The organism is Acidobacteriota bacterium (assembly GCA_016208495.1).
In the GTDB taxonomy this organism is placed as follows: Bacteria; Acidobacteriota; Blastocatellia; order Chloracidobacteriales; family Chloracidobacteriaceae; genus JACQXX01.
In genome coordinates this window covers 1-41,203 of record JACQXX010000097.1, presented here as the reverse complement: position 1 = coordinate 41,203, position 41,203 = coordinate 1, and the positions used below count along the sequence as shown (strand labels likewise).

General features: G+C 51.8%; 39 protein-coding genes and 4 tRNA genes. 25 read left to right on the top strand and 18 right to left on the bottom strand.

Annotation, left to right across the window (positions count from 1 at the left end):
* Nucleotides 1–157 precede the first annotated feature (157 nt).
* The 6 genes from HY774_20100 to HY774_20075 all read right to left on the bottom strand — a co-directional run bounded on the left by HY774_20100 (nt 158) and on the right by HY774_20075 (nt 7,350).
* Nucleotides 158–1,225, bottom strand: a complete 1,068-nt coding sequence (locus HY774_20100) for a DUF4129 domain-containing protein (GenBank protein MBI4750786.1) — start codon at nt 1,223–1,225, stop codon at nt 158–160.
* Between the two features lie 17 nt (nt 1,226–1,242).
* Nucleotides 1,243–1,704: an energy transducer TonB gene (locus HY774_20095; protein ID MBI4750785.1), complete on the bottom strand. Its 462-nt coding sequence runs from the start codon at nt 1,702–1,704 to the stop codon at nt 1,243–1,245.
* A 464-nt stretch (nt 1,705–2,168) separates the two neighbouring features.
* Nucleotides 2,169–3,155 carry a P1 family peptidase gene (locus tag HY774_20090; protein MBI4750784.1) on the bottom strand — a complete coding sequence of 329 codons (987 nt, stop codon included), beginning with the start codon at nt 3,153–3,155 and terminating at the stop codon, nt 2,169–2,171.
* A gap of 175 nt (nt 3,156–3,330) precedes the next feature.
* Complete coding sequence (locus HY774_20085) at nt 3,331–4,803, bottom strand: 2-hydroxymuconic semialdehyde dehydrogenase (GenBank protein MBI4750783.1); 1,473 nt, start codon at nt 4,801–4,803, stop codon at nt 3,331–3,333.
* A 14-nt stretch (nt 4,804–4,817) separates the two neighbouring features.
* Complete coding sequence (locus HY774_20080) at nt 4,818–5,648, bottom strand: cyclase family protein (protein ID MBI4750782.1); 831 nt, start codon at nt 5,646–5,648, stop codon at nt 4,818–4,820.
* 289 nt (nt 5,649–5,937) lie between these two features.
* Nucleotides 5,938–7,350 carry an aspartate kinase gene (locus tag HY774_20075; protein ID MBI4750781.1) on the bottom strand — a complete coding sequence of 471 codons (1,413 nt, stop codon included), beginning with the start codon at nt 7,348–7,350 and terminating at the stop codon, nt 5,938–5,940.
* Between the two features lie 520 nt (nt 7,351–7,870).
* Between HY774_20075 and HY774_20070 the strand changes: the two genes are divergently transcribed.
* The 4 genes from HY774_20070 to HY774_20055 all read left to right on the top strand — a co-directional run bounded on the left by HY774_20070 (nt 7,871) and on the right by HY774_20055 (nt 10,940).
* Nucleotides 7,871–8,290, top strand: coding sequence for a response regulator (locus HY774_20070; GenBank protein MBI4750780.1), 420 nt, complete (start codon nt 7,871–7,873; stop codon nt 8,288–8,290).
* A 44-nt stretch (nt 8,291–8,334) separates the two neighbouring features.
* Nucleotides 8,335–8,937 (top strand): hypothetical protein, encoded by a 603-nt coding sequence (locus tag HY774_20065; protein MBI4750779.1) that lies wholly within the window; start codon nt 8,335–8,337, stop codon nt 8,935–8,937.
* Nucleotides 8,938–9,044: 107 nt separating this feature from the next.
* Entirely contained in the window at nt 9,045–9,776 is a 732-nt protein-coding gene (locus HY774_20060; protein ID MBI4750778.1) for a hypothetical protein, read from the top strand.
* 225 nt (nt 9,777–10,001) lie between these two features.
* On the top strand, nt 10,002–10,940 hold the full coding sequence (locus HY774_20055) for a VWA domain-containing protein (protein ID MBI4750777.1): 939 nt from the start codon (nt 10,002–10,004) through the stop codon (nt 10,938–10,940).
* A gap of 25 nt (nt 10,941–10,965) precedes the next feature.
* On the opposite strand, the gene HY774_20050 is transcribed toward HY774_20055, so the two are convergent.
* The 4 genes from HY774_20050 to HY774_20035 all read right to left on the bottom strand — a co-directional run bounded on the left by HY774_20050 (nt 10,966) and on the right by HY774_20035 (nt 13,345).
* Nucleotides 10,966–11,047: transfer RNA gene (locus HY774_20050), tRNA-Leu, on the bottom strand.
* 56 nt (nt 11,048–11,103) lie between these two features.
* Entirely contained in the window at nt 11,104–11,595 is a 492-nt protein-coding gene (gene secG / locus HY774_20045; protein MBI4750776.1) for a preprotein translocase subunit SecG, read from the bottom strand.
* 78 nt (nt 11,596–11,673) lie between these two features.
* A complete protein-coding gene (locus HY774_20040) occupies nt 11,674–12,438 on the bottom strand; it encodes a triose-phosphate isomerase (protein MBI4750775.1) in 765 nt (254 codons plus the stop codon).
* Between the two features lie 241 nt (nt 12,439–12,679).
* Nucleotides 12,680–13,345 (bottom strand): TetR/AcrR family transcriptional regulator, encoded by a 666-nt coding sequence (locus tag HY774_20035; protein MBI4750774.1) that lies wholly within the window; start codon nt 13,343–13,345, stop codon nt 12,680–12,682.
* Between the two features lie 83 nt (nt 13,346–13,428).
* Here HY774_20035 and gcvT point away from each other — a divergent pair, with 83 nt between their 5' ends.
* From gcvT to HY774_20010, 5 genes are all read left to right on the top strand, one after another.
* Entirely contained in the window at nt 13,429–14,532 is a 1,104-nt protein-coding gene (gcvT, locus tag HY774_20030; GenBank protein MBI4750773.1) for a glycine cleavage system aminomethyltransferase GcvT, read from the top strand.
* 142 nt (nt 14,533–14,674) lie between these two features.
* Nucleotides 14,675–15,067, top strand: coding sequence for a glycine cleavage system protein GcvH (gcvH, locus tag HY774_20025; GenBank protein ID MBI4750772.1), 393 nt, complete (start codon nt 14,675–14,677; stop codon nt 15,065–15,067).
* A gap of 11 nt (nt 15,068–15,078) precedes the next feature.
* A complete protein-coding gene (gene gcvPA, locus HY774_20020) occupies nt 15,079–16,245 on the top strand; it encodes an aminomethyl-transferring glycine dehydrogenase subunit GcvPA (protein ID MBI4750771.1) in 1,167 nt (388 codons plus the stop codon).
* Between the two features lie 193 nt (nt 16,246–16,438).
* Complete coding sequence (locus HY774_20015) at nt 16,439–16,936, top strand: YajQ family cyclic di-GMP-binding protein (GenBank protein ID MBI4750770.1); 498 nt, start codon at nt 16,439–16,441, stop codon at nt 16,934–16,936.
* Between the two features lie 144 nt (nt 16,937–17,080).
* Nucleotides 17,081–17,299 carry a hypothetical protein gene (locus HY774_20010; GenBank protein ID MBI4750769.1) on the top strand — a complete coding sequence of 73 codons (219 nt, stop codon included), beginning with the start codon at nt 17,081–17,083 and terminating at the stop codon, nt 17,297–17,299.
* Nucleotides 17,300–17,329: 30 nt separating this feature from the next.
* Here HY774_20010 and HY774_20005 read toward each other — a convergent pair whose 3' ends face one another.
* The 3 genes from HY774_20005 to HY774_19995 form a co-directional block, all read right to left on the bottom strand.
* Nucleotides 17,330–17,914 carry an HD domain-containing protein gene (locus HY774_20005; GenBank protein MBI4750768.1) on the bottom strand — a complete coding sequence of 195 codons (585 nt, stop codon included), beginning with the start codon at nt 17,912–17,914 and terminating at the stop codon, nt 17,330–17,332.
* Between the two features lie 32 nt (nt 17,915–17,946).
* Nucleotides 17,947–18,366 (bottom strand): acyl-CoA thioesterase, encoded by a 420-nt coding sequence (locus tag HY774_20000; GenBank protein MBI4750767.1) that lies wholly within the window; start codon nt 18,364–18,366, stop codon nt 17,947–17,949.
* Between the two features lie 186 nt (nt 18,367–18,552).
* Nucleotides 18,553–20,016 (bottom strand): amino acid permease, encoded by a 1,464-nt coding sequence (locus HY774_19995; protein MBI4750766.1) that lies wholly within the window; start codon nt 20,014–20,016, stop codon nt 18,553–18,555.
* A 732-nt stretch (nt 20,017–20,748) separates the two neighbouring features.
* Between HY774_19995 and HY774_19990 the strand changes: the two genes are divergently transcribed.
* From HY774_19990 to HY774_19965, 6 genes are all read left to right on the top strand, one after another.
* Nucleotides 20,749–22,584, top strand: coding sequence for a hypothetical protein (locus tag HY774_19990; protein ID MBI4750765.1), 1,836 nt, complete (start codon nt 20,749–20,751; stop codon nt 22,582–22,584).
* A 246-nt stretch (nt 22,585–22,830) separates the two neighbouring features.
* The gene (locus HY774_19985) at nt 22,831–24,096 is read left to right on the top strand and encodes a pentapeptide repeat-containing protein (protein ID MBI4750764.1); all 1,266 of its coding nucleotides are present in this window, start codon (nt 22,831–22,833) and stop codon (nt 24,094–24,096) included.
* A gap of 158 nt (nt 24,097–24,254) precedes the next feature.
* On the top strand, nt 24,255–24,770 hold the full coding sequence (locus HY774_19980) for a polymer-forming cytoskeletal protein (GenBank protein MBI4750763.1): 516 nt from the start codon (nt 24,255–24,257) through the stop codon (nt 24,768–24,770).
* Between the two features lie 378 nt (nt 24,771–25,148).
* Nucleotides 25,149–25,222 (top strand) — tRNA-Arg (locus HY774_19975).
* A 40-nt stretch (nt 25,223–25,262) separates the two neighbouring features.
* On the top strand, nt 25,263–26,777 hold the full coding sequence (locus HY774_19970) for an ABC transporter ATP-binding protein (protein MBI4750762.1): 1,515 nt from the start codon (nt 25,263–25,265) through the stop codon (nt 26,775–26,777).
* A gap of 365 nt (nt 26,778–27,142) precedes the next feature.
* Nucleotides 27,143–28,051, top strand: a complete 909-nt coding sequence (locus HY774_19965) for an RDD family protein (protein ID MBI4750761.1) — start codon at nt 27,143–27,145, stop codon at nt 28,049–28,051.
* Between the two features lie 361 nt (nt 28,052–28,412).
* Here the strand turns inward: HY774_19965 and HY774_19960 are convergent, their stop codons facing one another.
* The gene (locus HY774_19960) at nt 28,413–29,750 is read right to left on the bottom strand and encodes a hypothetical protein (protein ID MBI4750760.1); all 1,338 of its coding nucleotides are present in this window, start codon (nt 29,748–29,750) and stop codon (nt 28,413–28,415) included.
* A gap of 293 nt (nt 29,751–30,043) precedes the next feature.
* Nucleotides 30,044–30,718: a zinc ribbon domain-containing protein gene (locus tag HY774_19955; protein ID MBI4750759.1), complete on the bottom strand. Its 675-nt coding sequence runs from the start codon at nt 30,716–30,718 to the stop codon at nt 30,044–30,046.
* 230 nt (nt 30,719–30,948) lie between these two features.
* Here HY774_19955 and HY774_19950 point away from each other — a divergent pair, with 230 nt between their 5' ends.
* The 7 genes from HY774_19950 (at nt 30,949) to HY774_19920 (ending at nt 35,252) form a co-directional block, all read left to right on the top strand.
* Complete coding sequence (locus HY774_19950; GenBank protein ID MBI4750758.1) at nt 30,949–31,833, top strand: hypothetical protein; 885 nt, start codon at nt 30,949–30,951, stop codon at nt 31,831–31,833.
* Nucleotides 31,834–32,037: 204 nt separating this feature from the next.
* Nucleotides 32,038–32,114 (top strand) — tRNA-Pro (locus tag HY774_19945).
* A gap of 83 nt (nt 32,115–32,197) precedes the next feature.
* Complete coding sequence (locus tag HY774_19940; GenBank protein ID MBI4750757.1) at nt 32,198–32,476, top strand: acylphosphatase; 279 nt, start codon at nt 32,198–32,200, stop codon at nt 32,474–32,476.
* A 12-nt stretch (nt 32,477–32,488) separates the two neighbouring features.
* Entirely contained in the window at nt 32,489–33,010 is a 522-nt protein-coding gene (locus tag HY774_19935; GenBank protein MBI4750756.1) for an adenine phosphoribosyltransferase, read from the top strand.
* 159 nt (nt 33,011–33,169) lie between these two features.
* Nucleotides 33,170–33,245 (top strand) — tRNA-Arg (locus tag HY774_19930).
* Nucleotides 33,246–33,327: 82 nt separating this feature from the next.
* Nucleotides 33,328–34,284 (top strand): glycosyltransferase family 2 protein, encoded by a 957-nt coding sequence (locus tag HY774_19925; GenBank protein MBI4750755.1) that lies wholly within the window; start codon nt 33,328–33,330, stop codon nt 34,282–34,284.
* The gene (locus HY774_19920) at nt 34,281–35,252 is read left to right on the top strand and encodes a glycosyltransferase family 2 protein (GenBank protein MBI4750754.1); all 972 of its coding nucleotides are present in this window, start codon (nt 34,281–34,283) and stop codon (nt 35,250–35,252) included. The genes HY774_19925 and HY774_19920 overlap by 4 nt, the downstream gene beginning before the upstream one ends.
* 75 nt (nt 35,253–35,327) lie before the next feature.
* Here the strand turns inward: HY774_19920 and HY774_19915 are convergent, their stop codons facing one another.
* Both HY774_19915 and HY774_19910 read right to left on the bottom strand, forming a co-directional pair.
* Nucleotides 35,328–35,654, bottom strand: coding sequence for an FKBP-type peptidyl-prolyl cis-trans isomerase (locus HY774_19915; GenBank protein MBI4750753.1), 327 nt, complete (start codon nt 35,652–35,654; stop codon nt 35,328–35,330).
* A 111-nt stretch (nt 35,655–35,765) separates the two neighbouring features.
* On the bottom strand, nt 35,766–37,271 hold the full coding sequence (locus tag HY774_19910; protein ID MBI4750752.1) for a PLP-dependent aminotransferase family protein: 1,506 nt from the start codon (nt 37,269–37,271) through the stop codon (nt 35,766–35,768).
* A 240-nt stretch (nt 37,272–37,511) separates the two neighbouring features.
* On the opposite strand from HY774_19910, the gene HY774_19905 reads away from it, so the two are divergent.
* The 3 genes from HY774_19905 (at nt 37,512) to HY774_19895 (ending at nt 40,708) form a co-directional block, all read left to right on the top strand.
* On the top strand, nt 37,512–37,970 hold the full coding sequence (locus tag HY774_19905) for a carboxymuconolactone decarboxylase family protein (protein ID MBI4750751.1): 459 nt from the start codon (nt 37,512–37,514) through the stop codon (nt 37,968–37,970).
* A gap of 313 nt (nt 37,971–38,283) precedes the next feature.
* On the top strand, nt 38,284–40,281 hold the full coding sequence (locus HY774_19900; protein ID MBI4750750.1) for a hypothetical protein: 1,998 nt from the start codon (nt 38,284–38,286) through the stop codon (nt 40,279–40,281).
* A gap of 97 nt (nt 40,282–40,378) precedes the next feature.
* Nucleotides 40,379–40,708 carry a hypothetical protein gene (locus HY774_19895; GenBank protein ID MBI4750749.1) on the top strand — a complete coding sequence of 110 codons (330 nt, stop codon included), beginning with the start codon at nt 40,379–40,381 and terminating at the stop codon, nt 40,706–40,708.
* A gap of 24 nt (nt 40,709–40,732) precedes the next feature.
* On the opposite strand, the gene HY774_19890 is transcribed toward HY774_19895, so the two are convergent.
* Entirely contained in the window at nt 40,733–40,996 is a 264-nt protein-coding gene (locus HY774_19890) for a EutN/CcmL family microcompartment protein (GenBank protein MBI4750748.1), read from the bottom strand.
* Nucleotides 40,997–41,203 lie beyond the last annotated feature (207 nt).

Sequence of the window (41,203 nt, the reverse complement as noted above, 5' to 3'; positions counted from 1 at the left end):
ACCCTGAACCCTGAACCCTGAACCCTGAACCCTGAACCCTGAACCCTGAACCCTGAACCCTGAACCCTGAACCAGATGACAAGGTGACAAGGTGACAATGGGATTTTTTCATCCCTCATCCTTCATCCCTCATCCCTTGAAAGAACCCGGAACCCGATTATGCTTTCGCCTTGGTCGGAAGTCCCCCCACGGCTTCGCGGTATTTGAGCAGAAATTTTTGAAAATCTTCCTTGGTGGCCGTGAACTGGCCATACCAGAACTCATCGAAGCGATTGGTCATTTCGTGCATTGGCGAATAGATGCGGACCTGGCTGCGCACGCGGTTGAGGTATTCGCGATTGGTGAGTCCTGGCTCGATATGGATGACCTGGCGTTCGTCCATATCGTAGAGGAGCGCGACATAGACCTTCCGAATCGCCTGCCGGTATTCACCTGTTCGCGCCAGATCCATGCCAGCGGTCAGAAGTTCTTCGGCAGTGGTGGATTCGTCAATTTCTTCGCCTAAAATGACTCGTTTCCCGCCTTTTTTCTCAGCCGGGTCACGCTTCCAAAACCGCAGCACCAGCACTCGGGTGATCCAGGCAACCGCCACCACGACCAGAGCAATCACGACCATTTTGGCCAGATCCAGCATCGTCAGGCCACCGGTTTTAAAACTCGGCCAGAGCATCCGGAGCAAATCCAGCAAAAATTCACCTAACCAGCGTTGAAACCGGTCACGCCAGGTATCGCCCTGTTTGATATTAAAATCTCGGCGACTCAGGATTTCCTGCATTTTTTCAGTTGCCTGACCCCGCCCGGCACTGGCGGAATTGTCTGGTTCAAACATCCGGGCGCGGAGTTCGGTCATTTCTTCATTGAGGAGCGCCAGTGCCTGCTCCGAATCCGCCGGTGTTTTGGCCGATTGCTGTTTTTCGAGCAAATCGTAAAGCCGTGAGTTATCAACCGTGAGGGATTGACCTTGAAAATCAACGACTTCATTCCGAGGAAGCAGTAATCGGAACTGTAACACATCGTCTATTTTGAGATGATTTGAAGCCCGCCACTGGCCGGGAGATTCGGGTTGCTGGCCAAGATTGAGTGCCTGCCCGATGAGTTGATGCGCTTCGTCAAACCGCCGGAGGTAGTCTTCCTGCGATGTCCCGGCCAGCGCCGTGGTCATGCTCAACCAGCACACCCCAGCCACACACACCATTATTCTAAAAAGTCGGGCGAGAAAGGGCATAGAACGTTCAACTTGAATCAATTGATAAGGTTAAAAGGGAATTCAACCCGACGGGTCATCGTGACGGGCTGACCGTCTTTCATTGCTGGACGAAATCTGATGTGTCGGGCGGCGGCAATTGCCTGTTCATCCAGTCCATAGCCGAGTGACCTGACAACTCGAATAATACCAATGGTTCCGTCCTCGCGAAACTCAATTGCCAAAACTACCTTTCCCACAATGCAGGATTGTCGTGCTTCGTCTGTGTATCCAGGTTTGGGTTGACTGGTAATTTGGGGTAGGGTGAAACGGTGATCATCTCCTGCTATCCCTCGATCAAATCCGACCTCTGTTGATCTGAAAATCCATTCAAGTTCACCGAAATCAACTGCCAGTTCTAAACCAGGAAAATTCAAAGTCGGTGTGGGTTCAGGCCCAGTTGGAATTCGCTCTGGATTCGGTTTAGCTTTTTGGGATTGGATTGCGAAGACTGTATTCACCACAACACACACCAAGACTGACAGAAAACACAGTTGGAAGACAAATTTTTTCATCAAAGATGCCCCAGAAGAGAGAAGAGAATCTTTCTATCTCCGTTGCGGAAAGGTTGCTTGAGCTTGACAGTTTCCGCCCGGATGGGCGACGGAGAGTAGCCGGTGGTTTGCCGCTTTGGGCACACCACCGGATCTTCGGTCCGATTCTGTTCGCGCCCGGATGGGCGCTGGAAAATTGTGTCGGTCAGATATTCTCAGTTCTGTAAACCCGTTGAGATTTTGATCCAGCGCCCTACCGGGCGCGAACGTGCCGGGGCTTGGATTCCGGTGGGTGCGCCTCAAAGCAGGCTGCCCACCGGCTACTTTCCACCGCCCATCCGGGCGAAAACCGACCTTTCCGCAAGGGAGAATCACCCTATCTTGAGTCTTCAGCCCCTAGCCCTGAGCCCAATGCCTTCAGCCCGAAGTCTTTATCCCTGGATTTCTGCCGTGCTCGGAATTCCCGGCAGTCCCACGGCAGTTTGCACGGCGCGAATCACCGCATCGGCCACAGCCTCTGCCGCTAAAATGCCGACTCTCCCCGGATGAGTTACAAACGGCTGTCCTTTTATATATGCCGGCATCGCGACGGCAAAAAGGGTGTCTCCGTCAAATGGGGTGTGAACAGGAAAAATCGTGCGTGCCAGACCATCATGGGCCATTTGCGCCACTTTGGTCAGTTCGGTTTTGGTTAAAGCGGCGTTGGTCGCCACCAAACCGATGGTTGTGTTTGAACTTGAGGCCGGGTTGAACGGGTCAAGCAGAGTGCCTTCACGCATCAGCCGGATTGGATCCGCCAGGGTTTTTCCGTCTTCGCTCCGTGCTCCGGCCAGAATGTGACCGGTGCGAGGGTCGCGAACATCTCCCCAGGGGTTGGCCGCGATGAGGGCTGCGACACAGAGCCCATCTGCGGTGTGAATTGCCGCCGTGCCAATGCCACCTTTCATCGCCCGATGAAACCCGAGCATTTTCCCAACCGTGGCACCCGCGCCAGCCCCGACTGAACCTTCACTGACCGGGCCATCCGAAGCCGCAAGGCATGCCTGGTATCCGCTTTCCGCATCTGGTCGGATGCTGGCATCGCCAAGCACCAGATCAAACAGAACTGCCGCCGGTACAATTGGCACCCTGGCCACGCCAACATCAAACCCAATCTGGCGTTCTTCGAGATAGCGCACAACACCTGTGGCTGCCTCCAATCCAAACGCGCTCCCACCCGTCAACACAATGGCGTGAACCTGTGAAACGAGATTGACCGGAGACAGCAAGTCCGTTTCCCGTGTACCCGGTGCGCCTCCACGAACATCAACCGCTGCCGTGGCCGGTGAATCAAACAAAACCACCGTGCAGCCAGTTGGCCGTCGTGAATCAGTCCAGTGTCCGACGCGAATGCCGGGAATGTCAGTGAGTGAAGCCATGAGAATGAAGAATGAAGAATGAAGAATGAAGAAAGTGGTTAGTGGTTAGTGGTTAGTGGTTGGTTCTTGGTTCTAACTTTGAAAGTATTGATTCCTAAGCACTAAGGACTAAAACATTAGATACTAACCACTAACCACTAACCACTAACCACTAACCACTAACCACTAACCACTATCAGAGTTTGACGCACACGTTTTTTAATTCCGAATAAAACTGGATCGAATGCAGGCCGCCTTCACGACCTATCCCGCTCATTTTCATGCCGCCGAAGGGGGTTCGAAGATCGCGTAAAAACCAGGCATTGATCCAGACAATGCCGCATTCAAGTTGCTTAGCCACCCGATGGGCACGGGTCAGATTTTGTGTCCAGATCGCCGCGCACAGACCATAATCGGTGTTGTTGGCAAGCACGACGGCTTCTTCTTCGCTGTCGAACGGACAAATGTGACAGACCGGACCGAAGATTTCTTCTTTGACCACACGGGCATGTTCGTGAAGGCCGGTAAAGATGGTGGGTTGGACATAGTAGCCGCCGTTGAATGGTTCGGCGAGATTTGGAATTCCGCCGCCGGTGACGACTTCGGCGCCTTCTTCTCGGGCAAGTTGATAGTACGAAAGGACTTTTTGCCGATGTGTGTCGGAAATCAAGGGGCCGATGGTGGTTGCCGGATCATACGGGTCGCCAGGCTTGAGTTTGCGGGCTTCAACTTTCATCGCTTCAACAAACCGGGTGAAAATCGGGCGTTCGACATACACTCGTTCCGAACAGAGGCATACCTGTCCGCAGTTGGAAAAAACCGAACGGGCGGTGCCCGCGACGGCTTTGTCAAAATCAGCATCCGCAAAGATGATGGCCGGGTTTTTTCCGCCGAGTTCAAAGGAAACCTGCTTCATATTGACCGATGAGGCTTTCATAATCGCCTGACCGGTGCGGGTCTCGCCCGTAAAGGTCACTGCTCGAATCCCTGGATGCTCAGTAATGGCCTGCCCGGCGGAATTTGGCCCAAATCCATGAACAACATTGAACACACCAGGGGGAACGCCGACATGTTTCATGACTTCCCCCAGAAGTGTGGCGGTGCCTGGGGTTTCCTCCGAAGGTTTCACGACGACGGTGTTACCAGCCGCGAGTGCTGGCGCGACTTTCCAGGTCATTAACAAGAGCGGCAAATTCCAGGGACAAATCACGCCGACCACACCCAACGGGACGCGCAGGCTGTAATTGATGGCGCCCGCGCCGTCTTCAGTATCCATCTCAAAACATTCAGTTGCAAAGCTGCGGGCAATTTCGGCAAATATCCGAAAGTTGGCCGCACCACGCGGGATATCAACCGCGCAAGCAAGACTTCGCGGCTTTCCAGTATCGGCAATTTCAGCATCCATAAAATCATTGAAGCGAGCTTCGATTCCGTCGGCGACTTTGCGGAGCAGGTTCAGGCGGTCGGTCATGGCCATTCGTCCCCAGGGACCTTTGAGCGCCGCCTGGGCTGATTCAACTGCCCAGCAGACATCGTTGGACCCGGCTTCGCTCACGTGTGCGACTACCTGTCCAGTGGCCGGGTTGTAGTCAGGAAAGATTTTGCCGTCAACTGCATCAACAAACTCTCCATTAATAAACAGTTTGTAGCTCTTCCGTGGTGTGGTCATGGCGAGTGGTCCAATCAATGTGAAGGATAAAACGTGACAAGTACGCCTCTGGCATCGGCGTGAAGTTGCATTGGATTCCACAGAATATGCAGAACCCCATCCAGCCGCAAATCCAAAGGCAGAAAATTGCTTTCGAGTCCTTCGAGGATGGCGACCCGCCCGGCCCACAGCCCGCCGTGGGCACAGGCGTGAATCGGAGACGCCGCCGGGTGGTCAACCGAAGGCGCGTCGGTCCCAAACAGGAGCAAGTTTGGCAACTGGCCCAGATAGTTTCCGGCTTCGGGCGTCAGGTAGGCAAAATGGTCATCCCACTCAACTGGCGTTCGCTGATAGGTCCGCACGATCAACCGCCGAACAGTGAGTGGATCAATTCGGGCCTGGGTCATGGCCTGAGTCAGTATGTCGAGGGTAATCGCAGGTGATGATTGACCAGCCAGAAATGAAGTGAGATTCAAAACCGTGGCCGGCCCACGATATTGCCGGTCATCGAACTGAGCCAGCGGAGGCTCTTTCAGCCAGTGCGCTGGTTGGTCAGCGTGTGAGCCAGCGTGGGCATTCCACCGGCCAAAAACACTGGACGTCACCAGACAAACCCCGGCTGGATTTGAGGAAACATCCTTGACCTCCGAAAAAATGCCTTCCGTTTGATCCAGCTCAACGCCGATGAGTTTTCCAAGTATCTGCCGGTCAAGGATTTGAAACGGCGGAGTATACCCTGGGGCAGGGAAGCTCACCCGCCGGTGCGCAGGCGATGTGCTCAGGTCAATCCACTGGCGAAGATCAACCAGCGGCCAGGATTCGGTTTCAAGGGCAGCCAGTTTTTGGGTCAGCAACGAATCAGACATGAGTAATGACCAAGGGTGACAAGGTGACAAAATGATACCAGTTTGTAGTCAGTAGATCGTAGTCAGTAGTTCACTAACTTCAATTGATTGAATTACTTGACTGTTTTCTAGTACGATCTTTTCATTCCAAAATGGTATGACACGGTGACAGGGTGACAAGGTGACAAGGTGACAGGGTGAAGAGTGACAAATTGACAGGGTGACAAAATGACCATATGACAGGGTGACAAGGTGACAGGGTGATATTTATTCATTTGTCATTTTGTCAAAAAGTCACCCTGTCACCTTGTCATTTCTTCCCGGTTCCTAATTCAAAGCGTTTGTGCATCGCAACCACAGCGGCAGGAACATCTTTGGCTTCAACCACAAACGAAATATTGATTTCCGATGACCCCTGGGCAATGGCGATGACGTTAACTTTGGCATCAGCCACGGCTGTAAAGACTCTCGCGGCAATGCCGGGTCGCCCGTGCATTTGTTCGCCAACAGCGGCCACAATCGCGATTCCATCAGTCACTGTGATGGTTTCGATGTGCCGGTGATGAAACTCAATGTCGAGGGCTTTGCGCAGGGCGGTGCGGGTTCGCTCGGCTTCAGAGGAATCAACAATAAAGCAGAGGTTGTTTTCCGAGGACGACTGGGAAATCATCAGGACGTTGATGCTCTGGCTTGCCACAGCGGAAAAAGTTTTAGCCGCAATCCCCGGAACACCCATCATGCCGCTTCCGCTGATAGTTACCAGGCTCAGATTTTTGATGGCCGTGATGGCTTTGATGTCGGCGTCCCAGCCGCCAGTTTGGGAGGTGATATAAGTGCCGGGATGATCAGGTTCAAAGCTGTTTTTGATATAGAGCGGAATCTTGGCTGGGGCCAGTGGAAGCAACGTCTTTGGATGCAAGACTTTCGCACCGTAATAGGACAGTTCGGCTGCTTCACTGTAACTGATTCGGGGAATGGTCTGGGCATCGGGGACCAGGTTTGGATCAGCCGTCATAAATCCGTTGACGTCCGTCCAGATAATTACCTCATCGGCATTGAGGGCGGCGCCGAGGATTCCTCCCGAATAGTCTGAGCCGCCACGTCCGAGTGTGGTCATCACGCCCTGCGGTGTCGCACCAATAAATCCAGTCACCACCGGGATTACCCCATCCCGCAGGAGCGGGAGCAATCGGGTCTGAACCTTCAAATTGGTTTCAATGCTATCTGGGGTGGCATCACCGAAATTATCGTCCGTGACCACCAGTTCGGTCGCATCAATTGCTTTGGCTCGCAACCCGATATTGCGAATCGCTGCGGCGACGATTCGGGCTGAAAGCCGTTCTCCGGTCCCGGCAATGGCATCCAGCGCCCGGTCTGGGACTTCGCCCAGGATATGAATTCCATAGCATAGTTTTCCAAAGTGTTCGAGCAGCGTATCCACTTCAGTATACAGCTTTTGTTGCTCTGAGGTGTCAGAGACCAGGGCATTGATGGCGTCGCGGTGTTTATCGGTCAGTGTGGCGCGGGCGTGGATGGCTTTGTTGAGCGAGCCAGCCGCCGCATCATGGGCGCTGGCAAGGAGTTGATTGGTAACGCCACTCATGGCAGACACCACCACGACCAGTTGTTTATCCCCGGCATAGGCATCCGCCACAATTTTAGCCAACGCGGCGATTCGGTCAGCATTTCCAACGGATGTTCCGCCAAACTTCATTACTCGCATGAAAAGAAAATCTCCTTAGAAAGTCAGTCCCACCTGGGTGAACGGGTGGGGGATGGAATAGAGTCAAAAGTCAGTACCACCTGGGTGAACGGGTGGGGGTGGAATAGAGTCAATGTGCCTGAAATCAGAGGGCAGCCAGCCAAAAAGGCTAGATTAGAAAGATGTGGTCCGAAAAACAAGGAACTTATGTGTATCAGGCTGATCAGCCCCGCCTGAATGGTCCCCACCCACAGCGGCAGAGTGCGCGCCATTTTATTGAGTTGGAAATGGCAAATGCCTTGCCAGATGCGGGTAACTGCTTTGAATTCAAAGATAAAAGGCAGCTTCCGTCTTGTGGATGCAAAACCTGAAAATCAGCTTCAGGCATACACTGGGCAATTGACAGCACAAAGCTGATGTGTTGCAATGCGAATTGACAGATCTCCTAACACACACGGTCTAAAGACAATCTCAAATTCCCTTCGATTCACATCACATCTCTCTTTTGCCGAAGGATTTAGTGAAGGAAAAACACACGCGTATGGCTAAAAAAAGAATATTAGTCGTGGATGATGACGACGCGATACGTGAATTATTTGATGGCCTGCTCACCGAAGCAGGGTATGAGGTGGTTCTGGCTGAGGATGGACTGGCCGCCGTGGCATCGCTCAAGAAGCAGGTGCCGGATCTGGTGATCCTTGACGTGATGATGCCTGTGATTAGTGGGCCACGGTTGATGGAACTGATTCGATCCTCAGACAATCCGGAAATGTGGCAGGTGCCGATTTTGTTTTGCTCCGCTGCCCACGTTCTGGACGATATTTCAAAATCCAAAGAATTCAATGTCACCCTCGATGACTGTATTTCAAAACCGTTTGAGGTGAAGCAGTTACTTCGCATCATCAAAGACCGCTTGACTGAGGCGTTGCCGCCGCCTGATGAAAGCGGCGATAATGCCTGAACCTCCGTGGTCAACAGGTTGTTTCAGGGAAAGGGAAGTTGGATATGAAGTACACGTTTTTGCTGGCCTGGCTGCTGATAAGTTCCCAAATTTGCGCAGCGTATGGACAGGAAACGACTCCTCCTCCCACACCTTCCGAAAAAAAAGCCGGTTCCCAGCCGGCACCCCCCAAGAAACAACGTGTCCTGACCAACGAAGATTTCCCCAGTGGGCGCAACCCTCAGCCTGAGACGCGCCCATCCCCCGAGCCGACTGATCCCTCCACGCCAGCCCCAAGAGTAAATCAAAAGGAAGTTCGCCGGGTTGCTCTTCGCACCCGGGCCAAAGAAATCATGACGCGGATGAGTACCATTGATTCCCAAATTGGACTTGTCAAAGTGCGGCTTGAGGAGCTGAAAGGTGAAGAAAAGGCGGTCTCCCTATCCCAGGTCAAAGATGGAAAAACGTATCTCAGAGCCGTTGGACCGCGCGGCGAGGTGGTCTATATCCCCGTCAAAACGGATGAAGACCAGCGGCTGAAATCACGTCTCCAGGATCTGGAACTCGATGCCACACGCGCCCAGGTTGAATGGGAATATTTAATTGACGAAGTGCGTCGTGCTGGCTTTACGATTCAACAAGTGCTCAAAGAAGACGATGCAGACTGACCCACCGGAGCAGGGCTCCGAGTACTCCGCTCGGATCATTTATCCCCGAATGCGAGTCGCCGCTCCTGCGTTCCTGGTGCCGCCGTCTCAGACTTCAGGAGGTAAACGTGAGCCCCGATTTGGAAAATCTAATTGCGCTGCATGAAATTGACATCCGACTGGTTGAATTTCAGGCACAAATCAAAGCGCTTGATACGGAATGCACCAGGATCGAGACTGAGTACCAGCAATATGCTGCTGCATACAACGAAGTCCAATTAAAACTGACCTCATCCCACCGCCGAAATAAGCAACTCGAAGACGACCTGGCCGACACTCAGCAAAAACTTGAGAAGTACAACGAGGACCAGAAACGAGTTCGCAATCAGAAAGAATACGCTGCCACCCTCACCGAAATTGATAATGCCAAAAAGGCCATCAGCCGGCTTGAAACCCAGTTGCTGGAATTGATGGACGAGGTCAAACGGCTCGAAGACGAAGCCGCCAAATACTCCCCTGATATTGAAAACAAACGCAAGGAAGCCGACGCGGCCATCGCCGATTGTCGGGCCAAACAACAGCAACTCAAGCAGGATATGGAACACCTGAAGCTGGAGCGTGTTCGGTGTGAAGCTGCGGTCTCGCGTCCGTGGATGGATCGCTACAATCGGGTCTCAAAGCTTCGGACTGGTCAGGCATTGTCTCAAGTCATCAACGGCGCCTGTTCTTCGTGCCGCATGACGCTCCGACCTCAGGTGTATAGCGAGGTCCGCCAGGGAGATGTGATTTATATTTGCGACCATTGCAGCCGAATCCTGTTTTATCGACCAGAACCTAAAGTGGTTGTGATGGAAGCCTGAGCGTTTCCTGACTTTCTTCAGATGGTTGATCAGAATCGCCGCTGAAGGGAGGTGCTCGGCAAAATATATCCTCATCCAGTGTATTTTGGCGGCTCAATTCTGCATTGAAGGGAACTGAAAGGCTTTCAGTACCTGACGTTTCAGGTTGGGGAATATGATCTGTGTGCCAAAGACACCTGAAGCGGGGTGTGGTTGATCAAATTATTTTGCCAGGAGGGGAAGTGGATGCGGATTGCGGTGTTGTGGTTATTGATGTTGGCGTCGGTGGTGCTGGCACCACTGGCTTTTGCGCAATCGGGTCGCGTGAATGAATCAGGAACCCGGTCGTATTCGATTAACGCCATTCTCCAACCCATTCCAGACGAATCTGGGCTTCCTCCTTTAAAAGGGGTTGAATCCGCTGACCCAATTCCAATCCAAAGAAATCAGGTTGCGGTGTATGAAGCTGGGATTGAACAGGAAATTCAGGGCCTTCGGTCTGATGTTTCCGGTGCCCGGTATGTGCTGCTGGTTGATAATTCACAAAATGTCCAGGCTCAAACCTCGGATATGGAGCGGGCGGCGCGGTCAATTGCCAAAGAAATTTATGTGGGCGATCAGGTCATGGTGGTTGGATACAATGATTCGCCAGAGATCATTGAAGACTTTACCGACGACGGCAAAAAACTGGTTGAGGCTGGTAAACTGTTTGCCAAACGAAAGCCGCCCCGCTTGTTTGATGCCCTTGCCGCCGTGGTTGAAGATGCCCTCCGAAGTCAAATCAGTTCTTCCAAGCGAGTCATCCTTCTTTTTTCCGATGGATATGACTATGGGTCACAATACACCTACGATCAGACCCTGGAACTCCTGCAGACTGAAAATATCGTGGTGTATGTCCTGCAATGCAGCGACCGGACCTTTGGCGCACCACGAGCCAAAAAACTTGGACCCAAGCCCGCGATTGTTGCCAAAGAGCTGGCAGAAGGTACCGGTGGCCGGGTATTTTCAATGGACGACAGTCTGGCGGCAATGAAAATCATCACGGACGAAGTTCGCAATCGCTGGTATGTGCTGTCATATTCGCCCAAAGGCGTCAACCTTACGATCAACCGCCGATTATTACTCTCCCTCAACGATAACAAATACAGTTTGCGGACCAAACAACAACAACCCGCCGGCCATTAAGGCAGGCGGGTTGTTGTGTGAAGGATGCCGAAGGGGGGACTCGAACCCCCACGGGTTGCCCCACACGCCCCTCAAACGTGCGTGTCTACCAATTCCACCACTTCGGCATTTTGCAGCTTTCAACCTGGAGAGCTGAACGCTACGGAAATTGTCAATTCAGTGCTTATTTCTTCTTGGTATCAGCTTTGGAATCAGTCTTTTGATCTTTCTGATCCTTAGTTTTATCGGTTTCGCCAGCCTTGGGTTCCGCTTTCTTCTCATCCTTGGCCGGTGCCGCTGTTCCTTCGGCTGGCTTGGTCGCATCAGCCGGTGCTGGTGTGGCGGCTGGTGCTGACTGAGCCGGAGCGGCTGGCGGTGCTGGCGGAGGAGGTGCTGGTGCTGTGACCGGCAAATCTTCAATTCCTGCGGCCACTGGCTTTGGAGACGTCACTCCGGGAAGTGAGAAGAGAAAGGCCATCAGCATAAAGGCAGCCGCAGCACCAAAAGTGATTCGTTCAAGCGGCTTTTGAGCCCCACGAGCTCCAAAGGCGGTCTGGCTTCCACCACCAAACACGGCGGCGGCATCGCTCTTTCCGGGCTGGAGTAAAACCACTCCGATCAGAATCAAGCAGGCAAGAAAGAAAATAGCGTAAAGGATGTAAACGTACCACTGCATAATAAGTTAAAGGCAATCCCAATGAATGGCTGTCGGTCTGGGTCGTGAGTCAGAAATGACACCAATCTGACCAACAGCTTACTGTTGATAGAACACAATCCTGGCAAATGAATCGGCTTTCAAGCTGGCTCCGCCGACCAGCGCACCATCAATATCAGGTTGTTCCATATACTCAGCGATGTTTTCTGGCTTAACGCTGCCGCCATACAGAATCCGCAGTTGTTGTGCGGCTTCGGTACCAAACTTTTCACTGATAACGGATCGAACGAGTGCGTGCATGGCTTGGGCGGTGTCAGGTGTGGCTGCGTGGCCGGTTCCGATGGCCCAGACAGGTTCGTAGGCGGCGACTATACGGAAAAGGTCGGAGGCTGTCAAGGTAGCAGTTCCTTCAATTAACTGCTCAGTGACCACTTTTTCTGCCTCACCGGCTTCGCGTTGCGCCAGTGTTTCCCCAATGCACAGAATCGGCGTCAGCCCAACGGCCAGGGCTCGTTGAACCTTTCGGGCGACCCGATCATTGGTTTCATGGTAGTACTGACGACGTTCAGAGTGACCAATGATGACGTGGGTACAGCCCGCATCCGCCAGCATTTCGGCACTGATTTCACCGGTGAATGCCCCTTCGGGGCCCTCGGCGGCCACGTCCTGTCCGGCAACTTTGATGTGGCTTCCTTCAAGACGATCAGCGACAGTTTTCAAAGAGGTGAAGACGGGTGCAATCACGACTTCACAATGGTTGGCATTAAACGTTCTTGATTTCAGATCCAGCGCGGTGGCGACTGATTCGGAAACCGTTTTAAACATTTTCCAGTTCCCGGCAATGATTGGTTTTCGGTTTGACATACAGGAAAAAGGACAGCGAAAGGATAGGGGCAAAGGAAAAACGCAAGAATACGCAAAAGACGGGACTTCAGCAATGGGGAAATTTTGAAAGACCGGAAAACTTTGGGGCAAAATGAAGAATGAAGAATGAAGAATGAAGAATGAAGAATGAAGAATGAAGACCAGCAATCTTCAACCTCAAACCTGACTTCTTCAGCCCGAAGTCTTCAGCCCCGAGTCTGCGAGTCTTCAGCCCGCTGCTTTACCGAGGGAGGAACCCACGCAGGAAAATCGCGCTCATTTTGGCGCTCAATTCAACAGGAGACCCATCGCGTTTCGGGTCATACCACTGATAGAGCCAGTTCATCATGCCAAATAGCGCCAGGGCGCTCAGCCGACATTCGGTTGGATTGGGTTGACTCCCAGCTTGAGCCTGGAGGTCGGTCAGTATTTTCACACACCGTTCGGTATAGCGTCGTTTCCGGTCGTTCACCTGCTTTTGCCACTCGCCACTCAGCGCATCTGCTTCAACCGACAGTACTTTCATCTCGGGCATGTGCGCGACGTAAAAATCCAGGTGGTTGAAAATCAACCGGTTTAATTGCTCGATGGCGGGTAGTTCTTCGGATTCTTGAGGTTTGAGCGCCTGTTCAAGCCGCTCCCAAATTGTGGCAAAGGTGACATCGCTGATGAGAAACAACAATTCTTCTTTGCTGCGGAAATAGTAGTACAGGCCAGCCAGGCTGAATCCGGTAGCCCGTGAAATATCCCGCAACGAGGCCCGGTCATAGCCTTTTTCGGCAAACACCTGGGCACTGGTATGGAGAATAAAATTGAGTTTCTGGTCATACGACCCACGTTCAGCTCCAGGCGACGTGGTCGGAAAGAAAGAGTTTTTTCCGTTCTTCGGGAGTGGTTTAGGCTTCATTCTTGACGCATTGACGGGGCAATGGTAGTTTCTGGCTTGATTTCACCCGCCACCTTATCATAACTCAAATCAGGTACATACTCTTGTCAAACCAATTACGACTTACTGCGCTTGGAGAAACGCACCGCGCCCTGGGTGCCAAGATGGTTGACTTTACCGGATGGGAAATGCCTGTTCAATACACAGGCTTGATTCCGGAACACAATGCGGTCCGCACCGCGGCTGGTCTCTTTGATGTAAGTCACATGGGGCAGTTATGGGTCAACGGACCCGCCGCCCTGCAATTGTTGCAACGTGTGACGTGCAATGATGTCAGCAAGTTAGCTGATAATCAGATCCATTATTCAGGGCTGATGACCGAACGGGGAACGTTTGTGGATGACATTCTGGTCCACCGGTTGAGCGCCGACCGTTTTTTCCTGTGTGTCAATGCCGCCAATATTGAAAAAGATTTTAACTGGATTGCCCAGCACGCTTCTGGTCTGGATGTGGAAGTGCTCAACCACAGCGAAGAATACAGCCAGTTGGCATTGCAGGGGCCAAAAGCAGTTGAAATTCTCCAATCGCTGATTGAATTTGACCTCTCGGGCCTCAAGTATTACTGGTGTCAGCCTGAAATTGAGCTTTTTGGCTGCAAAGTGTTTTTAACCCGTACCGGCTACACCGGAGAAGACGGGTTTGAACTCTATTTTGCGCCGGAACACAGTGTCGGCATTTGGGAAGGCTTGCTCAAGGCTGGAAAAGCCTATGGGTTGGTCCCGGTTGGATTAGGAGCGCGCAATACGTTGCGGTTGGAAGCCAAAATGGCCCTCTACGGCCACGAAATTGATGACACCACCACACCGCTTGAGGCCGATCTGGGATGGATTTGCAAATTGAATAAAGGTGAATTCCTGGGAAGCGACCTGATCCAGCGCCAAAAAACCGAGGGTCTGCCGCGAAAACTGGCTGGCTTCGAGGTTGATGATCGGGTGCCAGCCCGTGATGGCTACACGGTGTTGCACGATGGCGAGGAAGTTGGTCGCGTTACCTCCGGAAGCCCTTCGCCGTACCTGAAGAAAAACATTGGGTTGGCGTACCTGCCACTTCATCTCACTCAGATTGGAACGCCCATTCAGATCTTTGTCCGTGGTCGTGAAGTCGCGGCTCATGTCATTCCAACCCCGTTCTATAAACGACAAAAATAGCCCCATCGGGAAAAAGGGAACCTCCTCTCATTGATCCTGATTGGTGGTCCTTCCCACTCACAACGACTGGTTTGAAACGTGCGGCATCGGATTTTCAAACCCTAACCCTAACCCATCACTTTCAAGGAGTTAAGAGACAAGTATGTCACATTATCCGGATGATTGTTCCTATACCAAAGACCACGAGTGGATTCGTGTGAGCGGGGATACAGGTCGCATTGGCATTACCTACTATGCTCAAGAGTCACTGGGAGATGTGGTCTATGTGGATTTACCGAAAGTTGGCGAAACTTATAAATCAGGCGCCCCTTTTGGATCAGTGGAATCCGTCAAGGCAGTCAGTGAATTGTTTATTCCAGTCTCGGGTGAAGTTTTAGAAGTGAATGCTGAGTTGGCTGACAAACCTGAACTGGTTAACAACTCGCCTTATGATGAAGGGTGGATGGTGGTTGTTCGATTGACTTCCCCAAGCGAAGTAGACGCCCTGCTGTCTGCCACGGAATACGAAGATTTCATCAACAACGGAAAGGCATAACTGGTTTACACATGCGATACATTCCGAATGCCAGTTCTGAGCGTGAATCCATGCTGGAGAGCATGGGGGTTTCCAAGATCGCCGAATTATTTCGGGGGATCCCCGAGAACCTCCTTCTCAACCGACCGCTCGACATCCCACCAGCTCAAAGCGAAGTTGAGTTGATTGCCACTTTTAAACAATTGGCAGGCGAGAATCGAGATCCGGAATCCTATGCTTCATTTCTGGGCGCCGGGGTATATGACCATATTCGGCCACTGATCATTGACACCCTGATTTCCCGCTCGGAGTTTTATACTTCCTATACTCCCTATCAACCGGAAATCAATCAAGGCACCGTGCATTCGATTTTCGAATTTCAAACCATGATTTGCCAGTTGACGGGAATGGATGTGGCCAATGCCTCGATGTATGACGGTTCGACAGCGCTGGCGGAAGCCATGATGATGGCGGTTCGGGTCACTGGAAGACGAAAAGTAGTCTGTGCCGGCACGGTTCATCCAGAATACCTGCAGGTGATCAAAGCCTATGCCTACAATAGTGGGATTACGGTTGAGACCATTGGGTGGGGAGACACCGGCACCGTTGAAACGGAGACGTTGGTGGTTGATAAAGAAACCGCCGCTGTCATTGTTCAATCCCCAAATTTCTTTGGCAGCATTGAAGACTTGTCAAAACTGGCCACTGCCGCCCATGCGGTTGGGGCCTTGCTGGCGGTTTGTGTCACCGAAGCCATCAGTCTGGGGATTCTCAAGACTCCGGGAGAATCTGGGGCGGATATTGTGGTGGGCGAAGGTCAGTCACTGGGAATGGCGCCAAATTTCGGCGGCCCGTTTGTCGGTTTTTTCGCGGCTCGTGAAAAGTACCAGCGTCAGATGCCAGGCCGCCTGGTCGGACAGGCATTTGACACGGATGGGAACCGGGCGTTTACCATTACCATGGCCACCAGAGAACAGCACATTCGTCGTGAGAAGGCGACCTCCAACATCTGTACCAACGAGGCGCTTTGTGCCTTGGTCGCCAGTGTCTTTCTGGCCACGCTTGGGCGACGGGGAATGCAGGAACTGGCCACCCGCAATGCCCAGAAAACCGCCTATGCCCTGAGTGAAATTTGTAAACTGGATGGATATTCGCGAACGTTTTCGGCCCCTGTTTTTAATGCCGGGGCTGCCTCATAAGGAAAGACCACGGTTGGAACTTTCATCTTATAGAAATTATGAATTATGAATTATAAAAAATCATCTCATTGAATATGAAGTGGTTAACCAGTTCATAACTCATAATTCATCCCTCAGAACTGGTATTCACATACAAGGTCCGGGCGCTCACTTCACCACTGGCTGAGTGACCGCCCGTTTTCTTTCTCAAGATATGGCGCAACAAAATACTTTCGACATCACTTCAAAAATTGACCACACCGAGGTCAATAACGCGGTTCAACAGGCTCTCAAAGAAATTGGCCAGCGCTTTGATTTCAAAGGGAGCAAATGTGACATTCAACTCGAACCCAAGGAAATCGTCCTCGAAGCGGATGATGCCTATAAACTCAAAAGTTTGACCGAGGTCCTGGAAGCCCGGCTCGTCAAACGCAATGTTCCCTTGAAAGGGCTAAGCTACGGAAAGATCGAACCGGCTGCCGGCGATACTGTTCGTCAGCGAATTGAAATCCAGCAGGGAATTCCAACTGAAAAATGCAAAGACATCGTGAAGTTTATCAAGGAAACCAAGCTCAAGGTCCAGGCCACGATCAACGGAGACTTTGTCCGGGTGGCTGGTAAAGATCGCGACATTTTGCAAGACGTGATTGGTCGGTTGAAAACCCAGGATTTTGGGATTGATATGCAGTTCACCAATTATCGCTCCACTTAGTGAATGAAGAATGAAGAAAGTGGTTAGTGGTTAGTGGTTAGAAATCAATACTTTGAAGAAGAGCCTAAACCCAGTCACTAACCACTGATGCCAGTTAAGGGTTGAAGTGTTTTTTGGTTTTCATCCCCGTTGGGATGGAGTAAGGTGAGCCGGTGGTCAGCGTCGCTTTGGACGCGCCACCACCGGATGCGGGTCATCTCCAATCCAAATTTCCCCGCCCGGCCAGCCGTCGCCTACGGCGGCGGCTGGCCGGGCGGGGAACGGGTGGGGAGTGACCAGGTTCCCAGGGCTCGAAGACTCGCCCTGGGCTACGAGCCGGCGCCCACTTCGTGGGCTGAGAACCAAAACGGCTTCAACTCTTAACTGGCATCACTAACCACTAACCACTAACCACTAAATGGTCTTCTCATTCTGACCGACCAGTGCCTCAAGTTCGCGCACCGTATGTTCCAGTTCATCAATCAGGCGATTGGGTTCACCGGCTTGAAAGACTGTGAGGAGCGTCCGGTAGTACCACAGCGTCCCTTCTTTCCCGCCTCGGAAGTAGCCCCATACCCCTTCACCATTGACCCGATAATCGGTCAGGATTGCACGGGCGTTGTGCAGTTTGTCAGCGGCTGAGACCAGTCGGACGCGGGCCGAAGCTGTTTGCAGATGTTCGATATAGGCTTCTTTTCGGGCGCGCCAGGGTGGTTTCGGGATCGTCTCGGCATCGGTACAGCCATCCACCAGTTCCGTAACGTCATCGCCAAAGCGCCGGCGGATTTCCTGCCGGATGGCGTCGCCTCCCTGGTCTTCGATGGCGTCGTGCAATAAGGCGGCAATAGCCTGGTTTTCATCACCGCCATATTCGATGACCAGGGCTGCAACCGCCAGTAAGTGGGCAACATAGGGTGTATGTGAACCTTTGCGGAGCTGATTTTTGTGGAGCTGGGCCGCATACACCAGGGCTTCTTCGAACCGGGCAGAGAAGGGCATAGTGTGATGATTCGCTGTCGTTGATTTAAGCGTCAGGGGTACTGCGCCTGGGAAAGCAGAGCTGAATACCTGGGGGGGAATCGCATGGGCCGACCCTCGCGGTTGATCACGATATGAACCGTGTCACCTTCGGCTAATAACAGATTGTCATTATGGCGGTGGATCGAGTAGCTAAATTTGATCTGTCGCGAACGAAGTTCGCTGAGCCGGGTCCGGACCACGATTTCATCATCGTATCTGGCCGAAGCCAAAAACCGGCATTGGGCCTGGGCGACGGCGAGAAACGCGCCTTCCTCACGCTCCATCGTAGCATATTGAAAGCCACACCGCCGACAATAGTCAGTGCGACCTATTTCCATCCAAATCAAATAATTGGTGTGATACACCACACCCATCTGGTCGGTTTCGGCATAGCGCACTCGAAGGTGCGATTCAACGGTCAGTTCAGTCATAACTTTAGGGTTCCGGGTTCCGGGTTCCGGGTTCCGGGTTCCGGGTTCCGGGTTCCGGGTTCCGGGTTCCGGGTTTTCGAAGTGGGTGCGGTTCAAAGCAACAGCGCCCTTACACCACCTTGTCATTGTGTCCCCTTGTCCCCTTGTCCCCTTGTCACTTTGTCACTTTATCACCTTGTCACCCAGTCACCTTGTCACCTTGTCACGTTTCAGCCGTTGCCACAGCCAGTACACCGGAATGCCGACCACAACCACAAAAATTCCCATCAGAACTGGGCTGGTGGACAGGATTTGAAGCGCCTGACCAATATTTCCGGCTGTGAGCAATGGATAAGCTTCTTGAAACTGATGTCGGGTTTCGCGGACCATATTGACCAGCAAAACCACCGACACCAGCAACGCAATCAATGGCACCACAGGATACCCAGGAATTCGGTAGGGGCGTTCGGCGTCTGGATACCAGCGGCGAAACAGAAAGACCGCAAACGTGTTGAGCGCATTGGTGATCCAGATGACAAAGATCGTCATCGCAATGAGGCTTTCAAAGGTTCCGGTCAAGGTCAAAATCACGGCGCAGGTGCTCTGAAGCAGGAGGGCGCCAATCGGAGTTCCACGTTCGGTGACCCGGCTGAGCCAGGCAAAACTCAACCCGTCCCGGGCCATGGCAAAGGTGATGCGCGGGCCAGAGAGTAAATGGGCATTAAGCCCACCTACCACGGTGATAAAAGCCAGAGCCACCAAAAATAACTCACCTGCGGCCCCAGTCCGCCGGGCAAAGACCTCAGCGGCGACCAATTCTTTGGACGCTGCCATTTCAGTTGGGGAAAGCACGTACAAAAAGGCGGCATTCAACAGCAGGTACAGGAGCGTGAGGCTTCCAATGCTCCCGAACAACGCCCGAGGAATATCCCGCGCGGGCTGCTTCATTTCTTCAGCCAGAGTAATGACATCGGCATATCCGTCATAGGTCCACACCACAAACTGGAGGGCGATGCCAAACGCCACCCAGGTTGATATCGAAGGGGCAATTGCTGGGGCTGGTGTGACGGGCGGCGTGTTTCCGGTCAACCCAAAAGCTAGTCCCACAATCAGCAACAAGGCCAGAACTTTGATACTGGTAAAGATTTGTTGTGCCCAGGAGGCAGTGCGCAAACCCGTCAGATTCAGGATGGTAAAGATCAAAATGGCCGCCACCGCCACCGCTTTGATCGAAGCCTGACCATAGGTGACCGTCAGGCCCAGGGCCTGCCCGACCGGAACCACCAGTTTCCCGAAATATTCGCCAATCGCCACCGCTACGGCGGCCACGCTGCCTGGATAGGTGATCAGTGATGACGCCCAGCCATACAGAAAGGCTGGAAACTGACCATAAGCGGCACGAAGATACACATACCAGCCCCCGGCCTTTGGCAAGAACGTTGAGAGTTCAGCCAGCACCAGGGCATCAATCAAGGTCAACATGCCTCCAGCCAGCCAAACCAGCAATATCAGGCTGCTTGTGGGCAGAAGTCCGGCAACTTCGCCTGGATTCCGGAAAATCCCGGCGCCAATTGCCACACCCATTGAAACTGCAAGCCCAGCGCCAACCCCCAGAATTCGTTGCAGGCTCGGGGCCGGTCGAGGGAGGGAAGGTGAATCAGATTGGGTCATTGGAAATGAAAAAGGGAAGTTGGAATGGTCAGCATAGTACCCGGAATCAAAAGCCTGGGAAAGCAATGCCCGAAAAATGCGTGTAACTCACCGGCTTTCATCGAAGAAAAATCCAGCAACTGTCCAGGAATGGACTATCCAGAGATAGAAATTACTGGTTGCGTTCCAAGCTTGGCGTGCCTATACTCGTGCAGCATCAGTGAGATTCAGGCAAGTCTTCTTTTCCAAACAGCAATTCCACCCACCTGACGATATTTTCACCCTTCTGGACATCTGAATTTTTGGTGACAGGGGATGAACTATCCCTTACTCCAGCGTGGATCTGGTACTTCTGACTGATGACACCGTGCTTCGGATGACTCAAGTGGTTTATCCGGTACCGTGCCAGCTAAGATTGCTTCCGCATTCAGTAGTTTCGAAAAAGAGGTGCTGGCTTTCACCAGCCACACCGCACTCCCTGTTTTTGAGATTCCATCTTTGTCACGCGTAGACCTTTCCACTTTTCACTTTTTGGTGATTTGGAGAGGTGTTTCACTCGCAACATTCGTCGTCAGAAATTGGCAAAAACCGGGTTCAGGTCAACCTGAGCCTCCTTGTTGTGGAAGTCCTTCAACCGATCAGTCACCTGAATGGGCAGGGCCGCCTAACCAACATAGCTCAACGTTACGTGCAAGATCATACGGCTATGTCTAAAGCCGAGCGAGCCAGGGTGGGTATTTTCGAGGAACACGTATGGGAATTTTTGATCGCCTCTTCGGTAAACGGAAAGAAGCCCCTCCGCCACCGACGCCACCACCACCACCGCCTCCACGTGTTACTCCACCACCACCTGTTGCGGAAACGCCAAAACCTGCGCCGCCGGTTGCCCCACCGCGAACCCCTGAACCATCCGTTAAACCAGTTGACTCCGCACCGCTTGCCGCCCCCACGGCACCCGCCGGTCCGTTGTCGCTTCCGTCAACGTATGTGGCGCCTCCAACGACGGCGGACTTGATGGAGCCGGCGGTGAGTAGCCAGCCAGTGCCCATCACCGGGCCCGTCAAAACTCAGGAAGACCTTCCTCAGCCGCCAGTCCAAATTACCAAACCAGAACCAGAACCGGTCTCCTTCTTTAGTGAACCGCTCCCACTGGCACCAGTGATTGAATCAAAACCGGCCTTCCCGGATGATGCCGCGCTGGAAGCGGAACTGTTTGCTGAATTTGGTGAATTGACCGAAGAAGAGCGGCTGATTTTACTTGAGTTAAAACGCGAGGAAGCCCGTAAGGCCAACCAGGGAGTTTCTTCCCAGCCCGCGCCCACTCCGCCCCCATCTGTACCCCCAGCCCGGGAGTCACACCTGTCTGGATTTGCCCAGGGACCTTCGACGACTGAACTGGACCGGGCGCTGGTGTCACTGTTGGGGGATATGGAAACCAGTTCTGAGCCAACCGGTGAATTGCCTGCGATCAGTGAAGTTGCTCCGACACTGGTCATGGATGGGGCTTTTGTGGCTGAGGCATTGCATGCCGAACCTGTGACCGGTGTGGAAACAACGGCTGAATTTTTTGGCGGCACCGTGGAAACAACGGCTGGGCCTGGGCTTGTAACGGATGAAGAAGCGGTTGCCCCGGAGGGTGGATCCTTCTTTGATGATGAACTTGGCGATTTTGACGACGCCTTTGATTCGCTGATGGCTGGCGAGGCCCCTGCCCACGCTGATGGTGAGTCAACCGGGGTTGAGGTAGATCAGGCTGAAATTCGCGAACTGTTTGCCAACATTGCCGCCAATTACATCAAGCCGGTCAAGAACTTTATTTTTGAACTCCGGTCCGGAGCCGCGCGAAAAGAATGGCTTGATATCTGTCAACCAGCCTTGATGAGCCTGTCAAAATCGGCCAATGGCATGGGACTGACGGAAGTCAGTGATGCCGTCGGGAATTTTGACGCACTGCTCATTGAAGCCAGGGCTTCGTTTGAACCGTCCATCACGGGCGATCTACGCGAGCGGGTTCTCGCCTATTATGAAACCCTGGTCGAGATGCTGCCCCAGACCTTCACCCTGGGTGAGGAAAGTGCCCAGTCTGAAGGTATGATCATCAACTCGCTCCTCAAGCAAATTCCAGATGTTGGAAAGGTCACCATTGATAAGCTCTATCGAGCCGGTTTGACCACGCTTGAGAGCTATTTTATGGGATCGAAAGAAGATATTGCGGTAGCTTCTGGATTGCCAATCTGGCTGGCCGAACGGATTTGCGAAAAATTCCGGCAATATCAACACGATCTTGAGACCAGCCCGGTTGATGCTGGAAACAGTGCGCATCGGGCTCGATTGGAACACCTGACTCAGGATTTGAAAGAATTTCACGACCAGTATGAAAAAGCCACGGCGGCTGAATGGACAAACCCCGCCGCGGCTGAAGACCGTCGGTATTATCGTCAGGCCCGGCAGGATACCCAGCTTCAGATCAATATTGTATTGGCTGAATTGCAGGCGGTTGACCTGGTCAAGGAAATTCAGCGCCTCTCATTTGAAAAACGCATTCAACGGCTTCAGGAATTTCTTCAGACGTTAGGAAATGAAATGTAATGAAACCGGCGGTGAGCTGGTGGCGACTGTGGTTCGAATCAGTTCCGGGAATTAAGAAGGATGAACAAGCCCTCTTGCTGGATCAAAAGCTTAATTCTTAATTCTTAATTCTTAATTCTTAATTTATTTCCCGCACTTTTCCGGGTGACGCCCTGGCTCCTGTGGCGCCATCATCACATGCATAACAAAAGAGTCACATATTCTTTGCGCTGGGAAGCTTACAACAATTAAGGGGGGAGAGTCTTTATGGCTGAATTTTCCCGTGAAGAAGTAATTCAGAAGGTAGCGAATGGAGAGGGCCTGGAGCGTGCCGACTTGCGTGATTTAAAGCTTGCGCAGGCCCAACTGGAGGGGGCGAATTTACGCCGAGCCGACCTGGAAGGTGTTGATTTCGAAGAGTCGGTCTTGCGCAAGGCCAACCTTGCGAGTGCCAACTTGCGGGATGCCTTTTTAGCCAGGGCCAACCTGGAAGGGGCCAACCTGCGAGGGGCTGACCTGGAAAGCGCCAATCTGGAAGGGGCCAACCTGTCAGACGCTGATTTGTCGCGGACGAATCTGGAAGGCGCCAATCTGGAAAATGCAAATTTATCGCGAGCCAGGCTCAATGCCGCTCAACTGGCTCTGGCCAACCTTGGTGGCGCCCGCCTCGACGGTGCGATACTGAGCAATGCCGATCTTCAAGAAGCCTATTTGGGTGGGTCTTCAATGGTGAAAGCTGATTTCCAAAATGCGGTTTTGGAAAAGGCGAATCTGGAAGAAGCGGACCTGACCGGAGCCAATATGCGGGATGTCTCGCTGCGCGGCGCCCTGCTCCCTGGTGCAAACCTGACTGGGGCGATTTTGGAGCGTGCTGTTCTGGCGGATGCCACCCTGCAGCGGGCGAATTTCACCAAAGCTGACTGCCGGCACGTCACCTGGGGCAAAGCTCAATTATCAGGTGCCACCTTCAATGACGTTTTGTTGTATGGTGGTGATTTGACGGCGGACCTGGCCAAAATGGTGAAGGCCGAGTGGGTTGATTTCAGTAAAGAGGGCGATGGCTCACAACGGGTCAAAGGCGCTGAACTGGTCAATTACCTCAATGGTTTGAAAGAGGGCGGTGGCGCGGCGGCACCGGCGGCGGCACCAGCCGCTGTGGCACCATCAACCGGGAACCGCCGCTATTTTGGGCGCGGTGACGTGTTACGCGACGCGAAGCTCGAATTTGATACTGGTTCAATTGTTGAAGTCGAAGGCCGATTCTTGAAGTGCTCGATTGCATTAGGCGATGGCGCACAACTCATCATCGGAAAAGAAGGGTTGCTGGATGGATGTCGAATTTCAGGGAACGGGATCATTATTGTGTATGGCCGGTTTGTTGAAGACTCCGCCCCTGGGATTGACGGTGCCAAGCAACTGATTGTCGGTGCAACCGGATCAGTCAAAGGCATGATCAAACAACCCCCGTCTCTGACACAATTTGCTTTTGAACCAGGTTGTTTCCTGCGGCTCAAGATTGCAACTTCCACTTAATCCTCCATCCCCTCATTGCGCACCGCAGAGGGCTCATTCCACAAGCCCGCTGCGGACCACTTCGCATTGCAGCACATTGTTATTTTAACTTCGACTTATGAAAAGATGTTGGCAGGCGCCTGGCGCCTGACCTTACTTTCAAGGAGCATGTATTCGCCATGAGTGATCAAAATACCAAACGCACCATTATTGAAGAAGGAAGCGAACTGACCGGGACGTTAAAGTCAAACTGCGCCGTTGTGGTCAGTGGCAAAGTCAACGGTGAAATCCATTCGCCGTCGCTGGTGGTCAGTGAAGGAGGCTCGGTTCACGGCACCATTAAAGTCAACGACCTGAAATCACAGGGTGAAATTGCTGGTCAAATTGATGCGGAAATGGTCGAATTATCCGGCAAAGTCAACGATCAGACGATCATTCGCGCCACGATGCTTGAAGTCAAATTAAGCACCCCCGATTCAAATAAACTCCAGGTTCAGTTTGGCAATTGCAGCCTTGAAGTTGGAAAAGAAGAAGGGAGTGCGCCGGCGGCACCCGCGCCAGCCGGTGGTGACGCCCAACCACAAAACCGACCACAACAGGGCGGTGGCGGCCAGCAGGGCGGTGGTCAGCAAGGCGGCGGCCAGCAGGGCGGTGGTCAGCAGGGTGGCCAGCAAAAGCAAAAGGGCAGGGACTAACGATTCCTGACCAAATGACAAGGTGACAAATGACAGGGTGACAAGGTGACTTTTTGACAAGGTGACAAATGACAGGGTGACAAGGTGACCTTTTGACAGGATGACCTTTTGATCGGTGACTTTTTGACAAGATGCTCAGGAAATGAAGGTTTTGTTACCTTGTCACCTTGTCACCCTGTCACCTTGTCACCTTGTCACCTTGTCACCCTGTCATTTGTCACCTGTCACCTTGTCACCTTGTCACCTTGTCACCCTGTCACCCTGTCACCTTGTCACCTTGTCACCTTGTCACCTTGTCACCTACGTGCTTTGCGAAAACAAAATTTGACCACTTGAAATTTCTGGTTCAAGTATGTACTCTTCGCGCTCACAAAATTTGCACCCTTAGCTCAGTTGGATAGAGCGTTGGCCTCCGGAGCCAAAGGTCGCTGGTTCGAATCCAGCAGGGTGTATCCCCACTTTTTTCAATCTCCAACTTCGAGTTCAAATCCAATGACTCCCCCAGCATACGCCGTCGAGATGCTTGAAGTGACCAAGCGTTTCGGCGCCGTCACGGCCAATAATCGGATCACACTCCGTATCGAAAAACAAAGCATTCACGCCATTGTGGGAGAAAACGGCGCGGGGAAGTCCACCGCCATGAATCTGTTGTATGGGCTCTATGTGCCCGACAGCGGTGAGATCCGGTTGCACGGAGAAACCGTGGCGCTCAAAACCCCACGCGATGCAATTGCCCGCGGACTAGGGATGGTTCACCAGCACTTTATGCTGGTGCCGACACTTTCAGTCACTGAAAACATTATTTTGGGAGCCGAGCCCGGCCCGGGAATTCGCATTCACTACCGACAGGCAAAGGAACGGATCAAGGAACTCTCTCAAACCTATGGCCTTCACATTGATCCGGATGCCTTAATTCAAGACCTTTCGGTCGGCCAACAGCAGCGGGTCGAGATCTTAAAAACGCTCTATCGTGGGGCTGAAATCCTGATTCTGGACGAACCCACTGCAGTTTTGACTCCGCCGGAAGTCGAGGAAATGTTTGCCATTTTGCGAACGCTCCGCGAGCAGGGCAAAACGCTGATCATTATTACCCATAAGCTCTCTGAAGTTCTGGCGCTTTCCAGTCGGGTCACGGTGATGCGAGACGGTACGGTGGTCGGTGAAGTCGAGACCAAACTGACATCAGCGGCGGAACTGGCTCGCATGATGGTGGGACGTGATGTGTTGCTTCGGGTTTCAAAAGACAAAGCCAATCCTGGCGACGTTGTGCTCAAAGTTTCCAATCTACATTTTACCCGGCCCAACGGCGTCGAGGCGATCAAAGGACTCAATTTTGAAGTCCGGGCAGGTGAAATCCTGGGAATTGCCGGAGTTGAAGGGAACGGCCAAACCGAACTGATTGAAATCCTGGCTGGCCTGCTCAAACCGTCAGATGGAAGCATTACTTTTAAAAATCAATCCATCGGAGGCCGTTCACCACGCGAAATCCGAGCCATCGGTGTTGCCCATATTCCTGAAGACCGCCACCACCGTGGATTGCTATTGGATTTTAGCCTGTCTGATAATTTGATCCTGGGAGATCACTATCACAAACCAGCCCTTAAAGGTTTTTTTCTGGACCAGCCGGCAATTGATCAACGAGCTGATGTCCTGATTCAGCGCTTTGACGTTCGCCCAGCCAATCGAACCCTGCGTGCCCGGGCATTGTCTGGAGGAAACCAGCAAAAACTGATTGTTGCTCGTGAATTTGAATTGCCGCCCAAGTTGCTCCTGGTGTCTCAGCCAACCCGTGGGGTAGACATCGGCGCCATCGAGTTCATCCACCGCCAATTGATTGGGTTACGCGATAACGGAGTTGCGATTTTACTGGTGTCTGCCGAACTTGAAGAAGTTACATCACTCGCGGACCGGTTGATCGTGATGTACGGCGGGGCCGTTGTCGGGGAAGTTGATCCAGCTCTTGTGAGCCAGCAAGAACTTGGATTGATGATGACTGGTGGACATTAGCGGGGCTGAAGAAAATCGGGCTGAAGACAGCGGGCTGAAGAAAACGGGTGAACTATTTTGAATTGATTTCATTCCTTATCCCTTCGAAACCCTGAACCTTGACAAGATGACCGACTGACAAGGTGACATGGTGATTTTTTCATCCCCCATCTTCATCCCTCATCCCTTCCGAAAACCCTGAACCCTGGCCTCTAACCATTTTCCCATAGCTTCTACCCGCCGAAAGCTGTTAAACTCCCCATCTTCCAATAGCTTTCCATCAAAAGATTGATAATCCGAACCTCAACTCTGTTGAAATGAGTGAGAGACTCATTTCTGACTTTACTGTGAAGGTGGTAGTAATGAGCCACCAACGGGGAAAATCTATGCCATTGATTTGTTCTCAATGCGGCACACAAAACCCAGACAGCGCGTTTAATTGTTTTTCTTGTGGTAATCAATTGTCCCGCGTGGATCTTGGCAAAGGTGGCTCTTCAGGTGGGTATGGACAAAGCCAGGGGCAACAACCGCCATATGGAAGTGCTTCGGGTGGAGCCTACGGCAATCAACCTTCTTCTAATCCAAACCCATATGGCAACACGCCGGCTGGTGGGTATGGCGCCAGCCCAGATCCTTATGGAGGCAGTCCCCAGAGCCCCTACGGCCAGCAACCCCCCTCGTATCAGTCACCCTATTCAACGCCCCAAACGCCAGGGTATGGTCAGTCACCGGGCTATGGTCAGTCACCAGGCTATGGTCAATCACCTGGGTACGGCCAGGCACCAGGCTATGGTCAATCACCTGGATACGGCCAGGCACCAGGCTATGGTCAATATGGGGGGCCTCAGACCCCAGGTTTTTTGAGTCAACTGGGATACGGCACCCGTCAGCCGGGAAATCCCTGGAAACGGTTGATTGCTAATATTGTGGATCAAATCATTATAAATTTAGGCGGAATCCCAGGAATGTTACTCATGATGATTGGAGGTGCCAGCCAGGAAGAGGCAGTTATGGTATTGGGGATGCTCGTGGCATTTGTTGGGATAATCCTGGTGGCAATATGGGAAATCTATTTACTTGGATCTCGTGGGATAACTCCAGGAAAAAAGCTCATGAATTTAATTTGTCTAAAGGATGATGGACAGGTAGCAGGATTCTGGCTGGCTTTTGGTCGTGAGTTATTAAAACAGGTTTTTGGAAGCTTCTGTTTTTTGAACTTGTGGTTGCTGTTTGACCCGGAGAAGAAGCAGTTGTATGACAAAATCCTGAATATGCACGTCTATGACAATAACTAATTTTGAGTTCGTTTGATGGAATCAATGGAGACGGCACAGGTTGAACTCATCACCTGTGCCGTTTGGTTTTTTGGTGACTGGTGACTGGTGCTTAGAGAGCGTTAAAAAATAAGTTCCTGGGGGAGCGGGCGTCCTGTTCCGTCCAGGTTCTAGTTTTGCACCGCGAAGCGGGAGAGCACTGGAGAGGACGAACCTGTTTCCGGTGGTAGCTCACAAAGCCTCGCAACCACCAGCTATCCGAACGGCAGCCTTTCAGGATGCTCAATCCAAATGCCTGATTTCCAAAAGAAACCGGGAAGTTGATTTTTTACAGTCCCTAACCACGAACCACGAACCACGAACCACTCACCACATTCTTCATTCACGAATGAATCCCCAGGGTTTGCTTTAACTGAGTTTGGGTCATGACAATTTTGCGGCGGGTATTGCGAATATTCGAGAGGATTTCGATATCGGTTGCCGAAGTTGCCGAACGTTGCAAAAAGCGGTCAAAGGTATTGAGAACTTCGGTGATTTGACCGAGGTAGTATTGCGCCGCGCTCCGTTGACCGGGGGTTAACTTAATGTTTTCAGTGGGTTTGGGCCGTCGCTGCTCAATTACGGCAAGCAGGGCAATGCTGCGTTGCAACAGTTTGCGGCCTTCACGAACGAGATAGCTAACCTGCCATTCCGGGACATTGGCTGTTGGTTCGAAGGCAGCAGCTTCCCAGGATGTCAGCAGGAAGCTTCCTGAGGAAAGGCGAATCACCCGCACTGTTGATGAACTTGTCCCCGAATTCGCCATCGTTTGGGTGAGATAGTTGATACAGGCTTGAATTTCGGTTTCCAGTTCGTGGGCGAGGTTTGGATCCGCTCCCTGGGGCAATGGGGTTGGCTGAATGGTAAAAGTTGGGGCTGGTGTTCGGGCTTGAGTCGGAGGGGGAGTTGGAGTTGAGTGAAAAAAAGCGGCTGGATCAGCCAGAGTGACCGGTGCGGTTGGGTTTACGGCTGGAAGACTCATTCCAAAGTAAATGACCGCTCGTTGGAGCATGTCTCGCATCCGGATCACGGTCTGCAGGTTCGCAACATTTTTGCTGTAATCGCCAGTTACCCAGGGGGCCGGCCTGACGGCAAATTCCATCGCCGCGACCACGGACGTTTCTGAAGATTCTTCGGGGAGTGTGGCTGGATTAACCCGAAGCTGGCGAAGTTGCTCGGAAAGATCCTGCATCTGTCTGATAACTTCGCCATAGAGTTTTTCAAACTTGTCGTGCATCTCAATGTTGAGTTGCACGTTTCGGGTCAGAAGTTCGGGTGACGTGCTGTTTTGATGAAACAGGGAGTGGAGTGCGCGCTTGGCCGGTAGCTGATTTCGCACCAGTTCATCAAAGGTACTGGTGCGTTGCACCTGTTTGAGCAGACTCCCACTTCGATCCAGAATGGATTCTTTCTCCAGGTAATCAACAAATTTGGGCCTGACAATCAGTGGTGTAATTGAGTTGATGAGGGTGACTTCGTCTTTGGCGCGGATGCCAACCCCGGTTTTGGCGTCGGGTGAAAACGCCCTGGTCAGTAAGACGTTCAACCATTCCCAATGCTGATTGGTCGGCAACCCGCCATTGAGCGCCGGGCTGGCCAAATTCAGCATTTGATCGGCCCGCAACCGATGTTGCTCCAAATATTTCCGCAAATCATAGGGTGACGGAACAGCACTGCTCATAAAAAGTCACAACGCCGCGCGGGAAAAGTTGCAACCGGCATCAATGGTTGCAATGCCAAATAAACCCTGACTGGAGTGAAACCAAAAAACTGCCAACCCCTGGAATGGAATCTGGTTGGTGAACGAAGGGGGCAGGAAAAGCGGAAGTCCACACGGCTTGATGCGTGAACTTCACATTGATGGGTTTGGGTGCGTTGGCCTTTGAAAAAGTTTGATTTCAAAGGGGGCAAAGCAAATTGGAATCAGCAAACCCTTGATCGTTTCAGGCTTTGTGGAAGCCCGAGACGGTGGTGTTATCCACCAAACCGATGACCACAGCCCGAGCAAAACCGTGCCCCAAGAGGGTTCATCAGGCCACAATCGGGACAGGTTGGGCTGGAACTGGCAAACGATTCGACCACCGAACCGTTTCCAACCCTGGTTCCGCACCGCGAACAAAACATGGCACCCGTTGCCAGAACGGTCTTACACGAAGCACAGCGTACCTCAACGGCGGAAGCGGGGGGTGGGTAGTAGGTTGGAGAAGTATAGCCAGCCGGGGGAGGGGGGGAATACGCCGTTCCTGGCATTGGCGCGCCGTTCTGTCGGGCGACAAAGGCTTCGATTTTTTCCCAAACATCTTCTGACAGCTTAAACTGATTGATTGCACCGACAATTGGAAGCAAAATGAGCGGTGCCAGCAATACGTATCCAACCAACCCGATGGCCGCTTTATCCAGCCACCGCCCATTGCCGACTTCAACTCGCAATCCATCAAGTTCGCGGGTCAACCGCACCGTCAGGGCCGAGGACTGAGCTGTCAGGTTGCTCAAGGTTGATTCTTTTTGGGCTTGCAGAATATGACCGTTATTGATTGGAATGATTTGAACCTGATGGCCGTTCAAGACAAAAAACTGCCGCAGTTCATCCAGTAATGGGTCAAGTGAAATATGAAAGGCATTGGGAAGCCGGTAATATCGGTTCTGCATAAAACAGTGGCTCTTGGAAAATTTAAATGACCAATCAAGGTAGTGAAGTCGGAAGCCACGCTCGAAAAACAGCCAGGGAAGTCTGTTGGTGCATCAGGTTGGTTCTCATCGGAAAACACAGCAGTGGCCTTGCTGCATCAGACAATGGATTCCTGACAGTGCTCAATTTCAAAATCTCATTCTTCAAACAACAAACTATTTCGAAACTGCGAGATGGAGTAAAAGATACCATGAAAATTCATAAATTACATGCCCGGCTGGTTTCGCTTTCTCTGGTCGCCTTTTTGTGGGTGACTGGCTCGGCGCTCGTTACCAGAGGAACACCGCTGGTTGACCCGACTCGGACGCCGGATTGTCCAGGCGTGGCGACGATGGATTGCACCGGTGTTCCAGAATTAATTTGTAAAACCGCCTGCAACCAGCATCAATCACTGGTGATTCGTGACCGATGTAAGTATCGGCAACGGCTGCACATGGAGCGCTATGAAAAACCAAAAGCCCCTGGTCTCCCTCCTGGAGAACGCAAGCAATTTCGGGATACGGAAGTTGAGATCGGATATCAGGTGGATGAAAACGACAAAACCAATTACCTGGTTGTCCCGAGAGTCGTTGCTGACACTGACGACAAAGGCAATCCAAAAACCAAAGTCAATCCCAAGGAAAGCACCGGGCTGACCTCACAGGCGTTCCTGGATTTGATTTTCTTTCCGCTCCTGCCCGAAAAATTACCTTATTATGAGTTTGAACCGGCGCCCGCCGAACGCGAAGGTGAACGCGCCTTCCGCTTTAAACCCAAAGCGAATATCAAGAGCGTTCCCCTGGCCGTTGGGATTGTCTATGTCAATGGCACCACCGGCGATATGCTCACCGTTCAGGTTGAAGCCATGTACAACCTGGCTGTGTTGGATAAACACCTCAAAGATATCGAATCAATCAGTGCCACGGTTGATTATTCAGAATTTAATGGTCGGTTCCGAATGCCCACCCTGGCTCGCGGGGAAGGCATCTCCAACGTCACCAAATTCAAAGGGTACTTTAAATTCAACTTTGAAGAATCCGCGTATGTGCCAGCGTTGACCTTGCCCAGTTGGTCGGGAATTAGCACCAGCAACTAAGAAAGGCGGGCGGAAGACTCCAAGACTCGGGGCTGAAGACAACGGGCTGAAGAAGTTGGGAATTTTGTTTTAAACCCGAAGTCTTCAGCCCGTTGTCTTCAGCCCCAAGCTCTCAGCCCTGGTTTTCTCAGCCCCAGGTTTTTCATTTGACAAGACCTGGACCGGAGAGTACTATCCGTCCCTTTCCAGGACATTCCAGTTTGACGGGGCGTGGCTCAGCCTGGTAGAGCGTTCGGTTCGGGACCGAAAGGTCGGAGGTTCAAATCCTCTCGCCCCGACCAGGTTATCCTAAAGGAAGGCCATCCGTTCACTTCGAATTGATGGCCTTTTTGCATTTTTGAGAGTGGGTAGAGGTAATGTTCTCATGGCCGTTGTTGCTCGACGTTTTGTGATTACTGGCCGTGTGCAGGGAGTCGGGTATCGCTATTACACGCTTCGCGCCGCCTGTCAGTATCAAATCAGAGGATGGGTGCGAAATTTGCCCGATGGCTCAGTTGAAGCCTGGGTTGAAGGTACTCTTGATGCCATTGAAAAGCTCAAACACGATCTTGCCTTTGGTCCGATGTATGCGGAAGTTCGAAAAATCAGTGAAACCGCCGTCGAACCAACCGGACATTTTGATACATTTCGCATTAATGGATAGGAATTTTGCTTTATGGATGCTCTTCGTAAACTTGTTCGTGAAATCCCGGATTTTCCTAAACCCGGCATTTTGTTTTATGACATCACCACCCTCTTGAAAGACCCAAAGGGGCTCAAGCGTGTGATCAACCGCATGAGCGAAGGATTTGTCGGCGAGAAAATTGACGTGGTGGTTGGGATCGAAGCCCGTGGTTTTATTTTTGCCCCAGCCATCGCCTATCACCTGGGGGCCGGTTTTGTCCCGGTTCGGAAACCCAAAAAGCTTCCGGCGGAAACCGAGCGTGAATGCTATGACCTGGAGTATGGCAGTGATTGTCTTGAGATCCACAAAGATTCGATCCAGCCTGGTCATCGGGTGCTGATCGCGGATGATTTGCTGGCAACCGGCGGAACGGCCCTGGCTGTAACCAAACTGGTTGAACGCCTTGGCGGTACGGTCGTGGGCATTACCTTTGTGATCGAACTGGATTTTCTCAACGGTCGTGAAAAACTGGCCGGGTATCACGTCGAATCACTCCTGCGCTATGATTCATAAGAGCGGAGAGTTGAAAGACTTTCAGCGGAATGAATTGCCTGGATTCGCGAACAGTGAAGTAACTCAAAGAAGTAAAGTTAGTAAACTACTGACTACTGACTACTGACTACAAACTGGTATCATTAAGTTGAGTTTCTCATTCCTTGTCCTTCGAGATTTGCTCGCGTAGCTCAGTGGATAGAGCAACCGCCTCCTAAGCGGTAGGTCGTGGGTTCGATTCCCGCCGCGAGCACCAGTAATTTTTATTTTGTCATACTGGAGATCGGTTTTGGTTCCCTCAAAACCATCTCCAGTCTTGTTTTGAGGGGGCTGATATCGTGGAGAACGTTGATGTCAGTATTTTGATTTCCACTCGAAATCGAGCGTCCGTTTTGCGGCAAACGTTGCAATCGTTGCGCAATCAACACTTGAATGGAATTCGATGGGAAATTGTAGTCGTTGATAATGGAAGCAGCGACGATACAGCCCAGGTTTTACGCGAAGCCCAAAGCTGGTTGCCGTTGATTCCGCTGACGGAGCCAACCCCAGGAAAAAACCGGGCATTGAACCGGGCACTTGATATCGTGACAGGTGAATTACTGATTTTTACTGATGACGACACTGAGCACACTGAACAATGGGTCTCAGAACTGGTCGCTGCCTCCAGACAATGGCCAGAAATTTCAATTTTTGGCGGTCCGGTTATCCCGTTACTGCCACCTGAAACGCCGGAATGGATTCGCCAAAATCGGCGGATTACCTCAATTGCCTTTTCCCATTTTGATCTCAATCACACTGAAAATACCCGGCTTGACGATCCAACCCTGCCATTTGGGCCAAATTATGCCCTGCGGGCAGCCGCTGTTGGTGGAAAGCGTTTTTCATTAAGTCTGGGACCACAGGCGGCGGATCCACAATCACCCCTGGGAGATGAGACTGAGTTTTTAGCCCGGATATATGAAGAAAATCAGCAGATTGGGTATGTTCCCAGAGCGAAAGTCTTTCACCGGGTTGAAAAGCACCAGCTTGAATCAGCCTGGCTGTTGAACCGGGCGTTTCGGTTTGGGCGTGGGTTTGTTCATTTTGCACCTAACACCACCTCATTTCGGTTGGGTGGTGTTCCTGCTCGACTGATGGTTGTCTTCTGCATTACCTGGTTGTTCCACCATCTGTTCTTTTTTCGGGCGGAACCGCAAAAGTTCAAAACCAGTTCAACGCTTTATTTCCTGCGCGGACAGATATTTGAATACCGCCAGATCCATCGGTCAGGTCAGTCAATTCCTCCTTCTCTATGACTCACCCTCTTGATCTCAGCGTGTTGATTGCCACCCGGAATCGGGCCAGACTCCTTGGCCCGACCCTGGCCTCTCTTGCTCGCCAGGAAATGAATGGACTTAGATGGGAAGTCATTGTCATTGACAACAACAGTACTGACGACACGCCACAGGTTTTGGAGCAGGCGCGCCGCACACTTCCTCTGGTCTCGCTTTTTGAACCCGAACCTGGAAAAAATCGAGCTTTGAATCAAGGACTGAAGGTTGCAAAAGGTCAATTGCTGGTTTTTACCGATGATGATGGTACTCATTCGAACCGGTGGTTAGTTGATCTGTATCAGGCGGCTCAACGGTGGCCAGACTTTGATATTTTTTGCGGCCCAATTGAACCCACATACCCACCTGAAACACCAGTCTGGTTGAAAGAAGAAGTCTTCACTTCAACTGCCTTTTCAAAATTCCCTCCGGTATGGATTCCTCCCATGACCGAAGAAACCCCATTTGAATATCACAATATTTTACCTTTTGGGCCGAACTTTGCTGTTCGACGAACAGCAATGGAGGGAGTTCACTTTGATCCTCAGATGGGTCCTCAGGGCAGGAGTTACCCAATGGGCGGAGAGACAGAGTTTCTTCAACGATTGCGAGCCAGAGGATGTCAGATTATCTATGTTCCAACCGCGCAGGTGAGTCACAATGTGGATGCCGGCCAGATTTCATTCGACTGGTTATTTCGTCGGGCTTTTTTCTATGGGCGGGGCCGGGCGCGGATGGATTCTGAACCGGCCTTACTGCAAATCCTCAACGTTCCAGTGCGGTACTGGCTCAAAATTCCGCTGGCCTGGGTTCAATATCAGTTCAGTCGGTTTGGGGCCCCCTGCCAGCGATTTCGAACCGGTGTCAAATATCATCGGCTCCGTGGCGAATTTTACGAATATCGCCAGTTGGCAAGTGACCCGCATCGCCAAATAGCAAAGAAGGTGAAATAGCGAAATAGCGAAAGACAAAGAGTTTAAGGATTGACAGGAAACAATCTGACCTGCTTCGCTACTTCGCTACTCGCTTTATTTGATGCCAAGCAATTCAACTTCAAAAATCAGGGTTGAATTCGGTGGAATGGGACCAATCCCACGGCTTCCATAGCCAAGTTCAGGTGGAACTGTCAGTTTGCGTTTGCCGCCAATTTTCATGGTCGCGACACCCTGATCCCACCCTTTGATGACCTGTCCCACACCCAAAATGAATTCAAATGGGCGGTTGCGATCTTTTGAACTGTCAAACTTGACGCCATTGGTGAGCACGCCGGTGTAGTGAACCACCACGGTGTCACCGATTTTTGGTGAAGCGCCCGACCCAACCACGATCTCTTCAATGCCTAAAGTTGCACTCATGCGTTTGTTCTGTCCTTAAATATATGAAGATAGAGAAATTCAGGTGTTTCAGGTACCTGAGATTTCAGAGCAGGTGGTTTCTAGCAGAGGAACTCTTGTTTGGCTAGTCAGTCATGGCGAAGGCCGCTGACGCTGCATACTTTCAAGTGCAAACCCAAGTCGTTCAACCCCCTGGTCAATTTCCTTCTCATCAACTGCGGCAAAGCCAAGGACCAGCCCAGGTCGGACCCGATGCTGGATGGTATATCGTGATATTCCAATGGTTTCCACTCCGAAATCGGCTGCCCGCTGAGTTGTTTGTTGGTCATCCGCTCCGTGTGGAAGCCAGCCGATGGTTTGTAACCCGGCATTGGTGGAAGCTACCTCAAGCAACCCTCCCAGCCGACGACTGACTGATTCCAGAAAAACCTGAAGTCGGTGGTGATAGAGTTCCCGAGTTCGACGAATGTGCTGACCAAAATAGCCATCACTGATAAAGTCAGCCAGAATGGCCTGATCCATCACGGCTGGAAACCGATCAACGGTTGACCGAAGCGCCGTGAACGCATCAACCAGTGACGGAGGAACAACCAGATACCCGATGCGCAGGGCAGAGAACAGAATTTTGTTAAAACTTCCGGCATACAGCACACAACCATGCTGGTCGAGACCCTGGAGTGCCGCCAACGGGCGCTCAACGTAGCGGTATTCGCTGTCATAGTCGTCTTCAAAGATCCAGCTTCCATTGGACTGGGCCCATTTCAACAAAGCCAGCCGTCGCTCAAGCGACAACATAACTCCGAGCGGAAACTGGTGTGCCGGGGTGAGATAGATGAGTCGGGCCGTTGGACAGCCACGTAACCCTGCTTCCACATCAAGTCCCCCTTTATCAACGGGCAGGAGATACAGCTTGAGCCCGGAGCCTCGAAACAAACTTGTGGCACCGGGGTAGCCTGGATCTTCCATCCAAACCCAATCTCCACGATCAAGCAGAAGGCGGGTGGTTAAATCAAGCGCCTGCTGAATTCCCGAAACAATCAGGATTTGTTCAATTTCACACCTGACACCTCGGGCGGTCTGAAGGTAGGTTGCCAGCGCTTCACGGAGCGGACGATACCCGGCTGGATCCCCAGAACTAAGCAGCAGCCGGGTTGCCCGACGCATCCGCCGTCCCGCCAGACGACTCCAGACTTCGATTGGAAAGGCTTCAACGGCTGGGGTATTGGATTGAAAAGGTTTTCCAACCGCGGTTTGCCGATGGATGAGGAATGGATTTGTCAGCAAGCGGGCACCGCGCTCTGAAAGTGACCTCGTCGAAACCAATCCGTTTTGAGGTGAATGAAGCACCTGGGACGCCTGGGTAAACTCGTCTGGTAAAGAGGTTGCGACCACAGTACCGGATCCGGTCTGACTCACGATATATCCTTCAGCCTGGAGTTGTTCAAACACCACCACTACCGTGCCCCGCGAAACTCCAAACTGTTGGGCAAGGTTGCGTGTTGAGGGGAGGCGAGCCCCTGATTTCAATCGGCCTTCAAGGATGGCGCTCCGAAGTTCGTCATATAACCACCGAAACAACGTCTGTTCTTCAGGTTTCCTTTGAGGTGAAAAATCCTGAAAAGTAGCTTTTTTGGCCATAGTTGAATCCTCTCCCTGGTGTTTGATACCAATTAGGGTATCAGGTTCAGGGTATCGGGGTTTAAAAGACATAAAGGACATAAGAGAAAAGAATTCAAATCTGGAACCCGGAACCCGAATGAAAATGGTCTAGTCAAAATGGTCTAAATGGATCTTTTGACTTGACCATATTCTGGTAAGTTTTCCGTGTCACACACAACGGGAATTTCCCTTCAGTTAAATTCGAAAAGGAGATTTTGTATGGAAACACGGATGGATTATTCAAAATTTGCGACCAGTATTTATAAGGCAATGTTGCACCTCGAAAATCAGGTTTCACGAAGCGGTATTGAGCCGATGCTGTTGCATTTGATCAAGCTTCGGGCCTCGCAAATCAACGGGTGCGCTTATTGTATTGATATGCACTCCAAGGACTTACGCGCCGGAGGAGAAAGCGAGCAACGTCTGTATTTGCTCAATGCCTGGCGTGAAGCACCATTTTATACTGAACGTGAACGGGCGGCTTTGATGCTGACGGAAGCGGTGACCCTGGTGACCAACGGGCATGTTCCGGATGATGTCTTTACGGCGGTAAAACCCCACTTTACCGATGAAGAACTGGTGATATTGACCTGGGCGATTGCCGCTATCAATACCTGGAATCGAATCGCGATTACGTTTCGAGCCGTGGCGGGTACCTATCAACCGGCTGCGCATTGAGAGCCTGGCTTGAAGCAAAATACTGGTTCTTGAACGGTATTCATCTGGCTCAACTGGATTTTTAGGTGAGTTTTGCACGAGAAGGAAGAAAAAGAGTGGTAGATGGGTTGCGAGAGCGAGACTGCTCTGGTGTAATGCAAGGTTGCAAATCATACATCTTGATTCACTTCCAATCAGTGAAGAGTACTTCCATTTATCTCTGTAAAGGTCTTCCTCCCCTATGCGATTGACTCGCCTGAAACACTGCGTCATTTTGACGCTCGTTGGTCTTTTTCTCCTGACCCCTTTTTCAACCTTTGGGAAAACCCCAAGGTTGAAGAATCTTTCCTCTGAAGTCCGTGCCATTCTGGAAGAAGCCCGGTTTAACCAGGAGTGGTTAAAGCGAAATGGCTGCCAGCACCGCTACCATCACATGATGGAAGCCAGAGCGGCTCAAGCCAATCCGTATGTTACGGTTCAGCCAGTTGATGTTTTGAATTACTCACTCAGCCTGGATTTATCTCCGGGCCAGCAGTTTATCAGTGGCACGGTGGAACTCACAGCCAAAACCGAAGCTGATGGAGTGGCGACGTTTTTGATTGACCTGGATCAACAGTTGCGGGTCAATTCCTTGCAAGTAACTGGATTGTCACAACAGGCTGATTACACCCGAAAGACCGACCAGATTGTGGTTTCGTTTTTCCAGCCATTGGCGGCGGGTACTGAATTTGGGGTGACGCTCAGCTATAGCGGCGCCCCAAAATCATTTGGGGGACTGGGGCCGGAAGGTGGGGCCATGTTCTTTACCCAACATGCTGGAACCCCGCTTATTGCAACACTTTCCGAGCCATACGGCGCCTCAACCTGGTGGCCCTGTGTGGACAACCCAGCCGATAAAGCGACGGTGCAACTGGCGGTAACCGTGCCGGATCCCTATGTTGTTGCTTCAAATGGCATGTTGAAAGATGTTCAAACTGAAGCCGATGGCCGCAAAACCTTTGTTTGGGACGAACGCTACCCGGTTTCAACCTATCTGGTATCACTGGCCATTACCAATTTCAAAACGATTGAAGATACCTACACCGCACTCGACGGCACGACCATGCCCATCGTGCATTATGTCTATCCTGAACACCTCACCATTGCCCAGCAGAAATTTGCCATTACTCGTCGCATGCTCGAACTCTATGCACCGCTCTTTGGTGAATATCCGTTTGTCGGTGAAAAATACGGTATGGCTGAATTTCCCTGGGGTGGGGGGATGGAACATCAAACGATGACGTCACTGGGTGCCCCCGTCATCACCAGCAATGGCAGCAGCCAAAGCATCATTGCTCACGAACTTGGACACCAGTGGTGGGGAGATGATGTCACTATCAGGGATTGGGCGGACATCTGGCTCAACGAAGGTTTTGCCACCTATTCGGAAGTTCTCTTTTTCGAGAAAAACTTTGACCTGTTCGCTGGTGGCCTGATGGTTGACTACTATGATGACGGTCGAGCCAGCGGAGCACTCCGTGGCACGGTGTATGCCGAGGATCCAGGCGACCCGTTTGATGATACCAATGCCATTTACACCAAAGGGGCGTGGGTCTTGCACATGCTGCGGGGCATGATGGGAGATGACGTCTTTTTCGCGACGTTGCGGGATTACCGCCAACGCTTTGCTTTTGGAAATGCAACCACGGCGGATTTTCAGAAGGTTTGCGAAGACCACTATGGAGCACCGCTGACAGATTTCTTTACTGAATGGGTGTACTCTGAACGCCGACCGATTTATAGCTACGTGACTCAGACAAAGCTAAATTCAGATGGCACGTACACCGTGCTGGTTCGTCTTGACCAGCGGCAAACTCATGCTCTGGTTGGTCAGAAAGGTCCTTCGACATATGTAGTGCCGGTTCAACTTTCAGTGGTGATGGAAGGTGGCGAAAAGCAGACATTTCAGGTCCTCAACCGGTTTCGGTCTCAGGTCTTTGCGCTCAAAGTTCCAGCCAAACCGCGCAATGTGAGTTTTGATGGCGATAATTTTCTCTTAAAGGAAATTGTTCAACCGGCCACACCTTCCATTGGAAAAGCACTGGCAATGGAAGCCAATGCCAGTGTGGTCACTGGGAAAGCCCCGTTCACAGTTGAGTTGACGGGAACGGCAGGCGGTGCTGTCCTCCCACCCAGTTCCATGACGTGGTCAACTGAGCGTCAGGTAATTGGTCAGGGAAGCCAGTTGAGCTACACCTTTGAGAAGCCCGGCATGTACCACGTGACCTTGACCGGAGTGAATAAGAAAACCGCTTCAACTTCAGCCCCGATTCAGATTGTCGTGACTGAGTAGTCCCCAACATCCAAAATTCCGCAAATGAAAAACCCTCGCCGCACCGAGTTGGAGTGGCGAGGGTTTTTCCATGTGTATCCCCCAGGCGAGGTTCGTGATGGAATCTGAAACAAGTCTGCTGGCAAAAATAGATCGCTGGATCGAGAAACTCACACCGGACCATCATTCGCAGGTTGGTGTCTTTTGCCTGCTCTTGATCGGAGCATCACTGCTTCAGAGCTGGCCCATGCTTCTGGCCAGTCTGGGGTTTATCGTATTTGCCCTCATTTTTGGTCATCCAGGTACGTTCCAACACCCATACCGTCTGGCGGAAAAGCCGTTACACCGGTTCATTTGGGTTCTGATTGTGATGTGTGGTCTGGGGTCCCTGTGTGTCTATTTCGTGGTTGGAACGTGGATGCTGATTCGACGAATTCAAAGCTGGTAAAGTGATGTCTAACGCTCTGGGTTATTAGACGGTTACTGTATCAACAATCCCCACGATGGCGGCATCAACGGGGCAATCCTTGAGCCCGTGGGCGAGTCGGGCTGAGCTTCCAGAGACAACCAGCACGGTTTCACGAGCCCCGGCGCCAACCGTATCAATCGCGATTAAAAAGCTGTTTTCCTCCTGGCCTTCCAGGTTAATTGGTTTGACCACCAGCAATTTATGACCTTGCAGTCTGGAATCTTTCCGGGTGGCAACCACAGTTCCCCAGGTTCGAGCCAAAATCATGATAGTTCCCTCAAATGTTGTGATACCAGTCAGTAGTCAGTAGTTGATAAGTCAGTAGTTGATGAGTCAGTAGATAAACCCCGGATCGTTGAATCCGTCGAATTCTTGAAAAGAATTGTTCATAACTGACTCAAATAGAACCAAATCCACTTGACACAAGTCCTCAAATCCCAACACTCGACTACTGACTACTGACTACTGACTACT

Coding starts and splice junctions, on each gene's coding strand:
- HY774_20100 (MBI4750786.1), bottom strand. CDS start 1,225: ATGCCCTTTCTCGCCCGACTTTTTAGAATAATGGTGTGTGTGGCTGGG.
- HY774_20090 (MBI4750784.1), bottom strand. CDS start 3,155: ATGGCTTCACTCACTGACATTCCCGGCATTCGCGTCGGACACTGGACT.
- HY774_20085 (MBI4750783.1), bottom strand. CDS start 4,803: ATGACCACACCACGGAAGAGCTACAAACTGTTTATTAATGGAGAGTTT.
- HY774_20080 (MBI4750782.1), bottom strand. CDS start 5,648: ATGTCTGATTCGTTGCTGACCCAAAAACTGGCTGCCCTTGAAACCGAA.
- HY774_20075 (MBI4750781.1), bottom strand. CDS start 7,350: ATGCGAGTAATGAAGTTTGGCGGAACATCCGTTGGAAATGCTGACCGA.
- HY774_20070 (MBI4750780.1), top strand. CDS start 7,871: ATGGCTAAAAAAAGAATATTAGTCGTGGATGATGACGACGCGATACGT.
- HY774_20065 (MBI4750779.1), top strand. CDS start 8,335: ATGAAGTACACGTTTTTGCTGGCCTGGCTGCTGATAAGTTCCCAAATT.
- HY774_20055 (MBI4750777.1), top strand. CDS start 10,002: ATGCGGATTGCGGTGTTGTGGTTATTGATGTTGGCGTCGGTGGTGCTG.
- secG (MBI4750776.1), bottom strand. CDS start 11,595: ATGCAGTGGTACGTTTACATCCTTTACGCTATTTTCTTTCTTGCCTGC.
- HY774_20040 (MBI4750775.1), bottom strand. CDS start 12,438: ATGTCAAACCGAAAACCAATCATTGCCGGGAACTGGAAAATGTTTAAA.
- HY774_20035 (MBI4750774.1), bottom strand. CDS start 13,345: ATGAAGCCTAAACCACTCCCGAAGAACGGAAAAAACTCTTTCTTTCCG.
- gcvH (MBI4750772.1), top strand. CDS start 14,675: ATGTCACATTATCCGGATGATTGTTCCTATACCAAAGACCACGAGTGG.
- gcvPA (MBI4750771.1), top strand. CDS start 15,079: ATGCGATACATTCCGAATGCCAGTTCTGAGCGTGAATCCATGCTGGAG.
- HY774_20015 (MBI4750770.1), top strand. CDS start 16,439: ATGGCGCAACAAAATACTTTCGACATCACTTCAAAAATTGACCACACC.
- HY774_20005 (MBI4750768.1), bottom strand. CDS start 17,914: ATGCCCTTCTCTGCCCGGTTCGAAGAAGCCCTGGTGTATGCGGCCCAG.
- HY774_20000 (MBI4750767.1), bottom strand. CDS start 18,366: ATGACTGAACTGACCGTTGAATCGCACCTTCGAGTGCGCTATGCCGAA.
- HY774_19995 (MBI4750766.1), bottom strand. CDS start 20,016: ATGACCCAATCTGATTCACCTTCCCTCCCTCGACCGGCCCCGAGCCTG.
- HY774_19990 (MBI4750765.1), top strand. CDS start 20,749: ATGGGAATTTTTGATCGCCTCTTCGGTAAACGGAAAGAAGCCCCTCCG.
- HY774_19985 (MBI4750764.1), top strand. CDS start 22,831: ATGGCTGAATTTTCCCGTGAAGAAGTAATTCAGAAGGTAGCGAATGGA.
- HY774_19980 (MBI4750763.1), top strand. CDS start 24,255: ATGAGTGATCAAAATACCAAACGCACCATTATTGAAGAAGGAAGCGAA.
- HY774_19970 (MBI4750762.1), top strand. CDS start 25,263: ATGACTCCCCCAGCATACGCCGTCGAGATGCTTGAAGTGACCAAGCGT.
- HY774_19965 (MBI4750761.1), top strand. CDS start 27,143: ATGCCATTGATTTGTTCTCAATGCGGCACACAAAACCCAGACAGCGCG.
- HY774_19960 (MBI4750760.1), bottom strand. CDS start 29,750: ATGAGCAGTGCTGTTCCGTCACCCTATGATTTGCGGAAATATTTGGAG.
- HY774_19955 (MBI4750759.1), bottom strand. CDS start 30,718: ATGCAGAACCGATATTACCGGCTTCCCAATGCCTTTCATATTTCACTT.
- HY774_19950 (MBI4750758.1), top strand. CDS start 30,949: ATGAAAATTCATAAATTACATGCCCGGCTGGTTTCGCTTTCTCTGGTC.
- HY774_19940 (MBI4750757.1), top strand. CDS start 32,198: ATGGCCGTTGTTGCTCGACGTTTTGTGATTACTGGCCGTGTGCAGGGA.
- HY774_19935 (MBI4750756.1), top strand. CDS start 32,489: ATGGATGCTCTTCGTAAACTTGTTCGTGAAATCCCGGATTTTCCTAAA.
- HY774_19920 (MBI4750754.1), top strand. CDS start 34,281: ATGACTCACCCTCTTGATCTCAGCGTGTTGATTGCCACCCGGAATCGG.
- HY774_19915 (MBI4750753.1), bottom strand. CDS start 35,654: ATGAGTGCAACTTTAGGCATTGAAGAGATCGTGGTTGGGTCGGGCGCT.
- HY774_19910 (MBI4750752.1), bottom strand. CDS start 37,271: ATGGCCAAAAAAGCTACTTTTCAGGATTTTTCACCTCAAAGGAAACCT.
- HY774_19905 (MBI4750751.1), top strand. CDS start 37,512: ATGGAAACACGGATGGATTATTCAAAATTTGCGACCAGTATTTATAAG.
- HY774_19895 (MBI4750749.1), top strand. CDS start 40,379: ATGGAATCTGAAACAAGTCTGCTGGCAAAAATAGATCGCTGGATCGAG.
- HY774_19890 (MBI4750748.1), bottom strand. CDS start 40,996: ATGATTTTGGCTCGAACCTGGGGAACTGTGGTTGCCACCCGGAAAGAT.